Below are 55,476 nucleotides of genomic sequence, written 5' to 3' on the forward strand. Positions count from 1 at the left end.
TAAAATTTTAGAATTGTCATTTGTGGCCAAAAATGAATCTGATGATCCTACCTGTTTTTCGGTGACTGTCTTCATGGATTTCTATGTATACNAACTCCATGATATCTTTGTCGTTGAATTTTGGATCTGCTTTTAGCACATCGACCATCTGCAAGTATTTTGAATTCTTGATGTTGTTTGTTAGTCCTATGATGTGTTTTTGATAAACAACTTTACCAAATGCTGTCTGGACGTATGATTCGTTGTTCTTGGTAATCAAACCCAAATCTACCAATTGTTTTAGTCTTGTATAGTACTGCTTCTTTGTCAGGCCTATTTTTGTTGGTGTGTCAAGCTCTGACTTGATTCCTTCATTTGCCATGAGAAATATTGTCAAAGCATCATTTTTTGATAACACTGATAACACTTCGGTTAACTGTGATAAAATTTTAGAATTGTCATTTGTGGCCAAGAATGCATCTGATGCTTCTATCTGTTTTTCGGTGATTGTCTTCATGGATTTCTATGTATACGTCAACAAGAGTTCTTTATATCGATTTTGGTGAATTTCGTTCGTATTTTCCCAATAAATGTAGGTAGATCACTACTTATGTGTGAATGCTTGCGCGATGATTTGGATCTGATTCTCTCTAAACAGTGATTATACTCTGGAAAATGCCTTAAATAGGGAATGTCCTGTACAAAACAAGTGGAAAATAATCATAGACTAAAGACTGTCCTTGTAGTCGATGACAATCCAGATGTTCGTTCTCTTCTTGTTGAACTCTTGGAGTTGAAAAATTTCCAAGTGGTTGGAACAGGGCGTAATGGCAATGATGCTGTTACGTTATATGGAAAACTGAAACCGGATATTACACTTTTGGACGTTGTCATGCCTGATACCGATGGACTGTATGCACTGGATCACATTAGAGAAATGAACTCTGATGCTGCAGTGATAATGATTACAACGGATCTATCTCAGGATACTGCCAAGAGGCTAGAAGATCTTAGAGCTACTGCTGTAGTCTACAAACCATTTGACATTAATGATCTGGTAAAAATCATACACGATATTGAATCAGCTGCACATGCGGGCCAAATTAAATTCTTCAACTGATTACTTGATCTGCAAGCAAATTTAGTATTGGAAAATCTTGTCAAATACTAGTTAATCTTGATTTTACACATTATCCTGATCCTGGTCGGATTTTTCAAGTTCAGCGCATAGTCTTTTGTACTCTTTGATGGTTTCATTGAACTGGAAAAACACTTTGTTGATACTTGTTTGGGCCATCTCAAACCTCATTGTTTTTTCTATTAGGTATGATGGATCCTTTGGGTCAAGACCTGTATCTTCCCAAATTTTTTCCGTCTCGCTTATCTGTTTTTCTAGATTGGTTTCATATTGGCTATTTTTTCCTTGATTTTCTTGATTAGGACATCGTCTGTCATATGCTGATGAATAAATGACACTCAGTTAAAACTCGTTATTTCTTATAATTGTGTATTATTCATCTTGTGAATTGTGAAATATTTGACCTAGCTTGGTAAAATTAGTGTATATTTTCTTTAAATAGAAATTTGGTAAATTGATGGAATGCCGTATGAAGAAGTCTATTTTCAAAGACTAAAAGAAGAAAATCCTGAAGAATACCAAAAAGTTACCATAAGCAAAACCCATACCGTATAAACAGTTTGAATACTGTTCGGTATGCTTTTGGAAATACTAGTGTATCTCTTCCAGATTTTTAAATAATAAAACAAGTTTGATAATTTTTAGATTCTTATTGCATTGAATCTGAGATGGATTTCATTACTGTGACGCCTTGATCATTTGTCACTGTTATCATCTTTGTACCTGCTGGTGGAGAAAATATTTGTTTTTCGCCTGGATTCAAAATCGGTAATGCTGGTTCAGAACTAGTTCCATAATCTACTTTGACATTTGTCAATGGAGATGAACCTGTATTCTGCACATAAACTCGAACAACATTACCTACACCCATGACCATCTCGGTTCTTGGATCTACAGTCAATGCATATTGTTGTGTTGCAGGGTGGAATGCAAAAAGAACAATGACTGCTACAGCCACTGCAACTCCTCCACCTATTGCACCATAAACTATTGGCTTTACCATGGTATGATCAAACTAGAGCCAAGTTTGAGGTAATTTAAGGGTGATGCTATGTCTTTTGTTTTTTATTCTTTTTTTGTTTCTTTCTGTTTTTAAAATGCCACAAGAAAATGAAAAACCCTATTGCACTTGAAACAATTGTACCAACTCCAACCACGGGAGCAATAAAAAATGTACCAAGCCAAATTCCGTTTGCATCACCAATCTCCATCATGCCTCTATGTCTTGCAAATATGTTTACTGAATCTTGAATCGAGTGCGACTGGTTTGAATCGTCAAAATATGTACCATTTACATGAATTGCGGCATGGGTTGGAATGTCAAGATCTTTTGGTACATTTACTAAAAACTCAAAGTCTGAGCTTTTTCCAGAGTCAAGACTTGAAAGTAAAAATGATTTTTTGCCTTCTAGACTAATGTCATCTGAATATGCTGTGATCTGTACATTCTGGGCCATGGTACCTTGATTTTTTATTGTACCTTTTATCGAAAAAGGTTCTCCTGAAAATACATTGTTTGGAGCCTGGATGTCAATACTCAAAATTGGACTAGATTGTGTATTGAGATTAAATGCATGAGTAAATGTATTTTTGACAGGATTTGCGTCAAAGAGTCCCTTGATGTAGTACGTGACTTGGGCATTTGCAACAAATATTCCGTTTGGTGTATCGCTCTTTGTTTCTAGTTTAAAGTCATTTCCAAAAGTAGAATCTTTTGCAAGCTTTGACAAACTAAAAGTATTGTTTGTAGAGTACAGTTCAGGCGAGGATATTGAAAGAGTGATGTTTGATATTTGGTCTGCAGTTGCCTTGATTACGGATGACAAGACAAACCTGTCTCTATGCTTTACTACATCTGGATACTCTAAAGTGACCTGAAGATTTGGATCAAGCATGTTTGACTGTAATGCATATGCAGGAATACACATGCTCAAAACTAGTAATGAAAAAACTATGATGGAGATATTTCTAGACGCTGACAAAATTCATCCAAAATTGATGCGGTATTTGCACTTTTATTGATATGTTTTTGATTCTTTCTTACATCTGGGTTAATTTATTATCGTAAGGGTATGGATCTCAACTGATTCGATGTTAGTCTGATAAAAAGGAGATGTTCTAGTGAGTTGACCTTGTTTATCACCTGTTTGCNTTTGGGTTGACTTATTATCGTAAGGGTATGGATCTTAAATGATCCCATATGGGTCTGATAAAAAGTAGATGTTCTAGTGAGTTGACCTTGTTTATCACCTGTTTGCATCTTTGATAGTTTATCTATTCGGTATTGGTATCGTGATATCATGAAAGCCAAGTTCAAGACTACGTGTTCAGAATGCAATGCACAGATCAAGTCAGGCGAGGAGATTGCAAAAAATCCTGCAGGAAAATGGGTCCACAAGTACTGTGCACCAAGCTCTGAAGAATTGCCCTAGTTTTTGTCTAATCTTTTTGAAATGTATTCTGCTACTTTTGCAGCATTTTCATCTGGAGACTGTGTTGTATCTACTGTAATGTGGTCTGCCTTTACAGGCTCACGCATACTTTTCATCTTTTGATATACTTGTATTGTTGCATCTGAATAGTCGTTTTTGCGAGACTCCAGTCTTAAAATGGCAATCTCTTCTGGACACGAACACTCTATTATCTGAAATTGTCCATCGTCCAANGGAATAGTCGTCTTTGCGAGACCCAAGTCTTGAAATGGCAATCTCCTCTGGACAAGAACAATCTATTATCTGAAATTGTCTATCATTCAACCCCAGTTTCTTTTTCACCTCCATTCTGGAATCTTCTCTGTTAAATGTTGCATCTAGGATACAGTTCTCACCTATATCATTGAGGTATTTTGCAGTGATAATCATTACATCATAAACCATCTTCAGTTCTGATGTGGAATAAGTCGGAATGGGAAACAACTCTTTTCTAATTTTATCTGAAGACAAAATGCTTGCATTTATCCTTGGGGCAAGATTTTTTGCAAGCGTAGTTTTTCCAACTCCTGGAAGACCGCATATGATTATTATCAATTGTATGTTACCAAGTATCTGATTTGCTTGTAGATATTTATCCTGATGTTTTGAAAAAATATGAAAGAAAAAATGATGTTAACCCAAAGCTCGTGAATGTTTCTGGGTATGTGGTCTCTCTCCTGGAAACTTTCTTCGCATATGGCCTGATGGTCTTGAATATAATAATTCTAAAAACCATGCCTCGTGCTCTATCTCTTCTCTAAGGATATCCTTTGCAACATCATATGTTGCAGGATCCTTTCCATGTGTCATCTTGCACACCTTGTTCCAGTTGACTATGGCACCTTGTTCTGCCTTGAGACATTTTTCTAAAATTGCTTTTGTATCTATTGGGTTTGTTGGAAGCTGCAAAAATTCACAGCCTGACATCTTGATAAAATCTTGAGCATTGAGTGGTAACTTTCCGCCAAGCTCATAGATTCTTGACAAACAAGATTCAAAATGACTTAGGTCTTCTAATCTTGCATCCTCGATTATTCCCTTTAATGCCTCTCCTTCCATTCCGACACAGTGCGCTCTTAGATTTGTGAAGTAATAGTATGCCGTAAACTCTACTGATGCATTGTAAACTAGGGCCTTTATGAGCTCCTTTACATTAACACCATTTTGTTCTAGGACTTTTACTCCTACTACATTAGGTTCTTTAACCATGACTTGAGTCAAAGTCTGTTTCAGATATAAGCAAATCGATATTATTGTCACCAAGGCTTATATCATTAGTATGCTAATGATTAGTAGTCTAGGCATGATTAGATATGACTTTGAGAACAGCATGGGTTTTGTAGTAAACATGACTGCCAAAGCATTTCAGAAATCATTTGATATTGAGCTTCGAAAAACTGCGGGCGTTTCTCTAAGTCAATGGCGTGTAGTTGGGGCGCTTGTGATACAACCCGGCCTTACACAAAAAGAGATTGCTGACAAGGTGGGAATTGAAGGTGCAACACTTGTTCCAATAATTGACAAGATGGAAAAAGAAGGATTACTAAAAAGAAAACCTGATTCAAGTGATAGGCGAGTAAACCGAATTTATCTTACACAAAAAGCTGATTCTTTGTGGGAATCTATGGTAGAGTGTGCTCTGAAGATAAGAAAATCTTCTACCAAAAATATTTCTGAAAATGATATACAGACAACTCTTGAAACGCTTCGCAAAATATCTCAGAACTTGGCATCATTTTCTGAGATTGACAAGGCTGTTGTATCTGTAAAAAAAATAAACAGGATGGTCTGAGATGAAAGTTTCAAATCCTAGTGAAAAAGAATTACACGAAAAAATCTCTCCTGCTGCATGGAAGACACTTGCAATTCTTAGCTTGATTGCTACCATGGTTATGTATGCTGAGACCATGCTGGTTCCTGCACTCCCTGATCTGATAAAAGACTTTCACATATCCTATGACATGTCATCATGGATCTTAACTGCATATCTCATTGCAGGTGCAATAATGACTCCGATTGCTGGTAAGCTCTCAGACATCTATGGACGGAAGAAAATGCTTCTTGTAGTAATGGCAGTCTATGCGGTTGGTGTATCTCTTGGTGGATTTGTCACAGATATCTACCAGATGCTTGCAATTCGTATAATCCAGGGCATTGGTATGTCCATGTTTCCTATTGCTTTTGGTATAATTCGTGAGATGTTTCCTAGGAGCAAGCTTGCAATAGGACAGGGTATCATATCTTCCATGTTTGCAACAGGTGCTGTCATAGGTCTTGTTGCAGGAGGACATTTAATACAAAACTATGGCTGGAATGCTACATTTTTCTCAATAATTCCTATTGTGATTATACTACTTGGGGTGATTGCACGCTTTGTGCACATTGACGAGCCTCATCTGAAAGAACAAAACAGGGGCAACACAAAAAACAAGATAGATATTCAGGGCGCGATAACTTTGACAGTTTCTATTGCCGCATTTTTAATGGCGCTGACAATGGAAGAAACCGGAGACGGTGTTAACTCCTTTTCTGTAATGGGTCTTGTAGCAATTGGAATTGTGTATCTGATACTTTTTGCAATCATAGAAAAAAGATCAAGTTCTCCGCTTGTCAGCATGAAAGTTCTGGCAAATAGAACAATTCTGTCATGTAATATCTTGATAATGATTGTTGGATTGTCCATGTTTATGGTATTTCAAACAATACCTGTACTTGTTCGAAGCCCATCTCCATTAGGATTTGGCGAAGATCCTCTGATGACTAGCAATGTTCAACTTCCATTTGCACTGGTCTTACTAATATTCGGACCAACATCTGGTTTTATAATATCAAAACTTGGTTCTACAAAACCAATACTAGCTGGCAGCATAATTAGTACAATTGGGTTTGCAAGTCTCTTCCTGAATCATTCAACCGAACTTTTAGTATCTGTCAACCTTGCAATATTGTCAACTGGATTGTCGCTTACAAGTGTAGGTGCAATGAATGTAATCTTGCTTTCCACTCCTAAACAGGATATTGGTGTATCGCTTGGAATGAGCACATTGATAAGAATAGTTGGTGCGTCTATTGGTCCTGCAATGGCTGCAATGTACATGCAGACTCACAAAACAACACTTGCTGGACTTGCAGGATCTTTTCCTAATGCCGATTCTTACAACCTGATATTTCTTACCGCCACATTGGTATCATTTGTCTCAATAGGAATCTCAATTATCTTAAAACGGCAACTGGGAAAATCTACTCTAGTGCACTAGTATCATTCTAGTAGTGAAATACTGTATCCCCGATGGTCTTTTTCCAGTCTGCCCGTACACCTGGTTTGCCCTTGAGTTTTTCTACATAGTTAAAGGCAGACAGTCCTGCAGTTGCACCCCCGGAACAAGCTGCTACTATCTGCTTGTATGGTATGCTTGATGCATCTCCTGCTGCAAATATTGCAGGGTGCGAAGTCTTGCCATCTGGAGTGGTTTCAATCTCGCTTTTGCTGTTGATCTTTACCAACTGTTTTATGAAATCAAGATTGATCTTGGAACCCATCTCTATGAAGAGTCCATCCACGTTTACAACTTTTTCTTGTCCTGAATTGTCTACTAGCGTAATTGATTGAAGATTGTTTGTGCCGGAAAGTGCCTTTACAGAAGACTGTGGGATAAGCTCAATGTTTTTTTTCTTTTCAATTGCTGCAATCATTTCCTTGTCTCCACCTAATGCGCCTCCCTTGTAGATTAAATAAATTTTAGACGCCATCCTTGAAAGTAAGATGCCAGATTCTAAAAGATATGATCCAACTCCAATCACTGCAGTTGTTCTTCCTTGGTAAAATGGCGCATCACACTTTGTACAATAGTGTATTCCTTTGTTTACGAAATTGGATTCGTTTTCTACGCCTAGATTGTTTGGAACTTTGCCTGGCGCAACAACTAGTGCTTTTGCCTTGTACTCTGAACGTATTGTCTTGACACTCAATCCNATCTACTAGTGTAATTGACTGGAGATTGTTTGTACCGGAGAGAGCCTTTACAGAAGACTGGGGAACAAGCTCAATGTTTTCTTTCTTTTCGATTGCTGCAATCATTTCCTTGTCTCCTCCTAATGCGCCTCCCTTGTAGATTAGATAAATTTTAGATGCCATCCTTGAAAGTAAGATGCCGGATTCTAAAAGATATGATCCAACTCCAATCACTGCAGTTGTTCTTCCTTGGTAAAATGGTGCATCACACTTTGTACAATAATGCACTCCTTTGTTTACGAAATTGGATTCGTTTTCTACGCCTAGATTGTTTGGAACTTTGCCTGGGGCAACAACTAGGGCTTTGGTCTTGTACTCTGAGCGTATTGTCTTGACACTCAATCCGGATTCTATCTCTTCAACTTTTTCTACCGTATCGTATATCATTTCTCCACCAAACATTAGAAACTGGTTTTCAAGTGTCTTTGCAAGAATTGGCCCACTTGACATTATTGTTCCTGGATAATTCTCAAGTTTTGGGATTAGGTTTAGCTGTCCTCCCAAGTCTTTTGAAATCAGCAGACATGAGACTCGTTGTCTTGCCACAAATATTCCTGCAGAAAGTCCTGCAGGTCCCCCTCCGATTATGATTACCTCATGGTCTTGGGTCATTCTAGTTTACGGCAATAAGTGATGTGATGTTGTTTATTCCGTCAATTTTGTGTAAATCTACGTCAATTGCTATCTTGATATCTTGCATATTGTTTGATTCTAGAATTACCAAAACGTCGTATATTCCATAAATTGTCTTTACTGCTTTGACTATTGGAATTTTTTTTGCAGTCTCGATTATGTTTTGTTGCTGCTTGTAATCGACATTTAATAATACAAATGCTTCATTCACAGGCTTGTATGATTTTCATATGATAAAAAGATTGTCTAATGGATGATCACATTGTAATATTTTTTGTATTGATTGTATTCCTTAGAGACTCCAGTTCCTTTTTGGTGTTTTCGTGTTCTTCCTTTGTTCTTGCCAACGCGACTTTTATTATCTCAAGTTCTTTCTTGGCATCTTCATACTTTGCATTTATTGAAGCGGCAACTGCTCCTGCTGCTTCTACAATTTTCTTGGCTTCATTACTTCTTCCAACTGTTGCAAGCTCTGTTTCAATAAACTCCAACTCTTTTTTGGACAAGGAAATTTCTCTTTTCTTTATTTCATGTTGTGCCTTTAACGACTCAATCTCTCGCTCTTCATTCTCTCTTGAAGATGATATCTTTTCTAGTTCATCTCTTGCCAAGTTTATGTTAGACTTTATGGACTCAAGCTCTGTTATCGCAGAATCTTTTTCATAATTTATTCTTGATAATTCTTCTTTTATGTCATTTATCTGTCGTCTTGTCTGTTCTACTTCGGTCTTAGAATATTGTGACTTGACAAGATCTAGTTCTTCTTTTGCAGATTTTATCTGATTTGAAATCAAATCTCGTTCTGTTTTGATTGACTTGATCTCATCTCTTGCAGATTCGACCTCCTCGCGTGTAATCTTTGCCTCTGATAATACTGCATCAAGCTCGGCCTTTGACTTTTCAAGTTCGTGAGAGTATGATTCTAGTGTCATAGCAGTATTCTGGATCTCTCTTTTCAGGTCTGCTACCTCATGGGCATCTTCTTCTCTTGAGGGTAAGATTTGTTCCTCTTGTTTTATATCTTCAATGTGTTCCCTCTTTGAGCGTCCAAAAAGACCCATGAAGATAACTTTGGCATTAGGTAAGAAAAGTATTCCTTTTGGGTTTTGACTAGAACTATCTTCGTTTTTTTAGAAATGCAATGTAAAAGCCTATTCCGCCCAAGATAAACCCGAGTATGATGAGCGCCATGCCTCCTACCAAGTCTTTTGTATAGTATTGTGGGACAAAAAAGAAGATCAATATTCCAATTGCAATTAGTATCACCCCACTTCCCTTTGGTCTGTTGTGTTCACTGTGTGCCATGTCTTACAGGTGTTCTGAAATGGAAGATGCTATCTTCTTTCTTCCTATGTCTATTATCAAGGGTCCAATCTTTGGGCCTCTGTCTGATGCCAATATGATCTGGTATAGCATCTTGAACAGGTCTTTTGGTTGCATTCCCTTGTCTTTGGCAATTTGGTAAATTGTATTTTGCAAGTCTGTAGGTTCCTGGTCTGATGANAATCTGGTAAATTGTATTTTGTAAATCTGTGGGTTCTTGGTCTGATGATAAAATGTTCACCAGTTGGCCAAGCACTTGTTTTGAAACATCATCTAATTGGATCTCAACTTTTGTTGTGTTATCATAATCATCTGCANCCAGTTGGCCTAGCACTTGTTTTGAAATATCATCTAGTTGGATCTCAACTTTTGTTGTGTTATCATAATCATCTGCATAATTTCCTGCGAGCGTGATAAGTTCCTCTATCTCTGGGCTTGATTCTTTTATTGTACCGTACTCTAGCAGTTTTTTTGTAACAAGAGGAATTCTGTTTTCACGAAATATTCTGCACAATTGTACTAGTAATCGATAGTTAACATATGGTTTCTGACTCTTTGAAGGATTTAACAAATTGACATATTCGTACAGTCCCTTTGATCTTATTGCCTTGGTCTCATTGTCAAGTTTTATTTTTCCAAAATAGATGTTCTCAAGCTCATTGTATTCATCCATAAGTGCTGGAATGTCATCAATTCCTACCTCACGTGCTCCTGTGATTCTCTTGTAGAGCAACAAAAGTATCGTCTTTGGGGTGCCATACCTGAGCCAGGCCTGTGACGTTAGCACATTTCCAAGCGATTTTGATATCTTTTTTCCTCCCTTGTCAAGAAACATTTCATATTTTACATGTGTGGGTGCTGGAAAGCCCAAAATCTCTTCTGAGACCCAGTCATTTACCTTGACTGAATCCATGATGTCTTTACCATATGCTTCAAATCTGATATCAAATGCACTCCATCTTGCTGCAAATTCTACTTTCCATGGAAGCTTGCCCAGATCCTTTGTGATATCAGCTATGCCTTCATGACCACATCCTTTCATTGGTTTTGAACCAATTGTTGTATCAATACATCTGTACTTGATCTTTTTTTCATCGGCAAGGTATTCGTATGCACTTGCAGTGTACAGTCTCCCGCAGTTTGCACAGACTGGGAAATATGGCAAAGCCTCTTGGTATTTTTCCTGGCCAACCATGTCTGCAATTTTTTCACCGATTTTTTTGCTGTTTGTTAAAATTGTATGAATCTGATCTTTTAACAGTCCGTTTCTGTAAGTGTCAACACCACGTTGGAATTTGTACTTGATTCCAAGCTTGTCAAGACCGTCTAGCAGTATACTGCTCATGTGCAACCCGTACGAGTCATGACACCCAAATGGGTCTGGAATAAAAGATACTGGTTTTCCAATGTGCTCCTTTAATGATTCTGGTAGGCCTTCTGGGATCTTACGTAAGCCATCAAGATCATCCGAATACGCAATCAATTCAGACTTGTATCCAAAGTTTTCAAGGGCAAGTTTTACTCCGTATGACCTTACTGCGTCACCAAGACTTCCTATGTGTGGTATTCCTGATGCCCCAAGACCGCTCTCTACTCTAATCAAATCTGTCTTTCTTCCAAGTGATTTTTCTCTTTGCAGTAACTCATCTGCAAGTTTGTCAATCCATGTGCCTCTGCCGATTATCTGCTGTTCTTCTTCCATTATTTCAAATCCTTTGACATGTATGGACCAAGCTGGGTGTAACCAAGTTTTCTATAATATTCTCTTGTGCCTACTGCGCTTATCACAAGTAATCTCTTTGAATCAAACTCTTCCATTGAAATCTTTTCTGCCTCGCCCATCAAATTCTTTCCCAATCCTGAATGCTGGATTGTATCGTTTTCTCTTTCTCCAATCTTCAATGATCTTCCATACACATGGAGCTCTCTTACTATGCATGTGTTTGATGTAACCTCGCTTCTATGTGCACCACTGCTTGGTTTTCTTAATCTTAAAAATCCGAATATCTTGTCATGTGAGTCATCATATGACAAGAAGACTTCATTTCCGCCTGATGAGTCATAATTTTCTCTATGCATTTTTATGTCATCCATGTTTATTGTACCNACTATGCATGTGTTTGAAGTAACCTCGCTTCTGTGTGCCATAGCACTTGGTTTTCTTAATCTCAGAAATCCGAATATCTTGTCATGAGAATCGTCATATGACAAGAAGACTTCATTTCCACCTGATGAGTCATAATTTTCCCTGTGCATTTTTATGTCATCCATGTTTATTGTACCGTCTGAAAGTCCTGCTTCTCTACACCTGATGCACTTGCAGGAGATATTTTGTTTTTTTAGGTTCTGCTGTACTATTTGTCGCAGATTGCCAAGTTTTGGACCTGCAATTATCTGGTNTATCTGAAAGTCCTGCCTCTCTACATCTGATACACTTGCAGGAGATGTTTTGTTTTTTTAGATTCTGTTGTACTATCTGTCGCAGATTGCCAAGTTTTGGACCTGCAATTATCTGGTCTGATGAAATCTCTCTTTGCACCCTCATTATTCTTGCCCATCTTGGAATAATTTTTTTTATCTCTGTGAGTACTCGTACCATCTCATCGTCTGAATATGGAGTAAATTTTCCCTCCTTGTATGTTGTATAAAGTGGAGTGTCTTCTAACACTAGAGTTGGATAGATCTTTAGCATGTCTGGTCTTAACTGTGGGTCTGCAAATAACTTCTTGAAATCCTCAATGTCTTCCTCTGGTNGTGACATCCTTGTATGTATGTCCCCTGTTTACAAGCTCGTACACCTTTTCATGTAGGCTCTGTACTCCTATCTCCNATCATGTGTGCCACTATCTTGTATCCGGCATCCTTTGATATCTCAAATGATTCTATAACCTCTTTGTACGTATGTCCCCTGTTTACAATCTCGTATACCTTCTCATGTAGACTCTGTACTCCTATCTCCACTCGTGTCACTCCGTATTCTAGCATCCAATCCACGTGTTCTTTTTTGCAATAATCTGGTTTGGTCTCTATCGTGAATCCCACATTTCTGAAATTTGTCTTTTCATTATTTTTCTTGGCAGACTCTAAATCTTTAGAATCAAACCCGTTTAGTGCATCATAGCATGATTTTATAAAATCAATCTGGTAACTGCGAGGCATGAAAAGAAATGTTCCACCTACTATGACAAGCTCCAGTTTTGTACTATCATGACCATATGCAATCAGGTGCTCAAGTTTGTCGAGGATCTGTTTTTTTGGGTCATAGCTGTTTGCAATTGCGTTCTGTGTTGATGGCTCTCGTCCTGTGTAACTGTTTGGAGAATTGTACTCTATTCCTCCAGGACAATAACTGCATCTTCCATGCGGACATGCATAAGGCTTTGGCATTAGTGCAATCACTGCTACACCTGATGCTGTCTTGACAGGTTTTCTTACAAGTGCCTTTTGTAGTTTGATGTAATCCTGGCCTGTGACAAATGCAAGGATCTCATAATTTCTTGGAATTCTTTCCAATGAATATTTTATACAAATTCGCTTGACCTCTTTTTTTACATCCTTGTCGGTAGGACTAGAAATTGAAAGAAGGTTATTGCAAATCTCTTTGCATGCGTCATCAAATGTTACTTCAGCTCTTTGCACGCCTTGTTAGAATTAATTTGGGTATTAAATCCTAATCTAGGATTGACTATGCTATTCTTAGCTTGTTGATGTATACGCCTTTTTTATCTGTGATTTTGCCAATCTGCCTGCTTGCAAATCCCTGTTTTTTGAATATTTTGCCAATCTGTTCTACCTCATCTTTTGGTGCAATCAGGCAAAATCCAATTCCCATGTTAAATGTCTTGTACATCTCTTCTTTTTCCACGCCCTGGTCCTCAATTTCCTGAAATATTTGTGGGGTACTGGGAAGGTTGTCCAAGATAAATCCGGTCTTTTTTAGCCTCAAAAGTTTGGTAAAAGCGCCACCTGTTATGTGAGCAAGTCCATGGATATTACATTCCTTGATTGCCTGCAGAACTGGCTTGACATAGATTTCAGTTGGTGCTAAAAGTGCATCACCTAAAACTCCGATGCCCTTTATTTTATCATGTATAGAATGCTTTGAAAGAAGAGCCTTGCGTGCAAGTGAGTATCCGTTAGAGTGCAAACCGCTACTGTTTATTCCAACGATCACATCGCCAGTTTTAATTTTATTCCCAAGAACCATGTCGCCTTTTTTGAGAATTCCCACCACCATTCCTGCAAGATCAAAAGAAAAATTTTTTCCTGCTATTAAATCTGGAAGTATCGCAGTTTCACCTCCTACTATCGGAACTTGTGCCTCTTTTGCACCCTTTACCAATCCGCGAACTATGTGATTGAATATTTTTTGGTCATTTTTGTTTGCTGCGATATAATCTACAAAAGATATGGGAACTGCACCGATACAAATGATGTCATTGACATTCATTGCAACACAGTCTATGCCCACGGTGTCATATTTTTTCATCATCTGTGCAATCATAACCTTTGTTCCAACTCCATCTGTATGAGTTGCAAGCAATGTACCACCCGGCATCTCTACAATTCCTGCATAATGACCAAACCCAGACATTGTCCTTACTCTCTTTTGCACCTTGTGAGTTGATGCAATTATGTCTCCAATGCTTTGTTGACTCTGCTTTATCTTTTTAATGTCAACTCCGGCGTCCTTGTAGGTTATTGCCAATGGTTCTGCTCTATCTGATTGGAATAAAAGAATTATGAAATCAGTTGCTCTTTTGCATGAACAAATCAAGCATAGTTCTTCCCTTGTCTGTTATGGAGTAGACCATGTTTGGCCCCTTGGGGTCTTTTCTGATAAAATTGTATGATACACACAAGTGCAGATAGTTCAGAAAAGACCGCTTCATCCGTATGTTTGATTTTACATACAGGTCTGAAAATGTCATTGGGCTGCATCTTAGCTGATAAAGCAACTTTAGGATAGATATGGTACTAAAGTCCCTTGCCCTTGTCTTTACTGCGTCAAGTACCTGCTCATCTCGCTTTATGATAAAGTCTGAGAAGTGATCTGCCACTTCGACTGATATGTATGTCATTCTTGATTTCATGTTACGGTACTTATACCGTACTATACCTTATTAATTCTAGCTAGGTGAATTTTTTGAGCTTGTCGCTAGCTTTTTTGAACAAATTCAATTTGTTTTTATTCTGGACACATCCAGTTTCTGCATGCATAGCGCATTTGTTTTGATAAACGCAGAACTTGGAAAAGAACTCCATATTGTAAACGAGATAAAAAAAATTCAGCATGTAAAAGAAGTGTATCCGGTGTATGGTGTCTATGACGTGTTAATGATACTAGAGTCTGATTCTATGGAATCTCTGAGAGAGGCAATAACAACGCAGGTAAGAAAACTAGATGGAATAAAATCAACTCTTACCATGATCATAGTCAAAGACTAGATTGGTATTGTCATTGTCTCAATTAACCGTACAAGATTTGGGAGAATGATAAATTGGCAGCTAACATACTATTTTTACTTGGTTGGCTTGCGGAGCTTATCTTTGCAAGTTGGCTGTTGTCTGATGGAGCAGAGCATCTTGCAGAAAGGTGGGGTGGAAGATTTGTCGGAAGAACACTGCTTAGCATTGCAACAACATTACCTGAAATAGGAATAGTTGTTGCAGCCGCAAAGAATGGCTCATACGGTACTGCAATTGGTTCTGCACTTGGAAGTAACTTGTTCATGATGACGCTTGGACTTGCGGTGATGTTGATAATTGCAACAACTCGACTCTCAAAGGCTCCGCAAAAATTTGTTGATGTAAAAGAGTTTGGATTAGACAAAGTTTTTCTAGTGATAACCGCAGTTGCAGGAGCAGTTCTGTTTATTGATGGCTATGACCTTCTTGATGGTATAATATTCACCGGATTGTTTTCAGTGTATCTTGCATTTGCCTTCCGTGAGATGAAAAGGGAAAAGAAACAGATTCCGCTTGAAAAAGACTTGCATGAAAATGAACTTCATGCAAAGCCCAAAAAGCATTTTGCACGAGCCATGGTACTCTTTGTTGCAGGCACAGTTGGTATTTTTGTAGGGGCAGAACCGTTCGTTCATGCTCTCGAAGGTGTATCTGTGGACCTTGGTGTCTCCGTTGTCATACTTGCAGTAATAGTAAGCCCAATCGCAGGTGAGATGCCTGAAAAAATATCCATGATATTGCTTGCAAGAAAGGGTGCACATGGGGCATCTATTGCAGTTGCAAACGTGCTTGGTTCTAAGATTTTAAACAATACTTTGCTTCTCTCTGTTGCAATTTTTGCTGCTATGAGTTACCAAGGATTGCATGCAAAGATTTCAAACACATCTCTACTAGAAAACCAGATGATACTTGTCACGGTGATTACAATTGTTGCTCTGATTCCAATGTTCAAAAACAAACTTGGATTAAAGTCTGGAGTGATGTTGCTTGCATTGTATGCTGTAGGAATTGGTATGCAGTTTATTCTACCTGATCTCTAGAGCGGAGAGATCCTGATTTTTTCAACCTTGACAGTGGGTGTTATGGATGAAATCGAACCCCACTGGAGAATGTTTTTTGGATCATTTCCTATTGATGATATGTTTTTCAGTAATGTCTTGAGGTTGTGTACTATTCTGNCTACCAAGGACTACATGCAAAGATCTCAAACACATCTCTATTAGAAAACCAAATGATACTTGTCACTGTGATTACAATTGTTGCTCTGATTCCAATGTTCAAAAATAAACTTGGATTAAAGTCTGGAGTGATGTTGCTTGCATTGTATGCTGTAGGAATTGGTATGCAGTTTATTCTACCTGATCTCTAGAGCGGAGAGACTCTGATTTTTCCAACCTTGACAGTGGGTGTTATGGATGGAATCGAACCCCACTGGAGAATGTTTTTTGGATCATTTGCTATTGATGATATGTTTTTCAGTAATGTCTTGAGGTTGTGAACTATTCTGACAGACCCTCCGGGGCATATCTTCCCATTTTCAATTATCTTTATCCCACTTCTTGCAGTACAGGAAAAATCTCCCTGCTCTGGATTTACTGGATAGGTATACCATAGTCTGCCAACTAGAATTCCTTTTTTTGTATCTTTTATGATCTCTTCTTTTGTAAAATCTCCATTGACCACTTTGATGTTGTGTGGAAGTGGAGTAGGCAAGGGTTGGGCTTGTCTTCCCATGGGGGAACCTAGTCTTACGGCATTTCCACTGGAACTTGTCTCATTCTTGAATGCCTCAAACGAGTCCGAATACAGACCTGAGAGAATCCCTGATTTTATCAGGGATTGAGGAGTTGTTGCAGTTCCTTCATCGTCAAATGACTTGCTGCCAATTCCATCAGGGCTATGAGGGTCATCTATGAGGGTAAAATTCTCATCTGAGACACACTCTCCTAACTTGTCTGAAAAACAACTTCGCTTTTCAGAATATGTCTTTAGGTTAAAGTTTGCAGAAAAGACAAACGCCAGCAATTCTCCAAATGCAAAAGGCTCAAAAATTATGTCATATGACTCAGGCTCTATTTTTTTTGGACCAATAGAACTTGTGCACATTTCCAAGGCATCAGAACCTACTCTGTGTGCAGAAAAACCATCCAGTGTTCTTGCACAAGATGCACCTATGCCACTTACAGGCAAGCCTCCTGTATCAGAGTCAGTGTTTATTGTTGCTGATATGAAAGTGGATTCATCTGAGCAGTCTACTCCATTTGTGTTCATTAAATGAAATTTTTCTGAAACAATATTGAGCGAGCCTGAAATACGGATTATGTCTTTATGAATTGAAGAGTTTATCATTTCATTTGCAATGTCTACTGCACTAGATCCTGAGATGTTTTCTAGTCGTGGGTCATGTGTCTTGTTTATTGGTGTGATTTTGGATGGATATGGCAATGTCTTCCAAAAGTCTTTTGGTTTTGTAAACTGTCTTGTTTCCAATATTTTTTCCAAGAAGTTTTTTTCGTTAGTTGATGATCTACCTGAGATTATCCTTTTCTTATCTATGATGCGTATTGCAACAGACTCGTCCTGATTTTGTTTTACCTCTACAATCTCTGAGTCTGTTATTCTTACTGTTGTGATATTTTTTTGTATTGATGCTATTTCACATTCGTCCAAGTGCAAGGCTCTTGATTTTGCAAGTATGTCGTCACAGTATGACAACTAGCGTCGCCTGTTGTTCTTGTATCTGTATCCGTCAAGCTTTATCAGTTCATGATATGAGCCAAATTGGGATGTGTTTTGAACCTTGTCTAGTAGGTCTGTGCCCTCATCTGAGGCAAATGTCTTGATTATTCTGTAAGATGTTGCNAGCTTTATCAATTCATGGTATGAACCAAATTGGGACGTATTTTGAACCTCATCTAGTAGGTCTGTGCTCTCATCTGAGACAAATGTCTTGATTATTCTGTAGGATGTTGCTCTTTGTGCTGGAATTCTTCCTGCTTGTCGTATTAGGTGCCTGATATCTTTTGGTTTGAGAAGCTGACCATGTCCTGCACCAGCTGCCGTAGAAATGCTCTCATTAATCAAAGTGCCTCCAAAATCATTTGCTCCCCATGATAGAACCAATTGCGCCATACTGGCTCCTTCCTTTACCCATGATGTTTGTATGTTGTTGATGTAATTGTTGAACATGATTCTTGATACTGNTAATCAAAGTGCCTCCAAAGTCATTTGCTCCCCATGATAGGACCAATTGTGCCATATCTGCTCCCTCCTTTACCCACGATGTCTGGATGTTGTTGATGTGATTGTTGAACATGATTCTTGATACTGCATGCATCAACAAGACATCTCTACCATCTGCACCATTTCGTATGTTGTGGTGCAAGTTTTCCTTGTACATTGGAGCTTCGGTGTGGATGAAATTTAGAGGAACAAATTCTGTAAATCCTCCAGTCTCTTTCTGAATGTCGCGAATAAGTGCCATGTGCTTTGCCCTGTCTTCGGGTGATTCAAGATGTCCAAACATTATGGTTGAAGTGGATGGAATTCCTATCTTGTGTGCAGTCTTGATGACTTCGATCCATTTACTTACACTTATTCTTCCGGGGGATATCTTATCTCGCATTGCCTGGTCTAAAATCTCTGCTGCAGTACCTGGCAGGGAATTGACTCCTGCATCCTTGAGTCTCTGCAAATATTCTTTTATTGATACATTAGATCTTGTTGCACCATAGAGTACTTCTTCTGGTGAAAACCCATGGATGTGAATGTCGCCTACTTGATTCTTGATTGCTTTACAGATGTTCTCGTACGTATTTGCATCCATGTCTGGGGGAAGCCCTGCTTGGACACAGACTTCTGTTGCACCAAGTGTTCGAGCTTCCTTTGCACGTCTTACTATCTCATCTGTTGGCAAAAAATATCCCTCCTCCTCGCGAAAGTCTCTGCTAAATGCGCAAAAACCGCACTGTTTTATGCAGACATTGGTAAAGTTGATGTTTCTGTTAACTANTTCGCGAAAGTCTCTGCTAAATGCACAAAAACCACATTGCTTTATGCAGACATTGGTAAAGTTGATGTTTCTGTTAACTACGTATGTTACAATGTCGCCTACTCGTCTTTTTCTAAGCTCATCTGCAACCATTCCTACCAAGTGAAAGTCAAGACCTCTTGCATGGAACAATCTAGTTGCCTCATCAACTGAGATCTCTTTTTCATCTAGTGAACGATTTAGAGTATCTGATATCAAAGGATCAGAATTTTTCAAGAGTGATTCTAGCAAGGACATGTTCATTTTGCATACTCCAAACTTACNACCGACGCGTCTTTTTCTGAGCTCATCTGCAACCATGCCTACCAAGTGAAAATCAAGGCCTCTTGCATAGAACAATCTGGTTGCCTCATCAACTGAGATCTCTTTTTCATCCAGTGAGCGGTTTAGAGTATCTGATATTAGTGGATCCGAATTTTTCAAGAGTGACTCTAGCAAGGACATGTTCATTTTGCATACTCCGAACTTACTAGATTGTCCGAGTCTGCAATCTCTGACATTTTTGAAACTAGATCAGAGTTTACCATGTGGAAAAACTCTGGATATACAGGAAATCTTGCTCTTAGATGAAATCCTGCATCAGCACAGTTTGTATTCACATCATTGATGCGTGGCCATGGAAATTCTGGGTTTACGTAATCAAGTGTTATTGGAGATATGCCTCCCCAATCGTTTATTCCTGCTGATAAAAATGATGAGTATGATACTGGAGAAAGATTTGGAGGTATCTGGATATTCATGTCAGGCAAAATTATTCTGGTTAATGCAACTAGTGTTTTGAAATATCTTTCTTGTGGCATAGGACTTGATTTCATTGGAGTGTCTATCTTTGGTTGAAAGTTTTGTAAAATTATCTCTTGAATATTTTGGTACTTGTCATGAATTTCTTTTATTGCATAAATTGAATCAATTAGTTCATGTGGATTTTCTCCGATTCCGACTAGCAATCCTGTAGTCATTGGTATCTTTAGCTCACCTGCATTTTGGAGAACTTTGATTCTTGCTTTGGGATTTTTACTTGGAGCAAATTGATGTGGCATGCCTTCTTCTGAAAGACGCTCACTTGAATTTTCTAACATTAGACCCAAGCTCACATTTGTATCCTTTAGCTGGCGCATCTCATCTTTGGTGAGATTTCCAGCATTGGTGTGAGGAAATAATCCTGCCTCAAGTGCAATCTCTGATGCTGCTACCAAATATTCTGTAGTGCTTGAAAATCCGTTTTCTTTTAGCCATGTTCTTGCCTCTTGATACTTTTGCTCTGGCCTCTCACCTGTTACAAACAATGCCTCTGTACAGTTTTGTTTTTTTGCTACATTGACAAGTGAAGTGATGTCATTTTTTGATAGCATTGAAACTTTGGCTTGACCTGGTTCTGACTTGTAGGTACAATACGAACATGTATCCCTGCAAAGATTGATCAGATTGAAAAAGACCTTTCTTGAGTATGTTACCCTTGTACCCTTGTTCTTGGTTCTCAAAAATTGGGATACTTTGTAAAGATCTGTTGGGTCCATCTCAGAATCTTGGTAAATATGATAAGCATCATCTTTTGATGGTGTCCTTCCATCAACTAGACTGTTTAACAACTCGGAACTAAGGATTAGCTTGCTCAACTAGTCATGATAGCTTTGACAGTTGTATTTATCCTTAGATAGTCTGACATTTAACTGACCAAAAAATGCCAGATACGGTAAATACTGCCAAAAATTGGTATTTTTTATTTTGTCATGGTGAAACTGCATCAGGTTTTACTTTTTTCCACATCCACCTAGTATGATTCCATTTGCAATCCAGTATGCTGTCATGGTTGAAGCCGATATTATCCGAAACCCATTTACAAGATCCATAGAAGCATTGATGGGATCTGGATTTGGAGGCATTATGACAAACATGGCTCCCATAAATCCTGCATAACCTACAAAGGCAAGAATTTTTTTATTTTTCATCTTTTTGTAAAGTACTGAAAATCCAATTGCGCCACCTCCTGATAGCGCAACAAACAATGCATAAGTTGTGGCCCTAAAAGTTATGGTGCCAGGTTCACNCCCTATAAAGGCAAGAAACTTTTTGTCTTTCATCTTTTTGTAAAGTATTGAAAATCCAATTGCACCTCCTCCTGATAGGGCAACAAACAGAGCATAAGTCGTGGCTCTAAAAGTTATGGTGTTTGGGTCTCCAACCGTGGGTGGATTTGCAGGATATTTCAAAAATGGTATGAAAAACAATACTGCCCACATTATGCTTGCTAGTATGAGGGCTTTTTTGATGTCATTATTGCCTGGAAGTGATTTTTTTGAATATGCAAATACGAGGCCAAGCAATGCACCTGTGGAGGCACCAAGCATCGCTCCTGCAACTATGGATCCTTGTTTTTGCCATATTCTATAATCGCTAAACTGTTTCCAAAAGTCTGGAGTATCTTTTGCTTGGCCTTCTGCAAACAGGCGCTGATTTTCAATTCCTATTGCATTGTCAAGATATGGTTCTACTAGAATTATGTTAAGCATGCCGTGTACAAGTCCTGCTAGAATACCTGCAGATATGACAATGACAAGAAAAGAGAACATCTTCATATTTTTCTCAAACCCTTGTCTGAAAGATTTGTATTTAAGTTGTTGGATGGTTTATCCAAGTGGAATCATGACTTTTCTAAATTTGAAAACTAGTTTTTGAGTGATGATAAAATTATTCTTATTGGTTTACTTGTTGTCATATTCCAAGTTACTAGAATTAGAATTTGTTTTAAAAAATAATTTCTCTCAGACGGATTAAATACTGTTGATTAGCTTGCCCTAACCATGCAAACAAGTCAAAAAATAATTTTACTATTTGTAACAGCAGCACTAGTTTTGATGCCTATGAGTCAAATGACAAAGGTTTTTGCTGATGAACAAAATAATGTCAAGAAAAATAATTCCTTAACAACAAAAATTGCAACTCACGCAAAAACTACATTTTGTACTTTGAAACTAGCTCCAAACACTGATCTGAGTAATTGTACTACCTTTGGCCTCAATGTACACAATACAAATCTGTCTGGTGCCAACCTGTCAGGTAGCTTTTTCAGAAATGCTTATCTTTACAATGTTAATCTTTCAGGTGCAAACCTACAAAATGTCAACTTGAGTGGTACTGAATTTGCATACACCAACCTATCAGGGGCTGACCTGCGAGGGGCTGACCTTAGGGGTTCTAATTTCTACCATGTGAACCTACAGGGGGCTGATCTTCGAGGAGCCAAGATAACATGGTCAATATTTCCGAGTGTGAATTTCCAGGATGCAAACCTACAGGGATTGATATTCACACATACTAAAGCAGAACTGGCTAACTTTGGAAATGCCAACTTGCAGAATGCCAACCTTTCCCAAGCAGAGCTCTTGGGGGCTGACTTTACAGGTGCAAATCTACAAAATGCAGATCTTCGTAACTCCGATCTAACTGGAGGTAGTCTCGCAGATGCCAATCTTGATGGTGCTAATCTGGGAGGACTAGATTATTCTGGAGTGGATATGTCATGTCATGGACATCCAGTCTGTAGTGGCTAGTCTCACTTGGTGGTGTATAGCAAGTGGATCTAGTCAAAATAATGTTAGTAGCACTTGCAATATCTTTTGTAACATTTGTGTCTGTTATAGGATACCAGTCTTTCTATGGTACTCACAATCATGAACTTTATTCAAGTGAGAATATCGCACCTGCCAGTCTTTCTGATGCTAACTTTCAGGGGCAAACACGCACTTACTATATTGCAGCAGATGAGGTGCAGTGGGATTTTGCTCCAACTGGAATGAACCAAATAACAGGCAAACCATTTGATGACACTGCTAATGTTTACATGGCAAGTGGTAAGGATAGAATAGGAAAAGTTTCACTAAAGGCAGTTTACCGAGAATATACTGATGATACATTTACTACACTAAAACCAATTCCAGACAAGTGGCAACATCTTGGGATACTAGGACCTGTGATACATGCCGAAGTTGGAGATACTATAAAAGTTGTCTTCAAAAATAATGCTCGGTTTCCATTTAGTATTCATGCACACGGTGTTTTTTATCAAAAAGAGTCTGAAGGTGCACCATACAATGACGGTGTACCGGAATCTGAGAAAAAAGGTGACTCGATGTCACCTGGAGGAAACTATACCTATGTCTGGCAAGTTCCAGAACGTGCAGGTCCTGGACCGCATGATCCTAGCTCTATAGTGTGGATGTATCATTCACACGNGGTGACTCGGTACCACCTGGGGAAAACTATACTTATGTCTGGCAAGTTCCAGAGCGTGCAGGCCCTGGACCACACGATCCTAGCTCTATAGTGTGGATGTATCATTCACACGTTGATGAAGTAAGTGACACCTATGCAGGACTTGCAGGACCTATAATTATAACAAGACATGGAGAAGCAAATCCTGACGGTACACCAAAAGGTGTAGATAGAGAATTTGTTACAATGTTTGCAATATTTAATGAAAACAAGAGTCCATATCTTGAATATAATATCAAGACATTTGCTCAGAATTCATCTAGTGTAAATGTTGATGATGCTGATTTTCNCCCGTATCTTGATTATAATATCAAGACATTTGCACAGAATTCATCTAGTGTAAATGTTGATGATGCTGATTTTCAAGAAAGCAACATGAGGCATGCCATAAATGGATACATGTATGGTAATCTTCCTGGGTTGACAATGAAAGCAAATACTCATGTCAGGTGGTATGTGGTGGGAATGGGAACTGAGACTGACCTACATACTCCACATTGGCATGGGCAGACGCTTCTCATGGGTGGAATGCGCACTGATATGGTTGAGCTTCTCCCAATGAGCATGAAAGTACTTGATATGTATCCTGATAACGTGGGTACGTGGTTATACCATTGCCATGTAAATGATCATATCTCAGCTGGTATGTTGTCTCTATTTACTGTACAGTCTTGACATAATTTTTAATATCTTATTCTTATCGCCTGTACAGTTTCTGTAAATCTCTGGAGTTCTTCGTAAAAGCGTATTCCTTTTTCTGTAATGGTAAAAAAAGTACTTCTCTTGTCAGCCTTTGACTCCATCAATCCAAAATCTATGAGTTTCTGACACTTGTCNAAAAGCGTATCCCTTTTTCTGTGATAATAAAAAAAGTACTTCTCTTGTCAGCTCTTGACTCCATCAGTCCAAAATCTATGAGTTTCTGACACTTGTCAGTTGCTGTATAATGTGACAAGTTTGCCCTTCTTGCTATGGTTGTAATTATTGTTCCCTGTCTGCCATAATCCATTGCAACTTGTAAAACGTCAGAAATCATTCCAAGTTCTGATCGGTATGGTTGTTTTGACATACACTCAAGTAAAAATCTAGTTAATAAAAAATTGCGATACTTTGTTCATTAACATTGTTAACTCATCATACAAATTGATGTGTGATTTGTACAAAATTTAAAATATTAGACTACATTTATCATATTTGAAATGATTGATGTCATGTCAATACTGAATCATGTCATTGTATTTTGTACCGGAATTCTGCATCCATAGATTTTTCTTGATGATAATGTAACGATCTACTAGAAGTTTTTTATAAATTTCTAATTCCACTATGGACTAGTATAGTTTGCAAATGTATCTGCAACAAATGTCTTTAATGTGTCATTGTCCATGTTGAATGCTTTAGTGTATACATTTTCTGGGAAGAGCCTATAGGCGTCATTATTTTGAATGACAGACACCATAGGTATTACTTGTTGGTCTGTCTTGAAGGCCTCTGGTGCAATGTTATACAAGTCACATGTCTTCAAGAATCTCATGTACTTGTTATCAAAGTCTACAAAGCAAGTTGTCTCTAGATTCCACTGTGTTACTTTTCCCAGAAATACCGTATAGTTTCCTGTCTGTATTGGTAATCCTGTTATGGTTTTTGTTACTGTGGATACAACTTGTCTTGGGCTAACCGTAAATGTAGAACTTGTATCGCTCTTTGCATAGCCGTCTTTTGTTGCTGTTACATCAATTTCGTATATTCCACGTGTCGACGGTGCGGCAGATTGGTATCTGAAATTACCCTTGTCGTCTGTAGTAGTGGTAACTATGATAGTTCCAAATCTTATGAGCACATTTGCATTTGAAATTGGCTTGTAGGCCTGATCCTTTACGGTGCCTATTATTGTTGGAAATCCGCCTTCTGTAATTGGATCCTTTTCTGCCTTGACTGAGATTAGCATCTTACTTGATAGTACAGATTCAGAGACCTGAACATTTGACAATGTCATTGTAAGACCTATGAATAATGCACAAACTGTGAAAATGATGTATTTGTTCAACTTTTGGTATTTTATTTTTTAATTGTTATTAGCTAAAACCTAATTTTTTTCTCCAACAGCTCAAAAAATTGTCAAGTGGATTTTTTTGAATGTTTTTGTAAATTTTTCAAAGATTTATTTTTTTGTTAGATTTTTTTCTACGTATGACATATACTGCTATGATAGCTACAATAATTGCTGCAAATATTATGTATATTATTGGTGGGCTGGTAATGGTTGCTTCTATGCCTACTGGATCATCCTGTGGAACTATTCTATAGATTGTTCCATCTGATAGTGATGTTACATACAACATTCCGTCAGGTCCTGTAACTACATCGCTTATGCAACCAAACCCTGTTGCAAATACTATCTCACTCATAGAGTCTCCACTGTTTACTTCCTTGTTCGCTAGTTGTGGACTGTTAAAGACAAAACCATCTCTATTTTGATTTAATTGAAACCGGTAGACATTGCCATTATTACAATCTCCTACAAAGACACTGTCTTTGTATTTTCCAAATCCTTGTGTTGATGAAAAAGCAATTCCAGTTGGTGCTACAGTTCTCTGCCAGGTAAATTGGGGATCATGATACGTGTATCCTGGATATCCTGGGAGGTGAGCAAGTTGAGTTTTGTTTGCAGGGCCCATTATCACATCCCATCCGCTGTTAAAGCCTGGAGGAACAATGTTTATTTCATCTCCAAAGTCTGGACCATTTTCAGTATCCCATAATTTTCCTGTAACAGGATCAATTGCCAAACCAAAACTATTTCTTATTCCGATTGCATAGTATGGGCCAGGCGGTACAAGCCTGAAAATGACTGAGGTATCATCAGGTTCTCCTGTTGGATGATTTTGTAATTTTCCAAAACTGCCTGCATCTCCTACTACTAAATATACTGAACCATTCTTGTCTGTGACCATGGCACCGCCATTGTGGTATGTTTGGGTCTTTGACAGATCTTTTATCAGGGTCTTGTGAATTAGATGTTCTCCATCCCAATCATAACTGTAAACACGTTTTCCAAGTGGGTGTCCACCCATCTTTGATGACTCTGTAAAGTAGAGATAGATCTTGGTTCCAACTGTAGTAATTCCAAGCATTCCTTGTTCACCTATGCTTGTAACATTTTCTTGTAATACTGGTGTGTTCTGCAAAACACCATTTCTAAACAAGTGTACCTCCCCCGAAGTTTTTGATAAGATGAGAATATCGTTTCCCTCAAAGGCCATTGTAGTTGGGCTACAACAAATACCTGTGACATAATTCTGTATTACAAAACCTGTGTCATTCATGACTGGTTCTGCATATGATGGTATCATGACAACACCAGATAATATGAAGACAAAAATCAGCCAAAACTTCAATGTTTTTCTAATAATGTGCTATTTAATAAATACAAAGAAGCATCTCCAATCTATTTTCAAAATGATGTTTTGTAATTTTATTTTCTGGTCTTTACTGGCTGTATGGTCTTTCTTGCAATGTGAGTGTTACATCCATAGTTTTGTTGTCTCTAACTATGTGCATAATCATGGTATCTCCGGCGGATTTGTAGTCTTGTAGATAATTCAAAAGATCTTCTAGCTTTGTAATCTTAGTATTGTCCACTCCTGTTATGATATCGCCACCGAATTTGTATTTGATACCCTCTACGGTCTTGGTCTGGTTTGATGCATGCAAACCTNTACTTGTAATCTTGTAGATAATTCAAAAGGTCTTCTAGTTTTGTAACTTTGATATTGTCTATTCCTGTTATGATATCACCACCGAATTTGTACTTGATACCGTCTACTGTCTTGGTCTGGTTTGATGCATGCAAACCTGCTTTGGATGCTGGGCTGTCTGATACTATGGTTTCAATTAAAAAGCCTGAATGTGTAGAAAGGTCCAAACTGTCTGCCAAGTCTGGATCAACTGTTATTCCTGATACTCCAAGCCATGGATGCTTGTAATGCNACTGTCTGCTAGGTCTGGGTCGATTGTTATTCCTGATACTCCAAGCCATGGGTGCTTGTAATGTCCTGCTTGTATTAGGACTGGAACTATCTTTTTCATAGTGTTTGATGGTATGGCAAAACCTACTCCTGAAAACTCTCCGGTCTCGGTTTGAATTGCAGTATTGATTCCAATAACTTCGCCATAATTGTTCAAAAGTGGCCCACCTGAGTTTCCTGGATTTATTGCAGCATCAGTCTGGATTACGTTTGGAATGGAAAATGACTGGAGATTTGGAGGATTCAGAATTCTGCCCAACTGGCTAACTATTCCAGATGTCATCGATCCACTCAAACCAAATGGACTGCCAANTAGAATTCTGCCCAACTGACTGACTATCCCAGATGTCATCGATCCACTCAAACCAAATGGACTGCCAATTGCTGTAACTTGGTCTCCTATGCGAAGTTTCGATGAATCCCCTAGTGGTAATGGATGCAATGCCTGTGGATCTGCGTCAACCTTGATTACTGCTAGGTCTGCAAATCTGTCAGTCCCGCTCACCTTGGCTGAATAAGACTGACCGTCATGAAATACCACTCTGATCTTTTGATAATCTTCTACAACGTGATTACTTGTAATGATATGTCCTGAAAGATCATAGACTATGCCTGATCCAATTGCTCTATCTGAAGCATTATCTCCTGTCTTGCGTACTACAATCTGAACAACACCGTCTTGTGATTTAGAAAAAAGATCTGCTAGACTAAGTTGAGATCCTGGACCTGACTGGACAATATTTCCCAAAGTTGAAGTCTGATGCATTACATCTGTCTTTTGTTGCTCAAATACAAACGCAAATACTAAAACTAGTACAACGACTCCATACACTCCGCCTAAAACTGCCGTTGTCTTGTCCAAGAAATAAAATAACTTTAGTTACTGTATAATCCTTACTCACAAACTAATGGGATTCTGAACCGTTTCTGATATGGAATATGTTCTTCCTCTCCAAGTCACTGCATTACTTTTCTTTGCATGTAAAATTCCACTTGCAAACCCTGACACAATCACTGCGCTTCCAAGTGGAGTAAACAATGCATGTCTAAATCCAAGACCTAGTCCTTTCTTTGCATCCATTGTGCTTCCAAGATACACTAGTCCTGATGCAAGCAATGAGGCTCCAAACAAGACTCCAAAGGACATGGATGTAGTAGCATAAAGTGTAGAATAGACAAGAACTGGAAATGGTACAAACAGTAAGAAGAGTACTGCAAAAAATATTCCAATTGNCTGTAGCATAAAATGCAGAGTAGACAAGAACTGGAAATGGCACAAACAGTAAGAAGAGTACTGCAAAAAATATGCCAATTGCCATCTTACTTGACTGGATGTAAAGCGGAATCATCAGTCTCTTGAGGGCATGCCACAATGTAGTCAAATCTCGAGCCCACACTGCTTCAACCAAGTGTTCACCACGTACCATCTTTAGCTTGAATCCTTGTTCCTTTACTTTCTTGCCTAGTGCACCATCTTCAACTATCTCGCTTTTTACACTTTCATGTGTGCCTACTGCTTGGTACGTTTTTCTTTTTATGATGAAAAAACTTCCAAAAAAGTATCCTGTTTTTTTAGAAGGGTCATTTACTCTAAGTGCCGAAAATCTCGTATGCAAAAATGTCGATAACACTGGCAGTGTTATCTTTGTCCACCAGTCAAGACAAAGCATTTTTGGGACTANGACTATCTCGCTTTTCACACTTTCATGTGTCCCTACTGCTTGGTACGTTTTTCTTTTTATGATGAAAAAACTTCCAAAAAAGTATCCTGTTTTTTTAGAAGGGTCGTTTACTCGAAGTGCCGAAAATCTTGTATGCAAAAATGTTGATAACACTGGTAGTGTGATCTTTGTCCACCAGTCAAGACAAAGCATTTTTGGAACTACTGTAAGTGAATCCAATCCTTCACTCAAAAGGTGGTCTACTGAAAGAGAGATTGTCTTTTTTGTGTGAATTGTATCTGCATCAGTAAATAACAACAATTCTCCTGTTGATACTTTGAAACCTTCTATGCATGCCCAGTTCTTTCCAATCCATTTCTCTGGTTTGGGATTTGCTTGTACGTGGATAACTTTGGAATTTTTCTTGGCAATTTTTTTAATTATCTCTCCAGTGTTGTCATCTGACATGTCATCGATTGCTATTATCTCGTAATTTTCATAGTCTTGTTCTAAAAGAGAATTTATGCATTTTTCAATAAACCTCTCTTCATTTCTTGCAGGTAAGATAACAGAAACCTTTGGCATGTTGTGTGGCTTGGAGCTAAATACGTCAAGAAATGGAGAATCTCTAAATGTAATCCACATTGATTTTATCAAAAACACCCATGCCACAGAAACGCTTAGCATAATGGCTGCAACGAGGTAGTTTATGGCATCTACTAGAAAATACATCTTGATTATCTCTGGGCTTCTTGCTTTATGCTCTCAAGGGCTTGCTCTGAGCCGCTCTGTATGTGTTTTTTTACCATTCCGGTAAACATTCCCATCATACCTGATAGTTTCATATCCCAGAGAACATCTAGTCTTGTTTTATTTCCTATTTGGGCAAGTGTGAGAGTTTTTGTTCCCTCAATTACTCCTTTTGTAAACTGGATCTGAATCTTTTCTCTTGGATAAAGTGTTACAGTCTGCATACATTTTGAATCCTTGAAAGCTATTGTAACCTCACGTGTTATGATGTTTCCATTCTTTGAGATATTTCGTACTTCTTTTGTTCCTTTCCAGAACTTGGGTTCTGAATCAAGATCAGCTACTATGGACCATATCTTGTCCAACGATGCATCAATTTCAACAGAGGCCTGAATCTGAACCATGAAGAAGAATCTTCATTACTTCATATTTATGTTGTAACGCAAAAGAGTAGTTCAACGATACATCGGTTTGCGACTTTGAATGTTACAATTTTAGTTCAGTGTTTACCTAGTGTACATTTAAGTGATTTCGAAATCAATTTTAATCCTCATGGTGTGGAAATTGGTGTGACTTTGATAACATACGATGATTTTGCCAAACTAGACATGAGGGTAGCAAAAGTGATCTCAGTTGAAGAAATTCCTGGAAAATCAAAAATTATCAAGGGCACAATTGACCTCGGGGATGAAAAACGGGATGTTATCATTGGAGGCGCTCAATATTACAAATCAGAAGAACTGGTGGGCAGAACTGTAATAGCACTTGTAAATCTAGAACCTAGAAAAATTGCAGGAATTGAATCTGGTGCCATGCTTTTAGCAGCTGACTCTAATGACAAGCCATTCTGGCTTACTGTCACAGAAGATGTTCCACTTGGTACTGGAATCAAGTAGTTTGATGGTATATCATTAGATCTTCAAATCTCTAGTTACTGTGCTGTGATTAGATATTATCTTTCCAGGATTTAGAATATTTTCTGGGTCAAATTGTTTTTTGATATTTTTGAAAACTGAATACGTCTTTATACCATACTGCATCTTTACAAATTCTGATCTGGCAAGACCATCTCCGTGCTCGCCTGTTATGCTTCCGCCTATCCCTATCACTCCTGAAAAGAATTCATGTGCTATATTCTTGATTTGGCGTAGATCCTTTTGCTTGAGAATCGGCCTGATGTGCAGGTTGCCGTTTCCAACATGACCGTATATTATCATCCTGAGGCCGTACTTTTTGGAAATCATATCAAGCATCTTCAGTAATAAGGGCAGTCTTCTTACTGGAACCACTGCATCCTCGATGAGAGTAGGCATTGTTTCATTTTTTGTTATGCTCCTTAGGCTATATGCCAAGGCAGAATTTCTAAAACTCCATATTTTTTTGATTTTCTCTGTATTTGACTCTGTCTTGATGATTCTGCCTGATGAGATTTTGTGAATTTGTTTTCTGTTTGATTGTATGTTACTGTCAAACTCTACAAAAAGAAGACAACCTGATTTTGGTACACTCATTTTGATGTGTTTTATTATATTGCTGTCTACGATCTCAACAGCAGATGGTCTTGATTTTATTATCTCTGGAACGTCTCTTACTGCTTCTGAAAGTGTCTTGTAATGTATTATGCATAACAATACGTTCTTTGGCAATTCATACGTCATAATCTTTGCAGAAGTTATTATGCCAAGTGTACCTTCAGAACCTGCAATTAATCTGTAAAGGTCTTTCTCTGAAGATAAAGCATCAATCCTATAGCCGCATGAATTTTTTGATACCTTCGGAAAATGTATGTCATTTTTTGAATGTATTTTTTTAATTGCCGCATTGAATTTGCTTTTTCCTGGAAACTCTGTAACAACACCAAAAGAGTTTACCATCCTGACTTGAACCAAATTGTCTATCACGCTACCGTACTTTAAAGAATGAATGCCACTTGCATTGGTACCAATCATTCCACCTATTGTACAGAATGGACCAATTGATGGATCTGGACCTATGAATCTGCCTTGTTTTTGCAATACTTTATCTAGTCTACCTTTAAAGACTCCACTCTCTACTTTAACATGTTTTGCACCAAGTTTTATCTTGCCAAGATGTTTCATGTCCAAGATAATTCCTCTGCCAAGTGCACTTCCAACAAGTCCTGTGCCTCCGCCTCTTGGAGTCACTGGGATGTGATATCTTCTTGCAAATTTTATAATTTTTATGACATCTGACTCGTTACGAGGAAATGTAACTACCTGTGGTTTTATGATGTACGAGCTCGCATCAACTGAGTAACAATCACGTACATGGTTGTCCCATGACACTGGACATCTTACTATTTTTGTTAGTCTGTGTACAATGTAACTTGGCTTCATTGATTGTACCTATGTCCAGAATGCTTAAAAAATGATTTAATCGTTCATNGCGTATATGGTTATCCCATGACACTGAGCATCTTACTATTTTTGATAATCTGTGTCCAATGTCACTTGGTTTCATTGATTGTATCTATGTCCAGAATGCTTTAAAAAATGATTTAATCCTTCATGCAAATCATGTCCTGTAGTTTCGCATATTCTGAATATCATTTGTGCTTGAACACTATCTTTCACTTGGATATACCGGAACTATATTGATAGGTTTTTTATTCTTTGGTNCGTAGTCTCGCATATTTTGGATATCATTTGTGCTTGAACACTATTTTTCGCTTGAATATACCGGAACTATATTGGTAGGTTTTTTATTCTTCGGTGCCGTACTTATACCAGTCATCCGACCGACAAAAGTGAAGACTCGCTTGACTCAGGGCATCAGGTAAGGACTTGATCTTCTGAACAATGTGGTGTTCTGCATTTCTGTACGAAACATGTGACAACACATGAAAATCTTCAGAAATGGAGAAACAATGGCAAGGAGGGAAAGTAATAGATGCGTTGGCATGTTATTGCTGGGAAAAAGTTGCCATGTCCATCCAAGGCCGGATGACAGTTTTCAATTATTATATCTGTATCACAAAACTTGGAATGAAAAACTCTGAAAGATTTAATTTAGTAAAACAGGGTCTTTTTACTATTGGATTTTTTGGGCACTAATCTGGACAAGCTCTTCAGCGCAAGTGATAACTCAAATCCACTGATGTGGCTGATTTGGATACTGCCAATCTTCATCTTTATGTTGTATGGGCAGAGAATCCAGCTTCATGTAACCTCATCTGAAATCAACAAAGGACTTGAGAAGATCAAGTTGTATCGTGATGATACCAGAAAAGAGTTAATCACGTATGTGAAAAATACCATAAAACCTTCTACTGATCCCACTGCCTTACTTGATAGATACTTTGAGTACTTTACTATCATGCCTGTTGNTGCTTATGTGAAAAATACTATAAAACCTTCTACTGATCCCACTGCTTTGCTTGATAGATACTTTGAGTACTTTACTATCATGCCAGTTGNTTTTTCAATTATTATCTCTATATCGCAAAGCTTGGAATGCAAAACTCTGAAAGATTTAATTTAGTAAAAAGGGGTCTTTTTACTATTGGATTTTTTGGGTACTAATCTGGATAAACTCTTCAGCGCAAGTGATAANGTTGCAGTGTCTGCATTCAAACAGGGACAACCAATAGGTGATGGAATAGGTCCAATGATTNGCTCAAGATTGCGGTATCTGCATTCAAACAGGGGCAACCAATAGGTGATGGAATAGGTCCAATGATTGTTGGAAAAATGATGCTTGATACGGAAAAAAAATCTGTTGCACTTGAAACTGTAATGAGCGAAAAAGAGTTTGAGGGAAGAAAACTATGTCTTTTGAAGGCAGAGGGTCCTGCTGCTACGGTTGGAAGACCGGCCGATGCACTAGAGAAAATATTTGCTGAGAACAAACCTGACATCATAATAATGGTTGATGCCGCACTCAAACTAGAAGGAGAAGACACTGGTTCTATAGCCCAAGGATTTGGAGCAGCAATTGGGGGAATTGGTACTGAAAGATTCCAGATAGAAGAAGTGGCTACAAAATATAACATTCCAATTTATGCTATAGTGATAAAACAATCAATCAAAGAGGCAATCACACTGATGAAAAAAGAGATTGCAGATTCATCTGATATCGTATCCTCACAGGTCTATGATATCATAAAGGGTAACACCAAGACAGGCCAGTGTGCTTTGGTAATTGGTGTCGGAAACACACTAGGAGTATCGCAATGAGGCTTTTCAAGAAAAAAGAAGAGGTACTAGATCCGTATACCGTGGAAAGATGCAATAGCTGTAACACGATAACAAAACGTAAATTCAAAGAAGGCGATTATGTCTTTAAAATTACAGACANGCTAGATCCGTATACCGTAGAGAGATGCAATAGCTGCAACAAGACAACAAAACGCAAATTCAAAGAAGGTGATTATGTCTTTAAAGTGACAGACAAATGCATATCATGCGGAAATGGTCATTTCATGGTAGACAAAATTTTCGGCGAAGTCGTCAAGTAACTGAACTGCTGTCACTGTCAAGTTTTCTTGAATTTATGATGTAATCGTTAAATTCAATTCGACACTCTTTTAAGTAATGGTGTGGTACCGTACATGCCAAACATGAAGACACTTGGTGCTGTACTCATTGTATTGGGATTGCTTGTATCGTTACTGGGATATGGGCTGTATGAACATGCCATGTGTAACTGTGTTTCTGCTGTTGGAGGTAGCCCCATCGGATGTCATTGTGGGAGTGTTCTGCAACAGAGTACGGCTCATACATTGATCTACATAGGACTTGCAATTGCAGGAAGTNCCCCATTGGATGTCATTGTGGGAGTGTCATGCAACAGAGCACGGATCATACATTGATCTACATAGGACTTGCAATTGCAGGCAGTNAATGTATGAGCATGTCATGTGTAACTGTGTTTCTGCTGTTGGATCTAGTCCAATTGGATGTCATTGTGGGGGTGTCTTACAGCAAAGCATCGGTCATACACTGGTCTATGTAGGACTTGCAATTGCAGGCAGTGGAATGATTGTGTTTGCAAAATGGTGGAGAAAGAAGATTATCTTTAACTAGGAATTAGACTCAGACCATCAAATCGTAGTCACAAGAACGCTATTTTCTTGCGGGATNACAAAATGGTGGCGAAAGAAGATTATCTTTAACTAGGAATTCGGTTTAGGACATCAAATCGTAGTAACAAGGGCACTATTTTCTTGTGGGATAAATGTGTGCTCTGCCTGTGCTACTCTTTGCTCATTTGCCTCTACAAGTATTGGATATGATCTGACAACTTTGTACTTGATCAATCTTTCAAGTAATTCTCTTGCAGTCTTTTCACTGTATTCTGGAATGAACCATCGCAATGCAAATGGTAACATGTTAAATTTTTGCCATATGAAATCAATCATCTTGTTGGCATCATCATCCTTTGTTCTTTTTCTAGTAACAAGTGAGAAAATGTTTCTTACCTTTCCCTCTCGTACAAAACCCGAGCCATCTGATGTGGTAACAAATGGTTCACACGCATATGCCTCTGTAGATTGAAATGAAAAGGATCCGATAGACCAGATGTTTGGAACGGATTTTCCAGCATGAATTGTGTATTGCTCAAGTGAGTGGCCGCTAAGGTTTGCAATGGGTATTCCACCCATCTGTTTTGTTGTGTTCTCTATTGTCTTTCCAACATCGCTTGACTTTGCACCTACTCGTATTATTGACATGGCTTCTCTAAGTGCGGCCTCTGCTNGGACCATATGTTTGGAACAGATTTTCCAGCATGAATCGTATATTGCTCAAGAGAGTGACCGCTAAGGTTTGCAATGGGTATTCCACCCATCTGTTTTGTTGTGTTCTCTATTGTCTTTCCAACATCGCTTGACTTTGCGCCTACTCGTATTATTGACATGGCTTCTCTAAGTGCGGCCTCTGCTGCTTGGACTAGGAAATCGTATTTTGGATCATAACATACGGTAACAGCAGTATCTGCAATGTGGCCGTTTATCTGGACGCCCAAATCGATTTTTAAAAGATCAGTATCCTTTACTGTTATCTTGTCNGCTGCCTCTGCTGCTTGTACCAGGAAATCATATTTTGGATCATAACATACGGTAACAGCAGTGTCTGCAATGTGACCATTTATCTGTACACCTAAATCAATTTTTAAAAGATCAGTATCCTTTACTGTTATCTTGTCATTTGGCTCTGCTGTATAGTGTGCCGCAATCTCATTTAGACTTACATTGACTGGAAATGCACACTTGGCGCCTTTGTTCATAATTTCTTTTTCAATGGAATTGCATATCTCTTCAAGAGTAGAGCCGACATGATTTTTTCTCCTTGCATTTTCTCTTACCTCTGATGCTATCTTTCCTGCATTGATGTAATCTTGTAATTGCAACGATTATGCCTTAATTCGGTTTATTATTTAAAATCATCATACTGTGAGAAGATTAAATTGGGGACATTTTTGTGCAAACACATCGGGATCGTGGTCTAGCTTGGTATGATTCGGGTTTTGGGTACCTGAGGTCGTCGGTTCAAATCCGGCCGATCCCATTTTCATATTTCTGATAGGATGCTAATTATTTGAATCAAGAAATTAGACACAATTCACAATCACAAAGCGTATCTGAATTATTTTTGGCAAGACATTTGCCATGTTGACCTGCTTGGCACTGGACACATATGGTACTTTTGCCTTCAAGTGTAGAGTACTTTGGAGCCCCATCAAAACCAAATCCTCCATCTTGTGGTCCAACCATGGGTTGTATTGTTATAGCCTTGTATTTCTGTATTTCAAAAAATGACTTTCATGTTTCTAATTTTTCTTTCATGCTCTCTTTTCTATTTATCATGTAGATACCAGTAAGCATTATAGCAATAGCACCTGCTTGATACGCGCTTATCTGTTCGTGCAAAAACACTGATGCAAAGACAAGACCAAAAACAGATGCCATGGAAAATATCATTATTGTCCTGATCGTTCCAATTCTTTTCAGGCTCTGCAAGAAAAAGTATAACGATCCACCAAATCCTACTGCACTAAGAAGTATAACTTGAGGTATCTGAGATGCCTTGATGTCAAATGGTATTCCAAGCAAAAATACTGTTGCCAATAAAATCAAGCCTCCTATGGCTGACTTTAGTTGTACTAGTCTTGCAGTATCTATTCTGGTTGCTATTATTCTGCTTAGGTTGTTGTCAAGTGCCCATAATGCCATGGAACCAAGAATGAAAAAGTGTCCTGCATTTAGGTGTAACAATGATCCTGAAAATTGCAAGTTTGTTGTGATGATTACAACTCCTGACAAGACCAGCGCCACAGAAATAAAGCCGACTGGTCTTAATCTTTCTTTGAAAAATAACAATCCAAATAATACTGTGAACATTATCTCAACATTTGATAATAGTGAAGTGTCTGCTGCACTCGACTGGTGCAGACCCAAAAAGTACAGATATGGTGCAACTGCTGCACCACAAATTGATATTGCAACTAGTACGATGTAGTCTTTTTTTGCAAGTACTGTCTTGGTTTTTCTTGCTATTGGAGTAAATGTAAGAGCAGCAATAAGATATGCTATGGAGGAAACAAGCAACACATTGATGTCTGATATGACTGGCTTGGCAATAGTAGGCACTGATCCAAAAAGTACTGCGGCAAGTAATGCAGACGTGTATCCTATTATTGCTGACTTGTTCATTTTCTTAATCTCGGTTCAAGTATGTTGCATATTTGANGAGAAGCAGCACGTTGATGTCTGATATGACCGGCTTGGCAATGGTAGGTACTGATCCAAAAAGTACTGAAGCAAGTAATGCTGATGTATATCCCATCGTTGCTGTCTTGTCCATTTTCTTAATATCGGTTCAAGTATGTTGCATATTTGAGTACAATGCAATTAGTTATTATCTGACTTTGACTGACTATGATAGCCAGGCGATGAAGAAGAGTTAGAGACATGACACGAAATGATTGTTAATTCAGTGACTCTGAGTTCTGGCAATATCTATTTATTGAAACATCCTAGTTCTAGATCAAAATGAAGTTTGAGAAACGCGAAATTCTGTTGATTGTTGGAATACTGTTTATTATGATAGGTGTGATGGCATTGCCTCACATGAATCTAATCTATTCTGTAGCAATTGCAATTTCATTATATTTTGCAATCCGAGTCTTTATCGGACGAAGAAAAAAACAGATTCAACGAGAGGTTGGGCAGGGTATCTGTGTTACATGTGGAGCAAAAATCACTCAAGGCAAGTGCCCTAAATGTGATTCTGCATAAAAATACGTTCTATAATTCGAGATGAATTCTGCGTACTCCTTATAATACTTGTAGGGACTCTTTTGTTTATGCGGACTGGGGCATATTGGGCATTAACAACTAGCTCAACTTTTCCACCATTAACACCTAAAATTACAAACGTGGACTTGAAGTGGTATTACAGATGAAATACTCTAGCCTATATTTTATCGCAGGACTTCTTGTATTGCTGGTAATCGGCCACAATTATACTGCAAGTGGGCAAACATCCTCGATAGCAAATCACGTTGTCATAAATGAAGTAGAAGTAAATCCGTTTGGTGATGATGCCAAACTACCAATTCAATGGGTTGAACTGTATAACCCCACTAGTTCTCCTGTAAACATAGGAGGCTGGACAGTTGGGGCAACAACTGGACTAAAGCAAGTCTTTACAATATCTGCTGGAACAACAATACAGAGTCAACAATTTATTGTCTACAATTATGTACCAATCTGGTTTCCACATGTTGGTGCTGTGATACAACTAAAAGGCGTGAACGGTACTGTTGTTGATCAAACTCCTCCACTTACAGATACCATGGCTGATGGTAATACATGGCAGAGAATCTATGATGGTTACAACACCGGCTCTGCAAGTGATTGGGCATACAAGAGTGGAACTCCTGGATCTTCAAATGGAAAATTACNAGGGCATAATTATACTGCAAGTGGACAAACATCTTTGATAGCAAATCATGTTGTCATAAATGAAGTAGAAGTAAATCCGTTTGGTGATGATGCCAAACTACCAATTCAATGGGTTGAACTGTACAATCCAACCAATTCTCCTGTAAACATAGGGGGATGGACAATTGGGGCCACAACTGGACTAAAACAAGTCTATACAATATCTGCTGGAACAACGATACAAAGTCAACAGTTTATTGTCTACAACTATGTCCCAATCTGGTTTCCACATGTTGGTGCTGTAATACAGCTAAAAGGCGTAAATGGTACTGTTGTCGATCAAACTCCTCCACTTACAGATACTATGGCCGATGGTAATACTTGGCAGAGAATCTATGATGGTTACAACACTGGTTCTACAAGTGATTGGGTCTACAAGAGTGGAACTCCAGGATCTTCAAATGGGAAATTACCAACAGCTAGTACTACATCTCAACTTACTATGTCTGTGTCAACTAACAAACAGAACTATACATTTGGAGNTGACATCTAGTACTACAACTCAACTTACAATGTCTGTGTCAACTAACAAACAGAACTATACATTTGGAGATACTGTAAACATTAGCGGCCAAGTATCAAAGATTGTCCAAAACCCTGCAGTCACATCTATTCCTCAAACTGTTAATCTGGTATTGTCAGGACCACAAGGATTCAAACAAACATTTTCATTATATCCCGGAAACGACTTGAAATTCTATCAGTCTGTAAAGACTGATCAAGTTTTGGGATTTGCTGAGGGTACATACACAATTTCAGCATCATATGGTGACATACAAACATCATCTCACTTTTCATTAAGTTCTGTAGCGTTTATTCCTCCTACACAAGCTGCTGCCACAACAATGACCCTATACACAGATAGTTCAAACTATACGGTTTCTCAACCTATTATACTATTAGGCTCTGTCTCAAATGTAATACCACTCACGCCTGTACAATACAAGGTCTACGATCCTACAAAGACCATTGTATACCAGGGAACTCTGTTTCCAGATGATCAAGGAAAACTGACTACTGCTAACCAATTTCAAAGAAGTTCTGGCAATTCTGGATTGTTAATCAATACTGTAAATCCGACTTATGGGATATACAGAGTAAGTGCAACATATGGATCTGCATCTGCTTCTACTGTTTTTGATTTAATTCCTTCTACACTACAATCTCAGGGAATTGTAGTTACTGCTGATAAAAGTGTGTATGCGCCTGGAGAAACAGTAAAGATTAGTGGTAGTACAAAATTAGCGGGATTACAAAACTCTGGACTATCTCCAACTCTTGAAATAATTATGATATCTACAACCAATGAATCTAGGTCTGTCCCTCTTTCATTGCATATCAAAACTTTTGTAAATATTCAATCTGACAATTCCTTCACTTATCAATTTATTGTACCAGCTACTTCCACTAGTATTGGAAACTATAAGGTAGTGGTTTCATTACCCTTTGCCACTTCTTATACTAGCTTTGCAGTATCTTCCAATCCATCTACTTATACGCCAGTTAATACCGGACCTTTTTCAATACATACCGACAGATCAGTGTATGGATATGGTGACTCACTTCTCATTTCAGGTCAGGTTCAACCAGATTTGCTAGCAGGTACTGGTGTACAAGTTAGAATATTACTTTTCAATTCCAGTGGAAGCCAAATATATGCACAACCTGGTTTTGCATCTTCCTATTCTCCATCATATGCTCCAATTCCATTGGTCTTTACAGCACTTCCTGACGTAAATGGTTATTATTCATTAAAACAAAATGTTGTACAAAATATTTTCAATACTGGTGTGTATACGCTGCAAGCTAGTTATGGTGATAATCTTAAATCATCTGCATCTTTTACTGTTTCCACACTTTTTAACTCTAGTTCACAAAATCCGATATCTGTAAACACTGACAAGAAGGTCTATGGTGTGGGCGATACTGTAAAGCTAACAGGAGCTATCTCCTCTACTATTAGCGGCTCTGCTTATACATTGACATTGATACAGCCAGACGGTGAACAAACNGCTACAATTGCAGTATACGACCCGCTTGCATCCGGCTCACAGGGTTCAATCGTAGCAAGCACTGACAAAAAAGTCTATGGTGTCGGGGACACGGTCCAGTTGACTGGAACAATCTCTGCCCTTACCGGTACCTCATCTTATACGTTGACACTGATACAGCCAGATGGAGAACAAATGTCATCTGCACTACCATTAAACAATGGGGCATTTTCATGGACATGGACGGTACCAAGNGTGAACAAACATCATCTCCACTTCCAGTAAACAATGGAGCATTTTCATGGACATGGACGATACCAAGTACTGCTAGATCTGGTACTCAGGTAACAACTGACAGGTCATCTTCTCCTGTAGTTGATCCTACAATCAATGTTTATGGAATTTATAGAATAAAGATTACATCAGCAAATGCAAACACTGACTTGTTCTTCCAGGTGTCTAAAAACCCTCAACCAAATCAAGACATTGCACCAATTGTAGTTATGACTGACAAGACTAACTACATGTCAACAGATGTTGCCAAAATCTGGGGAGAAGTGATTCCAATACAAAATGCTGCATCGCNCGTAGTTATGACTGACAAGACTGATTATCTGTCAACAGATGTTGTCAAGGTATGGGGAGAAGTGATTCCAATCCAAAATGCTGCATCACAAGATACCAATACTGCAGTTCAAATTTTGATTTATTCCAGTGATGGGCAGCAGATATTCCGTGGCAGTGCAAACATCAACCAGGGAGGTCAGTACTATGTTACTGTTCCACTACACACCGGAATATGGAAGACTGGAGCCTACAAGATCTATGCTCAATATCTTACAAATAAAGTGATATCCTCATTTAACGTGACTGACCAGTTTGCAACAACTTCTACCAAGTTACAACTCTTTATGACAACTGATACTGACAAATATCTTCCAGGACAAACCGTTCTTGTAACTGGAAGGACAAGCTATATTGTTTCTATCAATAATGTGGATCTTGCATTTGGTCTTACAGGAGACACTGTAATCAGCGAGGGTCAGGTAATGTCCAAGCAAGGCAGTCTGCTTCCAAAAGCCACTGTATCATTTGATCAGTATGGATCATTTAGTTATGATTACAAGATTCCAAGTAATGCGCCAGTTGGAAATTACACCATAGTTGCAATGGTGCCGTTTGGATCATACAATGCATACTTTAACGTAGTAAGCGAATTACCATCAAAAATAATTCCAATCATAAACGAGACTAGTACCACAACTGGCACAAACCAAACAGGTTCCAACAATACTCATTCAACTTCACCGTCTGCAAACATTCCTTATACTATAGGTCCTACACAAAAGCCATCTAAATCGGCTAACATGTTTGTTGAAAAGACTGGTCAACTCTCAGAATCCGTTGTAGGTGTAAACATGAATGCTAAATTGGTTGGAAATGCAACATACTATCCAAAAGAACTTGATGGACTTCTTAGGGCGAACCCAAGTGATGTTAACTCGGTAAGTATCAAGGTAATATCACAGAATGGAACATGCATAATCGGGCAGGACCCAGGGTGCAAGATAACAACCTCTACTGTACGATCTGGACTCTACCAAGCAGTCACAATAGATGGAATGGACTATCTTGTTGGATACTCGGGAACAGGTGTGAGATTGGTACAGTTTAGTATAATCCCAGCACATACTAGTGACGTAATACCTGATGGACAGTGGGGTGTTGAAATTATCAAAAAAGACCAAGTGACTAGATTCTATTATCAAGTCACATATGGTACCAAATAATTTCATAATCTCAAACAATTTATTGTTGACACATCTTTTGTTGGTATGATGAAGATCCAGGTGTTAATGTTTGAACAAGACGATCCATCCAAGTGTACTGCTGCCAAGCTTGTGAAATTTGGAATTGCAACACGTATCAAACACCTGACCGGAAAAGACATGATTTTAAATCCATTTGCAAAAGAGTTTGTCCTAAAAAATGACAGAGACCTGACAGGATCCATTACCGCGATTGATTGCTCTTGGGAACTGGCACAAGGGATGTTTCTCAAAAGATTTGCAGGACTGTCAAGAAAACTTCCTCCATTGCTTGCTGGAAACCCCGTCAACTATTCCAAAGTGGGCAAACTCACAACTGCTGAAGCAATAGCGGGTGCATTGTATATCATGGACTATAAAGAACTTGCCGACTCTGTAATTGACAAGTTCAAGTGGGGCCATACATTTTTTGACCTGAATCAATATTTACTGCAGGACTATCTTAATGCAAAAACAACAGAAGATGTTATAAAAATAGCACAAGAATATTGCCTAGAACTGTGACTCTACATCTTTGAGCCAAAGTATTCTTCGTCAGTAGGAATTTTTCTGACTGGCATGAATCTGTAGAGACTGCGATAGATCTTGTAGATTACCCTGTTTTCCTTTAGTCTTGGGGCTATCATTTGCCAAAAGTATCGTGCTTTTATGCTTGCGAATCTTGAATCTCTTACTACAAAAACACTGTATTTGGATTTTTCAACAAGCTCCATGGTTCTTGGACTAAATGCTTGCTCTGATTGGTTTCCTGCACCTACAATTACTATTTCTGGATCCCTGTTGAGGTTTTCAAGTATGTCTTTTATGATCTCAGAACTTGTGGGGTATACTCTTTCAACCGGTACCTTTCGAAGATCAAGGTCGAACATTTTTTCATTGATTCTGCTCAAAATGTCTCGCTCTTCTTCTGGGGATTCTACTACACCACGTATGATTCGTATCTTGCTTCCAACAGTCTTTGAAAATGCATGCGCAATCTCAATTCCTAGATCCGAGTGTCTTCCCTTGTCGTATGACACCACCACGTGGTCCATTTCTTTTTCAAATTCTTTTTTGATGTTTACTCCAAGTATATCACACGTTGCAAGTGAAAGTAACTTTCTGTTGTTTTTCAGATCAAAGAAATCCATGATAAGCAAGTTGATTCCTTGCTCCTCAGTGGTTGCAAGAATTGCCTCTGTATTATCATGTGATAGTCTAACCAAATACCTGTGGTCAGAGAAGCCTGGTTTGTTTTTCAGATCTTCGAATGTTTTCATGATTGGTTCTGCGAATCTGTGACCCATTGAAAGTGGGATCTGGAGAGGAATTGTCGCCACATTCAAAAGTGAGATCTCTCCATCCTTGTCCTTTGCAATGGCAGATGCAATGGTAACGAGCTTTTCAATTGTTTTTTTGTTAAAGACCACCATTATGCGATAGCTCTTTCGTTCCGCAGGACCTATGTTTGCAACAAGTGGTGCATAGTGCTCTATCTCTTTTTTGGATATATACAACTTGTAAACTGAAAATCCAATCAATATCCAGATGATTGCAATGACCCAGCTTAGTGGATTGTATATGAGCAAAAAGATTGCAAGTCCTGCCTTGCAGATTATTCCTATGATTGGCATGAGGGGAAACAGCGGAATTTTAAATCCGTAATCAAGTTTGTGACCGTATAATCTCCTGATGTTGATTCCAGCCCAGTTTACCTGTGTAAATAGAAACAGGAACATGACTCCAGCTACCAATGCAATCTGTTCAAGTGGCAACCATGATGCCATTATCAACATGATAAATCCTGATGCAATTATTGCAAAGTGTGGCGTGTGATATTTTGAATGGATGGAGCTAAAGATGTATGGCAAGTTGTACTGTCTGCCCATTGCAAAAGATACTCTGCTTGAGGAAAATGTAGTTGCACTAAGTGCAGCAATACTTGAAACCAGTCCACCCACAAAGACAAGCGTTGTTCCATATGGGATGAGATATTCTGCTGCCTTTGCAATTCCAACATCTTTGTTGTCTCCAATAAACTGCCAAACTTCTTTTCCTATCTTTGTTGAATCAATTCCACCAAGAAAGACAAAAGTGAAAACTATGTAGAGCACTGTAACTATTCCTAGTGTAAGAAAGATTGCCTTTGGTATGTTCTTCTTTGGATTTTTTACTTCTTCTCCAGCCTGGACAATTATTTCATAGCCTTCAAAAGCGATAAATGTGATTCCCATTGCCAGAATGAATCCTGTTGCTCCGTTTGGAACAAAGTGTTGAAAGTTTACTGCCCAATCGTGGTTGACAAAACTCATTGCATAAATTCCAGACGTTATCAAAACTATGATGATTATGATTTGCATAAACGTTAGTCCGTTTCCAATTTTTCCTGTAAGGGAGACTCCTCTGTAATTTACATATGTAAAAAGTATGATTGAAAGTATCGCAATAATTTTTTCAAGTGGGATTCCGCCATACTGGGCTGCAAATCCTACGCTTGTTAATATGCTTCCAAAAAAGTCTCCGATTGATACTGCATACAAACTTCCTGCTATCATGTGAGCAAACCATGCTATCCAGCCACTGATGAATGCATTTGGTCTTGGTAGTCCTTCCTTTACCCATCTGTATCCTCCTCCTGCTTCTGGAAATGCAGAGCCTAGCTCTGCATATGTCAGGGCTGTAAAGAAACTGATTACGCCACTTGCAAGAAAAACTATCAAAAGAGATGGGCCTCCTTCGTGCATTGCTGGGCCTACTAGGTTGAAGATCGCACCACCTATCATGGCTGCAATCCCAATCATTGTTATGTCAAGCAATGAGAGGCTTCGAACAAGCCCTGCATGCGAATCGTGCTCCATGGAGATATCTACCGTGAGGACTGGATGGTCGAATAAATCTCTACTTGTAGATCTTGTCTGATTTGTGATGATTTTTTTTGGTATGTCTAGAATACGGGACACGTGATTTACTGAACTTTTCTTAATGCTAAAATAGCTAATCTTGATTCCAGTATCCAGTGCGAGCCGGTGAACGATCACTGCCACGGCAGAGGAAACTCCTCCCTCCATGCAGCAAGTGTGATCCGGAGACGGATAATCAGAGATGATTGGCAACAGCACAGAAAAAAATCCGACCTGGCGTACTATGATGGTAAAGCCTGAGGTTTCCAGCACAGGAATGAAAAATCTGTCCCACGCGGAGAAAGGCCAAATCAAACAATAAGCGCTGCACTTTGTTTAGGTAGGCCGCATAGCGAAATATCGTGAAAACAGAAGGAGGGTTACGGCTGGCGCGCACTATTTTTTTAAAATATTTTATTTCTTTTCTTCGTCGAACTTGTCTGCCCAGTGTTTTCTTTCTTCATACTGGAATGTTGGAGGTGGACTAGTGTCTTTTCCTCTCTTCATTGAATCTTTCATCTTCTTGTTGCTCCACCAGAAGATTCCTGCTGCAATAACTGCTGCAAATCCTGCCATTGCATAAATTGTCATTGTTGAAAGGCCTTGAGCCGTTGTACCGCCTCCGGTTGTAGATGTTTGTAATGTGGTTGAAATTGCTGGGTCTCCTTGAACTTCATATCCGTTTGCATGTCCGTCTGCATCTAATGTACCGGAGCTTGCTCTCTCAACTATTGTCAAGTGATATTTTGCATCTGCTGTAAAGTCAACATCGATGTTTTGAGCCTTTAGTGATCCTTGATATAGGTCACTTTGTCCATATGCGAATCCTGTTACTGCGACTTTCNTCCTTGAACCTCATATCCGTTTGCATGACCGTCTGCATCTAATGTGCCAGAACTTGCTCTTTCTACTACTGTTAGATGGTATTTTGCATCTGTTGTAAAGTCAACGTCAACGTTTTGAGCCTTTAGTGATCCTTGGTACAAGTCACTTTGTCCATATGCAAATCCTGTTACTGCAACTTTCTTTCCACCATAGCCATATCCTGCAGAATCTGCGACTGTGTATGATGGGTCAAAGAGAGTGTTCCATTTTTCAATTGGATATCCTACCAATGCACTGGCATCCATAAGATTTGTGCTGAGTGGACTCTCTGCTGGAGTTCCCTTCAAAACATTGTAAACGTCTGGTAATTGGTTCTTTATTANGCCTTGAACCTCATATCCATTTGCATGCCCGTCAGCATCTAATGTACCAGAACTTGCTCTTTCAACTATTGTCAAGTGATATTTTGCATCTGTTGTAAAGTNTAGTGCACTGGCATCTATCAGGTTTGAGCTTAGTGGACTCTCAGCTGAAGTTCCGTTCAAAACATTGTAAACGTCTGGTAATTGGTTCTTTATTATCCCAATAGGTGAATTAATGTCCAAGTCGCCAAGATTGGAAGTCGAAATGACTACAGGACCTGTCATCTTGAATCCCATCCATGATATGTCAAACANAGTGCTGGAGACTTGAACTGTTGTTGAAATTGCTGGACCTCCTTGAACTTCATATCCGTTTGCATGTCCATCTGCATCTAATGTACCTGAGCTTGCTCTTTCAACTATTGTCAAGTGATACTTTGCATCTGCTGTAAAATCCATGTCTACATTTTGGGCTTTTAGTGGTCCTTGGTATAGATCACTTTGTCCATATGCAAATCCTGTTACTGCAACTTTCTTTCCACCATAGCCATATCCTGCAGAATCTGCGACTGTGTATGATGGGTCAAAAAGGGTATTCCACTTTTCAATTGGATATCCTACCAATGGACTTGCATCTATCAGGTTTGAGCTTAATGGACTCTCTGCTGTAGTTCCATTCAAAATATTGTAGACCTCTGGTAACTGGTTCTTTATTATTCCAATAGGTGAATTAATGTCCAAGTTGCCAAGATTTGAAGTTGAAATGACTACTGGACCTGTCATCTTGAATCCCATCCATGATATGTCGAACACTGTTGGCACATCGCCTCCGCCCTTACTCAAAACATATCCGTTCAAAACTGGGATTAATGATATCTTGTAGTCGATGGTGGCTCCCTTGTCGTCACCGCTTATCTGAACTTGATAATTTATAGTCAAATTTGAAATTGTNAAACACTGTTGGCACATCGCCTCCGCCCTTGCTCAAAACATATCCGTTCAAGACTGGGATTAATGATATCTTATAGTCGATGGTGGCTCCCTTGTCGTCACCATTTATCTGAACTTGATAATTTATAGTCAAATTTGAAATTGTTGCAGTGGTTTTTCTGTCTGTTGCAAACTCTGTGTTTATGTCCTCCATGAATGCCTTGATGCTTGTGTTATTCGCTAGAAGTATCTGTAAATGACAATGTCATGTTTTTACCGTTCAAAAGATCCTTTAGTTTTCCGCCACCTGAATAATCAATTGCTACGTTTTTGGTAAATTTGAATTCTGGTGTGATTGGAGTTCCTTCCATTGGTAGATATGCGTTAAAATCTACGGTTGCAAAGATTGGAGCAACTGTGCCAACAACTAACAAACTCAAAATGGCTGATGCTAAAAGAAGTCTCTTAGTCACGAAACTGAATCTTCTTCAGGATAGTAATAAATCTTAGCATTGATTTTGGCAAATAATAATTTTTGTGCCATGCATTGGCAAGAGTAATATTTAGTTGGTGCAGGTTACTAACTTCACGGGGTAAATAAAAAAATGATTACAATTCTAGCAGGTGGAACAGGTTCTGTCAAACTGGTCAGAGGTGTAGCGACACAGACTAGAGATATTTCTGTAATATCAAACGTAGGTGACAACTATTGGCTGTATGGATTGTATATCTGTCCAGACATTGATACGATTCTCTACGGACTTGCAGATATTTTGGACACTGACAAGGGCTGGGGAATAAAGAAGGACACATACGGATTTTTACGTCAGATGGAGATGCTTGGAGAAGAGACTTGGTTTAACATTGGTGACAGAGATGCAGCAATCCACCTTTTGAGAACCAACATGCTCNAATGCTCGGAGAAGAGACTTGGTTTAACATAGGCGACAGAGATGCCGCAATCCATCTCTTGAGAACTAATATGCTCAAGNCCCTGATACCACCGAACAAATCTGTAGACTCATGCTTGAATCTGTTTTAAAGACTGTATCCCAATCTGATGTAATACAAAAAACGGTCCTTGTAAGCAAAGNAATCAAAGGAATTAGAAAGGAACTTTCCAAGTCAAAGAAAAAGGTCGTAGTTGTAAGTCCGATAANCATGATTCCAAGTTGGTGATAATTGCACCAGGAAATCCTCTAACTAGCATTGGACCAATCTTATCGATAAAAGGAATTCGCAAGGAACTCTCCAAGTCAAAGAAAAAGGTCGTAGTTGTAAGTCCGATAATTGGAAACACTGCAATTAGCGGTCCTGCAACAAAGTACATGGAGGCTGCTGGAATGGAAGTCTCTGTTTATGGTCTTGCAAAAATGTATTCTGAGGTTGCATCTCATATGGTAATTGATTCTTCTGACAGACTACTAACAAGAAAAATAGAAAACTTGGACATGAAAGTTTACGAGACTAAGATAAAGATGAAGGACAAAAAGGATGAAGAAGCACTTGCATCCTTTATTTTAAAACAAGTACATGTCTAGCTTGCGCACTGGCGCAATAATTCCGGTAAAAACTTTTTCAAGAGCCAAGACTCGTCTTGGGTTGTCACCTGATGTCACAGAACAAATCTGTAGGCTTATGCTTGAATCTGTCTTGAATGCCGTATCGCAGTCTGATGTAATACAAAAAACGGTTCTTGTAAGCAAAGACGAAGATGCATTAAACATTGGGAAAAAAGTTTGGGGCGTTTGGAATCTATGACGAATCAGAACAAGGTGTAAACAGCGCAGTCTTGCTTGCAGACAAGTACTTTGGCCAAGAAGGCTTTGATGGTACAATGGTATTTCCACAAGACATTCCTCTCATGGAGCCAGAAGACATACGTACACTCTACCAGATGAAGACATCTGAGAGGTGTGTACTGGTGGTGCCATCACGAAAATTTGATGGGACAAATGCACTTTTTCGAACTCCTGTTGGCGTCATGGAGACTCATTATGATGAGGACAGCTACAAGATTCANGTGTGTACTGGTGGTACCATCACGAAAATTTGATGGAACAAATGCACTTTTTCGAACTCCGGTTGGCGTTATGGAGACTCATTATGATGAGGACAGCTACAAGATTCATCTGAGCACTGCAGAAAAACGAAGTGCAAGCTCTGCATTGGTATTGATTCGAAGGATGATGCTTGACATTGATGACCCGTCTGATCTAAGATTCATCTTGTCATTTTCTGAGACTGATGTTGCAAATGCGCTCAAGAAAATACTTGACTCTACAGGTTTTGTTCTGTAGGTACTTTTCTTGTTTTTACACGTTCTAAAATCTTGATTGTTGTTGCAATTATTCCTGTACCTACAAGTATTATCTCAAGTGTATTTGAAAATGGATTTGATGAATCGGTAATCGCTGTACTTTGACCAAGGCTTGAAATGAAAAACAAGTATGAAAACAAAAAGTAGTTTGTAGCCCAGTGGATCAAAATAGCTGGTGCAAGACCATATCTGACATAGACCCATCCAATTATTACTCCTGCCATTGCTGCCTGAGTTACTTTTCCAGGACTCCATGGTGTGCCTGAAATGATATGAGCCACGCCAAAAAGCAAACCAATTGTTATGATTAATACCATTGATTTTTTGTAATCTGAAATGCCGAGATATTTTGCAGGTCTCCATAATGACTTGAAAAATGTCTTCCATGATGCACTATGTGAATACATGAGAAACAGCGGAACCCCTATCAGCAACACTCGAAACCCTGTCTCTTCTGTCAGTGGAGATATGCCAAGCTGAAAGAAACGGATAAGATCATTTGTTGAAGTGGGAAAGTCAATTTTTATCCCAAACATCTGTTGCACGGAATCAATTATTACGGAAAATAAAATCAGGATTGAAAACCATGCCATCATATTTGCCATGGCATTACCGCGAAAACTTTGCCATCCTCTTGACATTGTATTTGAGAGTGTCTTGAGAAGCGAGTCCTCTGGACCGAAATAAGAAATTGTAAACAGTATCAGGAAAATTGTCCATGTTACGACAAATGCATCACCCATCTCAAAAGAGAATGGTACCTTGTAGCCAATTCCGCCCACAAACAAGTCAAGCCCGTTGATTGGATATTGGTAATTGATCTCTTTTCCAATGTCTGAGTTGTACATGACATAAAGGCCAATTGGAAATGACAGTATCATTACTCCAAATATTACTGATAAAAGTCCCGAATATGGTATGAAAAGAGTTTTTATGATTTTATCTAATGTTTGCAAACTTGATTTCAATGAACTTCGATACTAGCTTCTGGAAATCCAAGCTTAACAAGCGTTGCCTTTATTGTATCTCTATGATCTCCTTGGAGAAATATGTAACCTTCTTTTACAGTGCCACCGCATGCATATCGAGCTTTGAGCTCTTTTACAACTTTTCCTAAATCATTCATCTTTGGATTTATTCCCTCAATCATTGTTCCTTTCTTTTTGAAACGTCTTTCTTCAATTCTAACAACAATCTGTGTTTGATCTTTTTCAAGTTCGCCACAGGCGCATAAATCATTAGGAAGTCCGCAAGTGTTGCAGATTACCGCCATTCGAAATAAAAAGGTCGTGATCCTACTATTAAGCCTTGTTTATCCCTCTATGTTTTTTTATTTGATTGCATACATTATTTCTGTGTCAAAGGATTTGACAAAAAAAGCAGTTGAAATGTTACTAAGTGGGGCTACACTTGTCAGTGATCCTTGTCCATATTGCAAGGGTGTGCGAGTTATGAAAAACGGCAGTGCACTATGTGTCAGCTGTGGAAAAGAAGCAAAAGAAGAAAGAGTAGAATCTGTACTGACAAAAACTGAAAAAACTGGTAATGCTGCTATTGACAACTTGGATCAAAAATTAAGAGATCTAACAATGGATCTACAAAATGAGAAGGATTTTGTCAAACAAAAACAGATCTTGCAAACAATGAATGAGATACTTGCAATTAAAGAGAAACTTGGGGTTCGCTAGGCACAAAAAGGTATTTATTTAAAGATCCTTGAAGCAGAAACATTATGAGCAGCAAAAAATCTGCACCACTGCCAGCATCAAGCGCAGGACTGCTAAGATTCTTCGAGGATGAAACAAAGGGTTACAAGTTAAAACCAGAGGTGGTGGTAGCAATACCAGCGTCTTTGATTGGAATTTCGTGGATTCTAAAGTTCTTCTTCTCGCCATGACGGAAAGCTCAGACGACGTATCTCGCATTCACAAGAGGTATACGCTAACAACATTTACTCCAACATCACACTATGTCTCACTTGCAATCTCTATTGCAGTTGCATGTGTAATAGTTGCAGTATCGTACATTAATTATTTCAAATCAACTGAAAACCTACCGTTTGCAATTGTATCAATAGTTGCGGCACTTGTGGTAACACAGTTCTTAGATCCTAAAATTCTCAAGACTGAATATTCAAAATCAATCCACATGTCTGCATTTGGAAATCTTTTGTGGCTTGTAACAATTCTATGTGGAATTCTTTCTGCATATGTATTTTCAAAACCAAATTTGTTGCCAATCTATATCACCGAAGGAATGCTACTGTTTGCAAGTTTTCGTATTGCAATATTTACATCGGTACTTGGCGCCAAGCTAAAGACTGCATGGATTGTATGTCTACTGCAACCTCTTGCAATGTTTCTTGCATTTGTACCAACAAGTACGTGGGTTCAAATGCTGTCTGACTCAAGAGCAATTGAATATGGTATAGTGTTTTGTGTTCTTGGAAGCATCTGGACATTGTTAAGTGATAGAATTGCAGGAAGCGGAAAATTATCCAGTACCCATGCATTCTTGCAAGCATATCTTGCAGCATGGACAAACGATGATCCAGTTCCAATGGAATCTCTAATGGAGAAGCGTTCTGAACCATCAAAGGTATCGACATTTCAAATCTTATTCAAGACAACAAACAAAAACTGTAGACTGGTGATTCCTGATTTGCATCCTGGACCGTTTCATCCAATAGGAGGAAGCAACATTCCATATTTGATATACAAAAATCTTGATTCATCTGCAATGGTTATGCACAGCATATCTGACCACTCGCTAAACCTTCCATCCAAATCTCAAGTTGACCTGTATATTACCAGTCTGCAACAAAACCAAAAGATACAGCAAGGTTCTACTAGTACAAAGCCTGTTACAATCCAGGTCAACAAGGCACGAACCACTGGCATGCTATTTGACAAGACTGCAATATTGATTCTCTCATTATCTCCACATGGAATGGAAGACATTCCATATTATATCAAATCAGACCTAGAACAGTACGGAAAGAACCGTGGATATGAACGAGTCTTAATTGTTGATAGTCACAATGCGATGGGAAAAGAGATTGAAAAACTTGATGNCGATCTAGAGCAGTACGGAAAGAATCGTGGATATGAACGAGTCCTAATTGTTGACAGTCACAATGCGATGGGAAAAGAGATTGAAAAACTTGATGCAGACGATCTTCTAAACGCTGCCAAGTCCACACTTGATACTTTGATAACCAAAGAAACCTTACCGCTTGAAGTTGGATATGCCAATTCTGAGAACCTAAATTTCCAGGCAGACGACTTGGGACCTGGAAAAGTTGCAATCATGTGTTTCAAGATTGGTGATGAGAAATTCTTTCTTGCATGGGCTGATGCAAACAACATGCTAAATGGATTGCGTGAAGAGATTGCAAGTCACTTTTCAAAGAGTGGATTTAACTTTCTTGAAATTTGTACCTCTGATACACATTACAAGGCACGAACGGCAAAAAACAAGCATGGTTATTTTGAGTTTGGAAGTCTCTCAAAAGCACCCGATGTGATAGCGTGGTTCTCAGATCTTGCCAAAAAAGCAGAACAATCGGCATCCCCAACATCGTATGAGCTCTTGGAAAGCGAGACAAATGTCAAAGTGATGGGAGGAAATCAGCTTGAACTCTATTCGAAATCACTTGATAATGCAATGAGAATCACTCAGGCATTTTTGCTGATAACAACTGGATTTTTCATTTACACACTTCTCTAGCTCTGCATCTCTTCGAGGTTTCCGTAAAACTCGTCGCAGAATGAATCCAGCTGGTGGATTGGAATTATTGGCACTTTATCGATAAACTGGACACTGTGCTGGTATAGTGTGACAATTGCAGGAATTGCACCCTTGACTTTGTGTTTTGAGACAAACTGCTTGGTTCGAATCACTTGTTTTTTGACTGCTTCTTGAAGTGCAGACTGGTTCATGTTGCTCCAGTGCTTACAATCAATCAGTATTGCAATATCTGACTTGATGCCTACTACGTCTATCTGTATCCTGGGGCTCTTCATGATGACATTTTTTGTTGTATCAAAATCCCGTTTTTCAAGAATCTCTGCTGCAAGTGACTCAAAGTCCTGCCACTCCAGCATTCTGGATATCTCATCAATTGGTGCACCCATGCTTATTGCAAGAATGCTTGTCTTTAGCTTGTCAGAATCTTCGAACTGGACCTGGTCATCCTCAAATCTTCCTACTCCATTTTGCATCAGGTTGTCAAGTATCTGTCTTGACATGTCTTCACTTGTCTGGGTTGCCATGCTAAAATCCTTGATGGACATTCCACCCGGAATTATTCCTGGTATGCCTTTTACAAGAGTTGCAAGGTTCATCATGAGTACATGAAATTTCTTTTATAAAATACTATGCGACAAATCAATCTTTAATTTTTTTAATTGTGGTACCATTGGACCATGGTTAAATACAGTTCATTGAAAAACATATCATGAAATTCATGCTAGTCTTGTTGCTAGCACTTTTTATTTTGGGACCTACAATTGCATTTGGAGTCAAGGGGACAAACTTTGATCAAGTGCAGTTTCTTCAATATTCTGATGACAATACTGCAGTAGAAGAAGTAAAAAATGGTCATCTTGACATTTACTATTCCGCAATACCCATTGACAGGCTTGATGACAACTCTAGGCAAAACTTGAATGTCTTCCAGTCTGCTGGGACAAGCTATAGTCTTTTGATAAACCCTGCTCCGTCTGAAGAATTTAATCCATTTTCCATCCAGCAGGTAAGGTTTGCACTAAACTATCTGATAGACCGGGATCTCATAGTAGATGAGGTCCTCAATGGATATGGAACCCCAATGATATCTGCATACAAGCCATATGATCCTGATTATCTCTCAATACTTGGAGAACTCCAGTCATTTAATTTCAAACACAATCCTGCACTTGCAAACCAGATGATATCTGATGCACTTGAGAAAGCAGGTGCACAAAAGACAGGTTCTACCTGGTACTATAAATCAAAACCAATATCTGTTACAATTTTTATCCGAAACGACGATCCTATAAGAAAATCAATTGGAGAGATTCTTGCATCGCNATAGTTGTTACAATTTTTATCAGAAACGATGATCCTATAAGAAAATCAATTGGAGAGATTCTTGCATCGCAGCTACAGCAGATGGGATTTACAGTAAAAAAAGACTATGGCGATCTGACCAAGGCATTTACAACGGTATATGGCTCCAACCCTTCTGATCTGAAATGGAACATCTATACCGAAGGATGGACAATTGGGGGATTTGTAAGATATGATTCTGTTATCACTGCACAAATGTATTCTCCTTGGTACTCGGACATGCCTGGTTTTAACAATCCTGCATACTGGAATTTCCAGGAATCCGAAGTTGATTCTCTATCAAAGGCAATATTTTTTGGAAATTTTACATCCTCTGAGCAACGCTCTAGTCTGATAAACCAGGCAGTTGACAAGGGGATACATGACTCTGTTAGAATATTTCTTGCAGCAAAGACTGACCAGTTTATTGCAAACAAAAAAGTAGGTGGAATCATAAATGACTTTGGTGCAGGATTGTTAAAACCAGGCATGTTCGA

General features: G+C 38.7%; 52 protein-coding genes, 1 tRNA gene, 1 other RNA gene and 21 pseudogenes. 30 read left to right on the top strand and 45 right to left on the bottom strand.

Annotation, left to right across the window (positions count from 1 at the left end):
* Nucleotides 1–688: 688 nt before the first annotated feature.
* Nucleotides 689–1,099, top strand: a complete 411-nt coding sequence (locus DYY66_RS00440) for a response regulator (protein WP_166285247.1) — start codon at nt 689–691, stop codon at nt 1,097–1,099.
* A 667-nt stretch (nt 1,100–1,766) separates the two neighbouring features.
* Here the strand turns inward: DYY66_RS00440 and DYY66_RS00445 are convergent.
* Together DYY66_RS00445 and DYY66_RS00450 are read right to left on the bottom strand one after the other, a co-directional pair.
* Entirely contained in the window at nt 1,767–2,120 is a 354-nt protein-coding gene (locus DYY66_RS00445) for a hypothetical protein (RefSeq protein ID WP_166285249.1), read from the bottom strand.
* Between the two features lie 46 nt (nt 2,121–2,166).
* Nucleotides 2,167–3,099, bottom strand: a complete 933-nt coding sequence (locus DYY66_RS00450) for a CARDB domain-containing protein (RefSeq protein ID WP_166285251.1) — start codon at nt 3,097–3,099, stop codon at nt 2,167–2,169.
* Nucleotides 3,100–3,417: 318 nt separating this feature from the next.
* Here DYY66_RS00450 and DYY66_RS13515 point away from each other — a divergent pair, with 318 nt between their 5' ends.
* Nucleotides 3,418–3,549 (top strand): hypothetical protein, encoded by a 132-nt coding sequence (locus tag DYY66_RS13515; protein WP_255495940.1) that lies wholly within the window; start codon nt 3,418–3,420, stop codon nt 3,547–3,549.
* Here the strand turns inward: DYY66_RS13515 and DYY66_RS12795 are convergent.
* The 3 genes and pseudogenes from DYY66_RS12795 to dps form a co-directional block, all read right to left on the bottom strand.
* Nucleotides 3,546–3,782, bottom strand: a 237-nt coding sequence (locus tag DYY66_RS12795) for a hypothetical protein (protein WP_394352513.1), incomplete at its 5' end; no start/stop codon positions are given. The two genes, DYY66_RS13515 and DYY66_RS12795, sit on opposite strands and share 4 nt — an antisense overlap.
* Before the next feature lies 1 nt (nt 3,783).
* Nucleotides 3,784–4,143, bottom strand: a pseudogene (locus tag DYY66_RS15475) (AAA family ATPase); the annotation flags it as partial.
* A 78-nt stretch (nt 4,144–4,221) separates the two neighbouring features.
* Complete coding sequence (dps, locus tag DYY66_RS00460; RefSeq protein WP_166285255.1) at nt 4,222–4,797, bottom strand: DNA protection during starvation protein; 576 nt, start codon at nt 4,795–4,797, stop codon at nt 4,222–4,224.
* A gap of 94 nt (nt 4,798–4,891) precedes the next feature.
* Between dps and DYY66_RS00465 the strand changes: the two genes are divergently transcribed.
* Together DYY66_RS00465 and DYY66_RS00470 are read left to right on the top strand one after the other, a co-directional pair.
* Nucleotides 4,892–5,380, top strand: a complete 489-nt coding sequence (locus tag DYY66_RS00465) for a MarR family winged helix-turn-helix transcriptional regulator (RefSeq protein WP_166285257.1) — start codon at nt 4,892–4,894, stop codon at nt 5,378–5,380.
* Nucleotide 5,381: 1 nt separating this feature from the next.
* Nucleotides 5,382–6,845: an MFS transporter gene (locus DYY66_RS00470; RefSeq protein ID WP_166285259.1), complete on the top strand. Its 1,464-nt coding sequence runs from the start codon at nt 5,382–5,384 to the stop codon at nt 6,843–6,845.
* A 7-nt stretch (nt 6,846–6,852) separates the two neighbouring features.
* On the opposite strand, the gene DYY66_RS00475 is transcribed toward DYY66_RS00470, so the two are convergent.
* The 13 genes and pseudogenes from DYY66_RS00475 to DYY66_RS00520 form a co-directional block, all read right to left on the bottom strand.
* Nucleotides 6,853–7,560, bottom strand: a 708-nt coding sequence (locus DYY66_RS00475; RefSeq protein WP_218583538.1) for an NAD(P)/FAD-dependent oxidoreductase, incomplete at its 5' end; no start/stop codon positions are given.
* 1 nt (nt 7,561) lies between these two features.
* A pseudogene (locus tag DYY66_RS15480) lies at nt 7,562–8,212 on the bottom strand (NAD(P)/FAD-dependent oxidoreductase); the annotation flags it as partial.
* Nucleotide 8,213: 1 nt separating this feature from the next.
* Nucleotides 8,214–8,444 (bottom strand): Lrp/AsnC ligand binding domain-containing protein, encoded by a 231-nt coding sequence (locus DYY66_RS00485; RefSeq protein WP_166285265.1) that lies wholly within the window; start codon nt 8,442–8,444, stop codon nt 8,214–8,216.
* 46 nt (nt 8,445–8,490) lie between these two features.
* Entirely contained in the window at nt 8,491–9,294 is an 804-nt protein-coding gene (locus DYY66_RS00490) for a hypothetical protein (protein ID WP_166285267.1), read from the bottom strand.
* Nucleotides 9,295–9,349: 55 nt separating this feature from the next.
* Nucleotides 9,350–9,538, bottom strand: coding sequence for a hypothetical protein (locus DYY66_RS00495; RefSeq protein WP_166285269.1), 189 nt, complete (start codon nt 9,536–9,538; stop codon nt 9,350–9,352).
* 3 nt (nt 9,539–9,541) lie between these two features.
* Nucleotides 9,542–9,736, bottom strand: a pseudogene (locus DYY66_RS13520) (lysine--tRNA ligase); the annotation flags it as partial.
* Nucleotide 9,737: 1 nt separating this feature from the next.
* Nucleotides 9,738–9,873, bottom strand: a pseudogene (locus tag DYY66_RS13525) (hypothetical protein); the annotation flags it as partial.
* A gap of 1 nt (nt 9,874) precedes the next feature.
* A pseudogene (lysS, locus tag DYY66_RS00500) lies at nt 9,875–11,258 on the bottom strand (lysine--tRNA ligase); the annotation flags it as partial.
* A partial coding sequence (locus DYY66_RS00505; RefSeq protein ID WP_166285353.1) for a GNAT family N-acetyltransferase occupies nt 11,258–11,662 on the bottom strand: 405 nt, incomplete at its 5' end. The gene DYY66_RS00505 and the pseudogene lysS, both read right to left, overlap by 1 nt.
* 294 nt (nt 11,663–11,956) lie before the next feature.
* Nucleotides 11,957–12,309: pseudogene (locus DYY66_RS13530) on the bottom strand (tRNA uridine(34) 5-carboxymethylaminomethyl modification radical SAM/GNAT enzyme Elp3); the annotation flags it as partial.
* A 77-nt stretch (nt 12,310–12,386) separates the two neighbouring features.
* A pseudogene (locus DYY66_RS13535) lies at nt 12,387–13,195 on the bottom strand (elongator complex protein 3); the annotation flags it as partial.
* Nucleotides 13,196–13,241: 46 nt separating this feature from the next.
* Entirely contained in the window at nt 13,242–14,264 is a 1,023-nt protein-coding gene (gene purM, locus DYY66_RS00515; protein WP_166285271.1) for a phosphoribosylformylglycinamidine cyclo-ligase, read from the bottom strand.
* 40 nt (nt 14,265–14,304) lie between these two features.
* Nucleotides 14,305–14,649 (bottom strand): hypothetical protein, encoded by a 345-nt coding sequence (locus DYY66_RS00520; RefSeq protein ID WP_166285273.1) that lies wholly within the window; start codon nt 14,647–14,649, stop codon nt 14,305–14,307.
* 121 nt (nt 14,650–14,770) lie between these two features.
* Between DYY66_RS00520 and DYY66_RS00525 the strand changes: the two genes are divergently transcribed.
* Both DYY66_RS00525 and DYY66_RS00530 read left to right on the top strand, forming a co-directional pair.
* Entirely contained in the window at nt 14,771–15,004 is a 234-nt protein-coding gene (locus DYY66_RS00525) for an Lrp/AsnC ligand binding domain-containing protein (RefSeq protein ID WP_166285275.1), read from the top strand.
* Nucleotides 15,005–15,057: 53 nt separating this feature from the next.
* Nucleotides 15,058–16,065 (top strand): sodium:calcium antiporter, encoded by a 1,008-nt coding sequence (locus DYY66_RS00530; protein WP_166285277.1) that lies wholly within the window; start codon nt 15,058–15,060, stop codon nt 16,063–16,065.
* Here DYY66_RS00530 and DYY66_RS15485 read toward each other — a convergent pair.
* From DYY66_RS15485 to DYY66_RS12805, 8 genes and pseudogenes are all read right to left on the bottom strand, one after another.
* Nucleotides 16,062–16,199 carry a hypothetical protein gene (locus DYY66_RS15485; protein WP_394352516.1) on the bottom strand — a complete coding sequence of 46 codons (138 nt, stop codon included), beginning with the start codon at nt 16,197–16,199 and terminating at the stop codon, nt 16,062–16,064. The two genes, DYY66_RS00530 and DYY66_RS15485, sit on opposite strands and share 4 nt — an antisense overlap.
* Nucleotides 16,200–16,390: 191 nt before the next feature.
* Entirely contained in the window at nt 16,391–17,740 is a 1,350-nt protein-coding gene (locus DYY66_RS00545) for a TldD/PmbA family protein (RefSeq protein WP_178085562.1), read from the bottom strand.
* Between the two features lie 148 nt (nt 17,741–17,888).
* Nucleotides 17,889–18,214 (bottom strand): annotated as a pseudogene (locus DYY66_RS13540) (7,8-didemethyl-8-hydroxy-5-deazariboflavin synthase subunit CofH); the annotation flags it as partial.
* A 15-nt stretch (nt 18,215–18,229) separates the two neighbouring features.
* Nucleotides 18,230–19,036 (bottom strand): annotated as a pseudogene (cofH, locus tag DYY66_RS00555) (5-amino-6-(D-ribitylamino)uracil--L-tyrosine 4-hydroxyphenyl transferase CofH); the annotation flags it as partial.
* A gap of 1 nt (nt 19,037) precedes the next feature.
* Nucleotides 19,038–19,319 (bottom strand): annotated as a pseudogene (locus tag DYY66_RS15490) (7,8-didemethyl-8-hydroxy-5-deazariboflavin synthase subunit CofH); the annotation flags it as partial.
* Nucleotides 19,320–19,522: 203 nt separating this feature from the next.
* Nucleotides 19,523–20,692 (bottom strand): 7,8-didemethyl-8-hydroxy-5-deazariboflavin synthase CofG, encoded by a 1,170-nt coding sequence (gene cofG / locus DYY66_RS00560; RefSeq protein ID WP_218583540.1) that lies wholly within the window; start codon nt 20,690–20,692, stop codon nt 19,523–19,525.
* A gap of 135 nt (nt 20,693–20,827) precedes the next feature.
* Nucleotides 20,828–21,025 carry a hypothetical protein gene (locus DYY66_RS15495; protein ID WP_394352517.1) on the bottom strand — a complete coding sequence of 66 codons (198 nt, stop codon included), beginning with the start codon at nt 21,023–21,025 and terminating at the stop codon, nt 20,828–20,830.
* Nucleotides 21,026–21,124: 99 nt separating this feature from the next.
* Nucleotides 21,125–21,652, bottom strand: a pseudogene (locus DYY66_RS12805) (CbtA family protein); the annotation flags it as partial.
* A gap of 225 nt (nt 21,653–21,877) precedes the next feature.
* Here DYY66_RS12805 and DYY66_RS00570 point away from each other — a divergent pair.
* The 3 genes from DYY66_RS00570 to DYY66_RS13555 all read left to right on the top strand — a co-directional run bounded on the left by DYY66_RS00570 (nt 21,878) and on the right by DYY66_RS13555 (nt 24,023).
* Nucleotides 21,878–22,627, top strand: a complete 750-nt coding sequence (locus tag DYY66_RS00570; protein WP_166285285.1) for a pentapeptide repeat-containing protein — start codon at nt 21,878–21,880, stop codon at nt 22,625–22,627.
* A 290-nt stretch (nt 22,628–22,917) separates the two neighbouring features.
* Nucleotides 22,918–23,308 (top strand): multicopper oxidase domain-containing protein (locus tag DYY66_RS13550; protein WP_255495944.1); only part of this gene is annotated, 391 nt, incomplete at its 3' end.
* A gap of 349 nt (nt 23,309–23,657) precedes the next feature.
* Nucleotides 23,658–24,023 (top strand): multicopper oxidase domain-containing protein, encoded by a 366-nt coding sequence (locus DYY66_RS13555; protein ID WP_309223943.1) that lies wholly within the window; start codon nt 23,658–23,660, stop codon nt 24,021–24,023.
* A gap of 162 nt (nt 24,024–24,185) precedes the next feature.
* Here DYY66_RS13555 and DYY66_RS00585 read toward each other — a convergent pair.
* From DYY66_RS00585 to DYY66_RS00625, 9 genes and pseudogenes are all read right to left on the bottom strand, one after another.
* A pseudogene (locus DYY66_RS00585) lies at nt 24,186–24,417 on the bottom strand (winged helix DNA-binding protein); the annotation flags it as partial.
* Nucleotides 24,418–24,672: 255 nt separating this feature from the next.
* Nucleotides 24,673–25,344 (bottom strand): carboxypeptidase-like regulatory domain-containing protein, encoded by a 672-nt coding sequence (locus DYY66_RS00590; protein WP_218583545.1) that lies wholly within the window; start codon nt 25,342–25,344, stop codon nt 24,673–24,675.
* A 157-nt stretch (nt 25,345–25,501) separates the two neighbouring features.
* Entirely contained in the window at nt 25,502–26,701 is a 1,200-nt protein-coding gene (locus tag DYY66_RS00595) for a sorbosone dehydrogenase family protein (RefSeq protein WP_166285289.1), read from the bottom strand.
* Between the two features lie 136 nt (nt 26,702–26,837).
* Nucleotides 26,838–27,062, bottom strand: a complete 225-nt coding sequence (locus DYY66_RS15500; RefSeq protein WP_394352518.1) for a PDZ domain-containing protein — start codon at nt 27,060–27,062, stop codon at nt 26,838–26,840.
* 276 nt (nt 27,063–27,338) lie between these two features.
* Nucleotides 27,339–27,688, bottom strand: a pseudogene (locus tag DYY66_RS15505) (S1C family serine protease); the annotation flags it as partial.
* A gap of 1 nt (nt 27,689) precedes the next feature.
* A pseudogene (locus DYY66_RS15510) lies at nt 27,690–28,142 on the bottom strand (S1C family serine protease); the annotation flags it as partial.
* Between the two features lie 468 nt (nt 28,143–28,610).
* Nucleotides 28,611–29,057: pseudogene (locus tag DYY66_RS13560) on the bottom strand (glycosyltransferase); the annotation flags it as partial.
* A 1-nt stretch (nt 29,058) separates the two neighbouring features.
* Nucleotides 29,059–29,769: pseudogene (locus DYY66_RS13565) on the bottom strand (glycosyltransferase); the annotation flags it as partial.
* Between the two features lie 5 nt (nt 29,770–29,774).
* Nucleotides 29,775–30,191, bottom strand: a complete 417-nt coding sequence (locus tag DYY66_RS00625; RefSeq protein ID WP_166285301.1) for a type II toxin-antitoxin system RatA family toxin — start codon at nt 30,189–30,191, stop codon at nt 29,775–29,777.
* A 165-nt stretch (nt 30,192–30,356) separates the two neighbouring features.
* Between DYY66_RS00625 and DYY66_RS00630 the strand changes: the two genes are divergently transcribed.
* Nucleotides 30,357–30,683 (top strand): tRNA-binding protein, encoded by a 327-nt coding sequence (locus DYY66_RS00630; protein WP_166285303.1) that lies wholly within the window; start codon nt 30,357–30,359, stop codon nt 30,681–30,683.
* A 15-nt stretch (nt 30,684–30,698) separates the two neighbouring features.
* Here DYY66_RS00630 and DYY66_RS00635 read toward each other — a convergent pair whose 3' ends face one another.
* Entirely contained in the window at nt 30,699–32,144 is a 1,446-nt protein-coding gene (locus DYY66_RS00635) for an FAD-binding oxidoreductase (protein ID WP_166285305.1), read from the bottom strand.
* Nucleotides 32,145–32,940: 796 nt separating this feature from the next.
* Between DYY66_RS00635 and DYY66_RS13570 the strand changes: the two genes are divergently transcribed.
* The 4 genes from DYY66_RS13570 to DYY66_RS00650 all read left to right on the top strand — a co-directional run.
* A partial coding sequence (locus DYY66_RS13570) for a DUF1512 family protein (RefSeq protein ID WP_255495945.1) occupies nt 32,941–33,133 on the top strand: 193 nt, incomplete at its 3' end.
* A 233-nt stretch (nt 33,134–33,366) separates the two neighbouring features.
* The coding region (locus DYY66_RS13575) for a hypothetical protein (protein WP_309223944.1) at nt 33,367–33,420 on the top strand (54 nt) is incomplete at its 3' end.
* A 53-nt stretch (nt 33,421–33,473) separates the two neighbouring features.
* Complete coding sequence (locus DYY66_RS13580) at nt 33,474–33,983, top strand: DUF1512 family protein (protein WP_394352519.1); 510 nt, start codon at nt 33,474–33,476, stop codon at nt 33,981–33,983.
* 374 nt (nt 33,984–34,357) lie between these two features.
* Nucleotides 34,358–34,561, top strand: a 204-nt coding sequence (locus tag DYY66_RS00650; protein ID WP_218583547.1) for a hypothetical protein, incomplete at its 3' end; no start/stop codon positions are given.
* Nucleotides 34,562–35,505: 944 nt separating this feature from the next.
* On the opposite strand, the pseudogene DYY66_RS15515 reads toward DYY66_RS00650, so the two are convergent.
* Nucleotides 35,506–35,814, bottom strand: a pseudogene (locus DYY66_RS15515) (M24 family metallopeptidase); the annotation flags it as partial.
* A gap of 1 nt (nt 35,815) precedes the next feature.
* Nucleotides 35,816–36,156 (bottom strand): annotated as a pseudogene (locus DYY66_RS13585) (M24 family metallopeptidase); the annotation flags it as partial.
* Nucleotides 36,157–36,240: 84 nt separating this feature from the next.
* Here DYY66_RS13585 and DYY66_RS00670 point away from each other — a divergent pair.
* A tRNA-Pro gene (locus DYY66_RS00670) sits at nt 36,241–36,314 on the top strand.
* A 35-nt stretch (nt 36,315–36,349) separates the two neighbouring features.
* On the opposite strand, the gene DYY66_RS00675 is transcribed toward DYY66_RS00670, so the two are convergent.
* Both DYY66_RS00675 and DYY66_RS00680 read right to left on the bottom strand, forming a co-directional pair.
* A complete protein-coding gene (locus DYY66_RS00675) occupies nt 36,350–36,520 on the bottom strand; it encodes a hypothetical protein (protein ID WP_166285311.1) in 171 nt (56 codons plus the stop codon).
* Between the two features lie 48 nt (nt 36,521–36,568).
* Nucleotides 36,569–37,459 (bottom strand): DMT family transporter, encoded by an 891-nt coding sequence (locus DYY66_RS00680; protein ID WP_166285313.1) that lies wholly within the window; start codon nt 37,457–37,459, stop codon nt 36,569–36,571.
* 339 nt (nt 37,460–37,798) lie between these two features.
* On the opposite strand from DYY66_RS00680, the gene DYY66_RS00690 reads away from it, so the two are divergent.
* From DYY66_RS00690 to DYY66_RS00710, 4 genes are all read left to right on the top strand, one after another.
* A complete protein-coding gene (locus tag DYY66_RS00690) occupies nt 37,799–38,044 on the top strand; it encodes a hypothetical protein (RefSeq protein ID WP_255495941.1) in 246 nt (81 codons plus the stop codon).
* A gap of 163 nt (nt 38,045–38,207) precedes the next feature.
* Nucleotides 38,208–38,712: lamin tail domain-containing protein (locus DYY66_RS15520; RefSeq protein ID WP_394352514.1), on the top strand; the 505-nt coding region annotated here is incomplete at its 3' end.
* Nucleotides 38,713–38,747: 35 nt separating this feature from the next.
* The coding region (locus DYY66_RS15525) for a lamin tail domain-containing protein (protein ID WP_394352515.1) at nt 38,748–39,234 on the top strand (487 nt) is incomplete at its 3' end.
* A 3,347-nt stretch (nt 39,235–42,581) separates the two neighbouring features.
* Nucleotides 42,582–43,076, top strand: coding sequence for a DUF367 family protein (locus DYY66_RS00710; RefSeq protein WP_166285323.1), 495 nt, complete (start codon nt 42,582–42,584; stop codon nt 43,074–43,076).
* Nucleotides 43,077–43,078: 2 nt separating this feature from the next.
* Here the strand turns inward: DYY66_RS00710 and DYY66_RS00715 are convergent, their stop codons facing one another.
* Complete coding sequence (locus DYY66_RS00715) at nt 43,079–45,511, bottom strand: amino acid permease (RefSeq protein ID WP_309223942.1); 2,433 nt, start codon at nt 45,509–45,511, stop codon at nt 43,079–43,081.
* Between the two features lie 58 nt (nt 45,512–45,569).
* On the opposite strand from DYY66_RS00715, the gene rnpB reads away from it, so the two are divergent.
* An RNA gene (rnpB, locus tag DYY66_RS00720) (RNase P RNA component) lies at nt 45,570–45,846 on the top strand.
* Nucleotides 45,847–47,801: 1,955 nt separating this feature from the next.
* Here the strand turns inward: rnpB and DYY66_RS00740 are convergent.
* The gene (locus DYY66_RS00740; protein WP_166285333.1) at nt 47,802–48,041 is read right to left on the bottom strand and encodes a hypothetical protein; all 240 of its coding nucleotides are present in this window, start codon (nt 48,039–48,041) and stop codon (nt 47,802–47,804) included.
* 132 nt (nt 48,042–48,173) lie between these two features.
* Between DYY66_RS00740 and DYY66_RS00745 the strand changes: the two genes are divergently transcribed.
* The 5 genes and pseudogenes from DYY66_RS00745 to DYY66_RS15535 form a co-directional block, all read left to right on the top strand.
* Nucleotides 48,174–48,479, top strand: a 306-nt coding sequence (locus tag DYY66_RS00745; protein ID WP_178085564.1) for a 2-phospho-L-lactate transferase CofD family protein, incomplete at its 3' end; no start/stop codon positions are given.
* Nucleotides 48,480–48,728: 249 nt separating this feature from the next.
* A pseudogene (locus DYY66_RS00750) lies at nt 48,729–49,109 on the top strand (2-phospho-L-lactate transferase CofD family protein); the annotation flags it as partial.
* Entirely contained in the window at nt 49,102–49,329 is a 228-nt protein-coding gene (locus DYY66_RS00755; RefSeq protein ID WP_166285335.1) for a hypothetical protein, read from the top strand. The pseudogene DYY66_RS00750 and the gene DYY66_RS00755, both read left to right, overlap by 8 nt.
* Nucleotides 49,330–49,360: 31 nt before the next feature.
* Nucleotides 49,361–49,590: pseudogene (locus DYY66_RS15530) on the top strand (2-phospho-L-lactate guanylyltransferase); the annotation flags it as partial.
* Nucleotides 49,591–49,601: 11 nt separating this feature from the next.
* Nucleotides 49,602–49,868, top strand: coding sequence for a hypothetical protein (locus tag DYY66_RS15535; protein WP_394352520.1), 267 nt, complete (start codon nt 49,602–49,604; stop codon nt 49,866–49,868).
* On the opposite strand, the gene DYY66_RS00770 is transcribed toward DYY66_RS15535, so the two are convergent.
* Together DYY66_RS00770 and yciH are read right to left on the bottom strand one after the other, a co-directional pair.
* The gene (locus tag DYY66_RS00770) at nt 49,849–50,856 is read right to left on the bottom strand and encodes a CPBP family intramembrane glutamic endopeptidase (protein WP_166285341.1); all 1,008 of its coding nucleotides are present in this window, start codon (nt 50,854–50,856) and stop codon (nt 49,849–49,851) included. The two genes, DYY66_RS15535 and DYY66_RS00770, sit on opposite strands and share 20 nt — an antisense overlap.
* Nucleotides 50,853–51,161 (bottom strand): stress response translation initiation inhibitor YciH, encoded by a 309-nt coding sequence (yciH, locus tag DYY66_RS00775; RefSeq protein ID WP_166285343.1) that lies wholly within the window; start codon nt 51,159–51,161, stop codon nt 50,853–50,855. Before yciH ends, DYY66_RS00770 begins: the two co-directional genes overlap by 4 nt.
* A gap of 82 nt (nt 51,162–51,243) precedes the next feature.
* Between yciH and DYY66_RS00780 the strand changes: the two genes are divergently transcribed.
* The 4 genes and pseudogenes from DYY66_RS00780 to DYY66_RS13595 form a co-directional block, all read left to right on the top strand.
* Nucleotides 51,244–51,576, top strand: coding sequence for an Sjogren's syndrome/scleroderma autoantigen 1 family protein (locus DYY66_RS00780; RefSeq protein ID WP_166285345.1), 333 nt, complete (start codon nt 51,244–51,246; stop codon nt 51,574–51,576).
* A 44-nt stretch (nt 51,577–51,620) separates the two neighbouring features.
* Entirely contained in the window at nt 51,621–51,785 is a 165-nt protein-coding gene (locus tag DYY66_RS00785; protein WP_082208620.1) for a preprotein translocase subunit Sec61beta, read from the top strand.
* On the top strand, nt 51,782–52,961 hold a 1,180-nt coding region (locus DYY66_RS13590; RefSeq protein WP_255495942.1), incomplete at its 3' end, for a DUF2070 family protein. The genes DYY66_RS00785 and DYY66_RS13590, both read left to right, overlap by 4 nt.
* Nucleotide 52,962: 1 nt before the next feature.
* Nucleotides 52,963–53,617, top strand: a pseudogene (locus tag DYY66_RS13595) (DUF2070 family protein); the annotation flags it as partial.
* On the opposite strand, the gene DYY66_RS00795 reads toward DYY66_RS13595, so the two are convergent.
* A complete protein-coding gene (locus DYY66_RS00795; RefSeq protein ID WP_255495943.1) occupies nt 53,614–54,234 on the bottom strand; it encodes a restriction endonuclease in 621 nt (206 codons plus the stop codon). The pseudogene DYY66_RS13595 and the gene DYY66_RS00795 overlap by 4 nt on opposite strands.
* A gap of 122 nt (nt 54,235–54,356) precedes the next feature.
* Here DYY66_RS00795 and DYY66_RS15540 point away from each other — a divergent pair.
* A partial coding sequence (locus DYY66_RS15540) for an ABC transporter substrate-binding protein (RefSeq protein WP_394352521.1) occupies nt 54,357–54,960 on the top strand: 604 nt, incomplete at its 3' end.
* Nucleotides 54,961–55,476: the final 516 nt, after the last annotated feature.

This window comes from Candidatus Nitrosotalea sp. FS, assembly GCF_011319475.1.
Classification (GTDB): domain Archaea; phylum Thermoproteota; class Nitrososphaeria; order Nitrososphaerales; family Nitrosopumilaceae; genus Nitrosotalea.

What these genes read in the sequence shown, in the direction of transcription:
- DYY66_RS00445 (WP_166285249.1), bottom strand. Translation starts at nt 2,120, where the DNA reads ATGGTAAAGCCAATAGTTTATGGTGCAATAGGTGGAGGAGTTGCAGTG.
- DYY66_RS00495 (WP_166285269.1), bottom strand. Translation starts at nt 9,538, where the DNA reads ATGGCACACAGTGAACACAACAGACCAAAGGGAAGTGGGGTGATACTA.
- DYY66_RS00635 (WP_166285305.1), bottom strand. Translation starts at nt 32,144, where the DNA reads ATGAAGCCAAGTTACATTGTACACAGACTAACAAAAATAGTAAGATGT.
- DYY66_RS00595 (WP_166285289.1), bottom strand. Translation starts at nt 26,701, where the DNA reads ATGATACCATCATATGCAGAACCAGTCATGAATGACACAGGTTTTGTA.
- DYY66_RS00710 (WP_166285323.1), top strand. Translation starts at nt 42,582, where the DNA reads ATGAAGATCCAGGTGTTAATGTTTGAACAAGACGATCCATCCAAGTGT.
- DYY66_RS00755 (WP_166285335.1), top strand. Translation starts at nt 49,102, where the DNA reads ATGTCTAGCTTGCGCACTGGCGCAATAATTCCGGTAAAAACTTTTTCA.
- DYY66_RS00785 (WP_082208620.1), top strand. Translation starts at nt 51,621, where the DNA reads ATGAGCAGCAAAAAATCTGCACCACTGCCAGCATCAAGCGCAGGACTG.
- DYY66_RS00675 (WP_166285311.1), bottom strand. Translation starts at nt 36,520, where the DNA reads ATGGTTGGACCACAAGATGGAGGATTTGGTTTTGATGGGGCTCCAAAG.
- DYY66_RS00590 (WP_218583545.1), bottom strand. Translation starts at nt 25,344, where the DNA reads ATGACATTGTCAAATGTTCAGGTCTCTGAATCTGTACTATCAAGTAAG.
- DYY66_RS00470 (WP_166285259.1), top strand. Translation starts at nt 5,382, where the DNA reads ATGAAAGTTTCAAATCCTAGTGAAAAAGAATTACACGAAAAAATCTCT.
- DYY66_RS00570 (WP_166285285.1), top strand. Translation starts at nt 21,878, where the DNA reads ATGCAAACAAGTCAAAAAATAATTTTACTATTTGTAACAGCAGCACTA.
- DYY66_RS00625 (WP_166285301.1), bottom strand. Translation starts at nt 30,191, where the DNA reads ATGGTTCAGATTCAGGCCTCTGTTGAAATTGATGCATCGTTGGACAAG.
- DYY66_RS00680 (WP_166285313.1), bottom strand. Translation starts at nt 37,459, where the DNA reads ATGAACAAGTCAGCAATAATAGGATACACGTCTGCATTACTTGCCGCA.
- DYY66_RS00465 (WP_166285257.1), top strand. Translation starts at nt 4,892, where the DNA reads ATGATTAGATATGACTTTGAGAACAGCATGGGTTTTGTAGTAAACATG.
- DYY66_RS13515 (WP_255495940.1), top strand. Translation starts at nt 3,418, where the DNA reads ATGAAAGCCAAGTTCAAGACTACGTGTTCAGAATGCAATGCACAGATC.
- DYY66_RS00490 (WP_166285267.1), bottom strand. Translation starts at nt 9,294, where the DNA reads ATGGGTCTTTTTGGACGCTCAAAGAGGGAACACATTGAAGATATAAAA.
- DYY66_RS15495 (WP_394352517.1), bottom strand. Translation starts at nt 21,025, where the DNA reads ATGAAAAATAAAAAAATTCTTGCCTTTGTAGGTTATGCAGGATTTATG.
- yciH (WP_166285343.1), bottom strand. Translation starts at nt 51,161, where the DNA reads ATGGCGGTAATCTGCAACACTTGCGGACTTCCTAATGATTTATGCGCC.
- DYY66_RS00795 (WP_255495943.1), bottom strand. Translation starts at nt 54,234, where the DNA reads ATGAACCTTGCAACTCTTGTAAAAGGCATACCAGGAATAATTCCGGGT.
- DYY66_RS00690 (WP_255495941.1), top strand. Translation starts at nt 37,799, where the DNA reads ATGAAGTTTGAGAAACGCGAAATTCTGTTGATTGTTGGAATACTGTTT.
- DYY66_RS00525 (WP_166285275.1), top strand. Translation starts at nt 14,771, where the DNA reads ATGCATAGCGCATTTGTTTTGATAAACGCAGAACTTGGAAAAGAACTC.
- dps (WP_166285255.1), bottom strand. Translation starts at nt 4,797, where the DNA reads ATGGTTAAAGAACCTAATGTAGTAGGAGTAAAAGTCCTAGAACAAAAT.
- DYY66_RS00520 (WP_166285273.1), bottom strand. Translation starts at nt 14,649, where the DNA reads ATGAAATCAAGAATGACATACATATCAGTCGAAGTGGCAGATCACTTC.